The following is a 57,671-nucleotide window of genomic DNA, read 5'->3' on the forward strand; positions in this document are numbered from 1 at the left end:
TGTTAAAGAGCGGTGGGTTGAGCCTTTCGTCTCAACCGAGGCGCGCATTCTACAGCGTCCTCTGTAACTGTCAAGCGATTATTTTCTGAAGTTTTTCAAGTTTCCTGATCAACTTCAATCACTTGCGCTTCGATCAACTCTGCGTTGCTCGTCAGCGGGAGGCGAATTCTACAGCGTTACAACCGCGTGTCAAACTCTTTTTTCTCACCGCTGTCGATTCAGACAAACTCGACCGACTTCCTCGCTGACCTCATTCGATAAACCCTTGTAACTCATTGAATCGCAAGGCTTTTTCGTTTCCGTCTGCGCCGGAAGTGGGGCGAATTATAGACACCTCAACGAGCGCGTCAACCGTTATTTTCAAATCGGATGAAATTAGTGAATCCCAAGCCTACAGCTATATAGAAGACGCCCAAACCCTGGCTACCTATATATATAGCTACAGCACGCCCGCACTCTTGAGGGCGACCACCTCACCCTCACTCATACCGAGCAGCGCCTGCAGAACCTCGGACGTATGCTCCCCCAACAGGGGAGGCGCACGCCTATACTCCACCGGCGTCTCGGACAGGCGGATCGGGCTGGCCACTTGAGCCACACGACCACCCAACGCATGCGGCAATTCAATAGCGAGTCCGCGAGCCAGCACCTGAGGATCGGCAAACACCTGCGCCAGATCATTGACCGGCCCACAGGGCACCCCCGCCGCTTCCAACTCATCCACCCACTGTGCCGTCGTCTTGAACACGGTTGCCTGGCGTATCAAAGGAATGAGCTCACCTCGATTGGCCACGCGCAGCTTATTGGTCAGGAACCGAGGATCTGTCGCCCACTGCGACTGCCCCGCCACTTCAGCGAACTTCCGAAACTGACTGTCGTTACCTACGGTGAGGATGAAATCCCCATCGGCAGTCGGAAAGTCCTGATAAGGCACGATGTTGGGGTGAGCATTACCCAGCCGCTTTGGCGCAACTCCCGTGGTCAGGTAATTCATGGCCTGATTGGCCAGGCACGCGACCTGCACGTCCAGCAGTGCCATGTCGATATGCTGCCCCGTGCCGCTTTGATCACGATGAGCCAGCGCAGCAAGAATAGCGGTCGTCGAATACAGCCCGGTCAATATGTCAGTCAGCGCCACGCCGACCTTTACAGGCCCGGCGCCTTCATCGCCATCAGGCCGCCCTGTCAGGCTCATCAAACCGCCCAGGCCCTGAATCATGAAGTCATAGCCCGCACGCCTGGCGTAAGGCCCCGTCTGACCAAACCCGGTGATGGAGCAATAGATAAGCTTCGGATTCACAGCCTTTAGCGACGCATAGTCCAGACCGTAGGCCGCCAGCCCACCCACCTTGAAATTCTCGATAACGATGTCGGACTTCGCCACCAGCTCCCGCACCAGCTGCTGTCCCTCGGGACGCGTGAAGTCGATGGTCACCGACTGCTTGTTCCGATTGGCCGACAGGTAGTAAGCCGCCTCAGTCGTATTCTGCCCCGCCTGATCCTTCAAGAACGGCGGTCCCCATGAGCGGGTATCATCGCCGCACACCGGCCGCTCGACCTTGATGACATCCGCACCCAGGTCGGCAAGGATCTGCCCGGCCCAGGGACCGGCCAGCACACGCGACAGATCCAGCACCCGGATATGAGAAAGCGCGCCCATGATCCGCCCTCCTTAATAGAAGGCCTGAATGCCGGTCTGCGCACGACCCAGAATCAGTGCATGCACGTCGTGCGTACCCTCGTAGGTATTGACCACTTCCAGATTGACCAGATGACGCGCGATGCCGAATTCGTCGGAGATGCCATTACCGCCGAGCATATCCCGCGCCATACGTGCGATCTCCAGCGACTTGCCGCATGAGTTGCGCTTCATGATCGAGGTGATCTCCACCGCAGCAGTACCCTCGTCTTTCATGCGCCCCAGACGCAGACAGCCCTGCAGGGCCAGCGTGATTTCGGTCTGCATGTCAGCCAGCTTTTTCTGGATCAGCTGATTGGCCGCCAGAGGACGACCAAATTGCTGACGATCAAGCGTGTACTGACGCGCCGTGTGCCAGCAGAACTCCGCGGCACCCAGCGCTCCCCAAGAGATGCCATAGCGTGCCGAGTTCAGACAAGTAAAAGGTCCTTTGAGGCCGCGCATGTCCGGGAAGATATTCTCCTCAGGCACGAACACGTTATCCATCACGATCTCACCGGTGATGGACGCCCGCAGGCCGACCTTGCCGTGAATCGTCGGCGCACTCAGGCCTGCCCAGCCTTTCTCCAGAACGAAGCCGCGAATATCGCCTGCGTCATCCTTTGCCCAGACCACGAACACGTCGGCGATCGGGCTGTTAGTGATCCACATCTTGCTCCCGGTCAGGCGATAACCGCCCTCGACACTCTTGGCGCGGGTGATCATCGCTCCCGGATCGGAACCATGATTGGGCTCGGTCAGACCGAAACAGCCAATCCATTCGCCAGAGGCCAGTTTGGGCAAATACTTTTCTTTCTGTGCCTGCGTGCCGAATTCATTAATGGGCACCATGACCAGCGAAGATTGCACGCTCATCATGGAGCGGTAACCGGAGTCGATACGCTCGACCTCACGGGCAATAAGGCCGTAGCACACGTAATTGAGACCGCTGCCACCGAACGCTTCCGGAATAGTCGCACCCAGCAGCCCCATTTCACCCATCTCGCGAAAGATGGCCGGGTCGGTCTGCTCGTGACGAAAGGCTTCCAGTACTCGCGGAGCAAGCTTGCTTTGGGCGAACTGTTCGGCGCTGTCACGAACCATGCGCTCTTCTTCAGTGAGCTGCTGATCCAGCAAAAGAGGATCGATCCAGTTGAAACTCGCCTTGCCGCTCATAACCTGCCCTCATGTGTACCCGAATGATGTGGGCTTGATCCTAGACCCGGATCGATCCATCGACAAACGAGGATTACTCAGCCTGTTGTGCTAATTTCTCACTCCGAAACATTGTGAATCTAGACAAATCCACAGGATCAGTGAGGACGCGGTACATGAGACGAAAGATACCCAGTACTACCGCGCTGATCAGCTTCGAGTCCGCCGCGCGTCACGAGAGTTTCACCAGGGCCGCAGAAGAGCTGTCTCTCACTCAGGGGGCTGTATGCAGACAGATCGGCAGCCTGGAGGAGTTTCTTGGCATAGAACTTTTCCGACGCTCACGGCGCGGCGTGAAGCTGACGGAAGCCGGACTTTCCTACAGCCGCCGGGTCGCCCTGCAACTGGACGCCGTGGAGCGCGACACGCTGTCGATCATGGGGCAGCAGGGAACGAACGTCATCGAGCTTGCCGTCGTGCCAACCTTCGGCACTCAATGGCTGCTGCCGCGCCTCAGGGACTTCCAGCATCGACACCCCGAGGTGACAGTCAACCTCACCAATCGCACTCGTCCATTCCTGTTCGCAGACACCGACTTCGACGCGGCGATCTACTTTGGCGATGCCGAGTGGTCGGGCACCGAAGCACATCGCCTCATGAGCGAGAACTCCATGCCGGTCTGCAGCCCCACCTTCATGCAAGGCCGCAAGCATCTCGATGCAAGCGAACTGGCCGAACTGCCGATGCTGCAACAAACCACGCGCCCTTATGCCTGGCGACAGTGGTTCAACGCTCAGAATCTCAATGTGGCGCGCGACATGACAGGCCCTCGCTACGAACTGTTCTCCATGCTTGCGCAAGCCGCCATGCACGACATGGGCGTAGCGCTGATCCCACCTTTCCTCATTCAGCGTGAACTGCATGAAAAACGTCTTGTGATTGCCAATGCCCATTCGTTACCGAGTAACAAGGCTTATCACCTGATGATTCCGGAGCGAAAAGTGGAATCAGCGTCATTGCGCGCTTTCCGCGATTGGCTGATCGATCAGGCCCATAGCTACACGCTGCCGTCCGTGCGGGCCTGAGCCTTGGTAGCCTAAGGTAGTGAATATCAATTATTACCTACAGATATAAGCATATGTCGCCTAGGCAACAGTTGTACGATATCGCTTAATTTCGCCTTTGGCCCCGTTTTTACTAGGGTTAATACCCGTTTCACCCTGTAGTCGATGCATGTGGGGAAAAAAGGATATTTTCACCTCAGCCAAACAATATTCCCGCAAAGCCCCCATAAATAAAGGCCAAAACGCTACCCTTGCGACAATAGGTCACAGGGTGACTTGTAGTTAATTTTAAGTTTCATTACAGAATGTATTGAAGGCCTTCGACTTCGCCTGCAAAATGCGGCGCTCCCTGTATTCACGGGCGTGCTGACCGGCTATTTCCAGATGCACCAGCCGTAGTGCACTGGCCTACTCATGAAGATAAAAAGATCGCGCAGGAGATTCTGTCGTGCACATTGGTGTTCCTCTCGAAACCCAGTCAGGTGAAACCCGGGTGGCTGCCACCCCGGAGACCATCAAGAAGCTGATCAGCCAGGGACATAGCGTCACTGTACAAAGCGGGGCCGGCATTCATGCCAGCTTGCCGGACAGTGCCTATGAGGCCGCAGGCGCCACCATTCGTGGAGTCGACGACACCTTCGCCAGCGACCTTATCCTCAAGGTGGTGGCCCCGAACGAAAGCGAACTGACGCTCATCAAGAGCGGCGCGATCGTGATCGGAATGCTCAACCCCTTCAATAACGAGAACATTGCCCGGATGGCCGAGCGCGGCATTACTGCCTTCGCGCTCGAAGCCGCTCCAAGGACCTCGCGAGCGCAGAGCCTTGACGTGCTGTCCTCGCAAGCAAACATCGCCGGTTACAAGGCCGTCCTGCTCGCGGCTCATCACTACCCGCGTTTCGTGCCCATGCTCATGACCGCTGCCGGAACGGTAAAGGCTGCCAGGGTATTGATCCTCGGCGCAGGCGTGGCTGGCCTGCAGGCAATTGCCACTGCCAAGCGTCTGGGCGCCGTGGTTGAAGCGTCGGATGTGCGACCGGCCGTGAAAGAGCAGATCGAATCGCTGGGTGCGAAATTCATCGATGTCCCTTACCAGACCGATGAAGAGCGCGAATGCGCTGAAGGCGTCGGCGGTTACGCACGCCCGATGCCCGCCAGCTGGATGCAACGTCAGGCTGTCGCCGTGCATGAACGGGCAAAACTTTCGGACATTGTCATCACCACCGCACTGATTCCGGGCCGCAAGGCTCCGGTGCTGCTCAGCGCCGAGACGGTGGCGCAGATGAAGCCCGGTTCCGTCGTGATCGACCTCGCAGCCGCTCAGGGTGGTAACTGTCCGCTGACCGTAGCGGATCAGGTCACCATCGAGCATGGCGTGACCATCGTTGGCCACACCAATCTGCCAGCACTGGTCGCCGCCGATGCCTCGGCACTGTATGCGCGCAATCTGCTGGACTTCATGAAGCTGCTGTTCGACAAGGACGGCGCATTCTCGATCAACCTGGAAGACGACATCGTCGCCGCGTGCCTGATGTGCCGCGACGGCCAAGTCATCCGCAAGAACGGCTGAGGACACACCAATGGAAGAGTTGATCTCCCCCGGCATCTACAACCTGATCATTTTCGTGTTGGCGATCTACGTCGGCTACCACGTGGTCTGGAACGTGACGCCTGCGTTGCATACGCCACTCATGGCCGTGACCAACGCCATCTCCGCCATCGTGATCGTCGGTGCGATGCTCGCCGCCGCGCTCACTGTCACGCCACTGGGCAAGACCATGGGCACGCTGGCCGTCGCATTGGCCGCAGTCAACGTCTTCGGCGGCTTCCTGGTTACTCGGCGGATGCTGGAAATGTTCAAGAAAAAGGCACCCAAAGCGAAAGACGAGGTGCAGAAGCCATGAGCATGAATCTGGTTACTCTGCTGTACCTGATCGCTTCGATCTGTTTCATCCAGGCGCTCAAGGGCCTGTCCCACCCGACCACTTCACGTCGCGGCAATCTGTTCGGCATGCTGGGCATGGGGCTGGCGGTGGTCACCACGATCGGTCTGGTGTTCAAGCTCGCGGCCTTGTCGACCGCTGAAGGCACCAGCGCAGGGATCGGCTACATCGTCGTCGGCCTGCTCGTGGGCGGCACAGCCGGCTCGATCATGGCCAAGCGCGTCGAGATGACCAAGATGCCCGAGCTGGTGGCCTTCATGCACAGCATGATCGGGCTGGCGGCAGTGTTCATTGCCATCGCGGCGGTGGTCGAGCCGCAGTCGCTGGGTATCGTTCGCAATCTGGGCGACGCCATCCCGACCGGCAATCGTCTGGAACTGTTCTTGGGCGCGGCCATTGGTGCGATCACCTTTTCCGGCTCGGTGATCGCGTTCGGCAAGCTGTCAGGCAAATACACGTTTCGCCTGTTTCAGGGCGCACCCGTACAGTTTGCCGGACAGCACAAGCTGAACCTGATTCTCGGCCTGGCTACGCTGTTCTTCGGCCTGACGTTCATGTTCACCGGAAGCCTGACCGCGTTCGCCATCATGCTCGCCCTGGCATTTGTGATCGGCGTTCTGCTGATCATCCCGATTGGCGGGGCCGACATGCCGGTCGTGGTCTCGATGCTCAACAGCTATTCGGGCTGGGCGGCAGCGGGTATCGGCTTCTCGCTGAACAACTCGATGCTGATCATCGCCGGCTCGCTGGTGGGCTCCTCTGGCGCGATCCTCTCGTACATCATGTGCAAGGCGATGAACCGCTCCTTCTTCAATGTGATCGGCGGCGGCTTCGGCGGCGCAACGGACACGGCTGGCCCGGCAGGTGCCAAGGAAGCACGCCCGGTGAAATCCGGTTCGGCGGACGACGCCACCTTCCTGCTGACCAACGCTGACACGGTGATCATCGTGCCCGGCTACGGACTGGCAGTGGCGCGTGCCCAGCATGCGCTCAAGGAACTGACCGAAAAACTGGTGCATCACGGCGTCACGGTTAAATACGCGATCCACCCGGTGGCAGGACGCATGCCCGGCCACATGAACGTGCTGCTGGCCGAGGCGGAAGTGCCTTATGACCAAGTGTTCGAGATGGACGACATCAACTCCGAGTTCGGTCAGGCAGACGTGGTGCTGGTGCTCGGTGCCAACGACGTGGTCAATCCGGCCGCCAAGAACGATCCGAAATCGCCGATTGCCGGAATGCCGATTCTCGAAGCGTTCAAAGCCAAGACCATCATCGTCAACAAGCGCTCGATGGCCAGCGGCTACGCCGGTCTGGACAACGAACTGTTTTATCTGGACAAGACCATGATGGTGTTCGGAGACGCCAAAAAGGTGATCGAGGACATGGTGAAGGCGGTCGATAACGCATAGCCTGCATCTGCCTCAGCACAGCCCCGGTTCGCGCTGCGACCGGGGCTTTTTGCATTTCACGTAACAGTGTTTTGCGCTGAGACCCGCTAATTAGAGCCCTCAAATGCGACCATGGTAGCGGGACGAACAACGCCCGACTCTCTAGACTTGTCGCTCGTCTCCACCTCCGAGAAAGAATCCATGTACCGTGACCGTATTCGCCTGCCCTCCCTGATGAGCAAGGTAATGAGCGCGGCTGACGCCGCCGCCCTGATCGAAGATGGCATGACCGTCGGCATGAGTGGCTTCACCCGCGCAGGCGAAGCCAAAGCCGTTCCTCAGGCGCTGGCCGAGCGCGCCAGGGTCTCACCTCTGAAGATCAGCCTGATGACCGGCGCCAGCCTGGGTAACGATCTGGACAAACAACTGACCGAGTCCGGCGTGCTTTCCCGACGCATGCCGTTCCAGGTGGACAGCACTCTGCGCAGGGCTATCAATGACGGCACTGTCATGTTCATCGATCAGCACCTGTCCGATACCGTCGAGCAACTGCGCAATCGCCAGATCAAGGCCGTCGACCTGGCCGTTATCGAGTGTGTCGCCATCACCGAGGACGGTCATCTCGTATTGAGCACTTCGGTGGGAAACTCTGCCAGCTTCGCCATTCTCGCCCGACAGGTGATCGTCGAGATCAATCTGGCCCAGCCTCTGGAGCTAGAAGGTCTGCATGACGTATACATTCCGAGCTACCGCCCCACGCGCCTGCCGATCCCGGTGCTGGAAGCCGATTCACGGATTGGCAGCCATGCAGTGAAGATCGATCCGGCGAAGATTGTCGGCATCGTCATCAGCAATCAGCCTGACTCCCCGTCCACTGTGTTGCCGCCGGATGTGGAAACCCAGGCCATCGCTCAGCACCTGGTGGAGTTCTTCAAGAATGAAGTGCGCGAAAACCGGCTGACCAACACGCTGATGCCGTTACAGGCCGGGATCGGAACGATTGCCAACGCAGTGATGCACGGTCTACTGGATTCGCCGTTCCATGACATGACCATGTACTCCGAGGTGCTGCAGGACTCCACCTTCGATCTGTTCGATGCAGGCAAATTGAGCTTTGCCTCGGGCAGTTCCATGACACTTTCCGCCGCAAAGCACGCTCAGGTGTTCGCCGACTTCAACCGCTATAAGTCCAGGTTGGTCTTGCGCCCGCAGGAAATCTCCAATCACCCGGAAGTCATACGCCGCCTGGGTATTATCGGGATCAACACTGCGCTGGAGTTCGATCTGTACGGCAACGTGAACTCCACCCATGTGTGCGGCACGCGGATGATGAATGGCATTGGCGGCTCCGGCGACTTCTCGCGTAACGCGCATCTGGCCATCTTCGTGACCAAGTCAATCGCCAAAGGCGGCTCGATTTCCAGCGTGGTGCCGATGGTGAGTCATGTCGACCATACCGAGCACGATGTGGATATTCTGGTGACCGAACAGGGTCTGGCGGATCTGCGTGGTCTTGCGCCGCGCGAACGCGCCCGGGTGGTCATCGACAACTGCGTTCACCCTGATTATCGCGCCGCGCTGAACGACTATTTCAACGCTGCCTGCCAGCGCGGTGGACATACGCCGCACATAGTGCGCGACGCACTGAGTTGGCACCTCAATCTGGAAGAGACTGGACGCATGCTGCCCGTCTGAACAAGACAGTTGGAGGTGAGCAAGGGGTTTTCTTGCTCACTTTTACGCCATCATTCGCCGTACTTGAAAAAACTGTACTGCTGTACTGGTCAAAAGCAGGCTGTGGCGCATCAAATTCAGTGCGACCCACTGCAAAATGCACTAAAAATGTGCAGACCGGTACAGTTGCCCCAATAACGAACAAAACAGTCCCTCTTAACAGTTAACTGAACCCTTACAATACAGATGAACTGTGTCTATGGGGACTAGCCGATCAAGCGGAGAATGGGCACCAGTCAAGCAACTCACTTATCCCGCCACAAGCGGAAGGAAGTCACACCATGGAACGTACAATCAGTTCCGATCTGTTCAGCGAAAGCACCGCCACTACTGCGAAATCTTCCTTGCCTCTGCGCATGTTCGCCAACCTGATGCTCTGGCAGCGTCGCCTTTCCAGCCGCCATCAATTGGCCCGTCTGGATGCACGTTTGCTGGCCGACGCAGGTATCAGCGAAGCACAGCGTTACGAAGAGCTGAGCAAGCCGTTCTGGCGCTGATGCAGCGCCCGCTGGTCCCAGACTGCTGAAGTCTCCCGCCAGCAACCCGAATTGCTTCATACAAGACCCGATTCAGGCAGCTGAATCGGGTCTTGTCGTTTGTGCTTTAAAAACTTCAAGGCCACTACAAGTACAGTTTTAAATGTTACAAATTAAGGCCGGTACAGTTACCATTTCATGTACGCCGTATGGCGTTTCGACGCGGTATAGCAATAGCAAGCCGGACGGCGCTGATATAGGCTGGACGCCTGATCGGCCCGGCACACAGTCTGTGCCTCCCGCAACCTCTGCCTGTAACTCCATCTGACGGAATTCGACCATGTCCCTGCTACGTACCTTTGGCGCTGCCGTTCTGCTGACTGCCGCTGCCGCAAGCGCCAATGCTTCCAGTTTCATTGTCACAACCGACACAGTCGTGGGCGCTGTCGCCGCATCGACCGACGCCACTTCCGACATCTCGTCTTCGTTCAAAGATGACAAGATCGTTCGCGCAGCACGTGACGATGCCGCCAGCTTCGTGGCCAGCGCGGGTGACATCCGCGGTGCGCAACTCGAAGGCGCGTTCCAGCACATCCGTCAGCAAATGCCTGAACTGCATGCCACTGATGCTCAACTGGCTCAGGCCATCCTGACCATCTGATGAATGCTTCCGGCGGCCTGCGGGCTGCCGGGGTAGCTCCGGCCAGAGCATTGCGCTAGCCTTGACGCCTGTTTTGCCGGTACGTGAAAGCCATGCGTTTATTGCACTCTCTTTTGATAGGTTCTCTTGCCAGCCTGGTCTGGACGAGTTCTGCCCATGCCTTCGACTCAACCACGCAGGGTCTGGTCAAAACCGGGTACGCCACCAGCCAGGTCAGCAGTTCGCCGTTCGATAACAAGCAGGTCATGGCGGCTCAGGATGATGCTGCGGCATTTGTCGCCAGCGATGGCCGGATACGCGGAGCCCGACTCGAGTCGGCGTTGCGCAGCCTGCGCCAGTCCCATGAAAAACTTCGTGCCAGCGACCTTGAACTGGCGCAGGCAATCCTCGTCCAATAGCCACTTTGCCCTTCTGCGTAACTGGAGACGTTACTGACATGCGTACGCCGCTGATTGCTGTTTCCCTTGGTCTGCTGCTGATGGCCGACCTGGCCCAGGCTCAGACCGTTGTTGCCACGAGTAACATCATTGTCCGGGCGTTCGGTCGCACCATCGACTTTACCTCTGACACCACCACCTCGATCCGCGATTCCAAAGTCGTTCGCGAAGCCAGAGATGATGCCGCCAGCTACGTTGCCAGCAATGGCGACATTCACGGCGCCCAGCTCGACGCGGCCTTCGATACGCTGCGTGCCCGCGTGCCGGAAGCGCGCGATGCCAGCGACAAGACACTGGCTGAAGCCATTCTCGCACTGTGAGGCGACTTGGCGTCTGGCTGCTTGCCGGCGCACTGTCGCTGGTCGGGACTTATGCTTCAGCCAGTCTGAAGCTCGAGCTGCACACCGACGGCCTCGATGCGGCTCAACGGCAAGCCAGCCAGGCGCTGATCGACGAAGCGATGCGCGCCCTGCCGCCCAGCTTCGTCGAGTCATTGGACCGCACTGTCAACGTGAGCTGGTCCAGTGACATGCCGCAAAATGCCTACGGCCAGGCGGCAGGTCCTTATCAGCTGTACCTCAACACCCACCTGTTGCCCTCACTGACCGACGGCTCTGCCGCGACGGCGCAAACCGGTCGGCCACACGGCACGGTACGCCGGGAAATGCTCGCCACGGTGCTGCATGAGCTGACTCATATTTACGACCGTGCACGCCTCTGGTCTCCCACCGAAAGGGCGACCCTGGTTCGCTGTTCACGTCGTAACAGTTCAGTGGGTAACGTCGGCCTGCCCGATGACTGCCGTGGCCAGACCGAACGACGTTTTACCCTGAGCGATGATCCTCGCCTGCTGGACCTTGCCGGCTGGCAGCAGTACGTCGGAAGACGTGGTGAGCGAGAAGAACATAACGGTCAGGTTGCCCGCAGTCCCGACATCTACGAGACCACCAGCCCGCTCGAGTTCGTGGCGGTGAACATGGAGTACTTCCTGCTCGACCCGGCCTACGCCTGCCGTCGACCTGCGCTGTATGCCTACTACAAGGACCGCTTCGGTTGGGCACCTCCTGCCCGGGATGCCTGTCCGACCTTCTATCCTTACCTGAACGCTGGCAGCGATTTTGGCCGGGAACCGCTGGGCAAGCTGGACCCCGAACGCGTTTACGCCGTTGACTACCTGTTGGCCGAGGCGAACCAGAACTGGGTAAGCCGCTGGGGCCACAGCATGCTGCGTCTGGTGATTTGCAAGCCGGGACGCCCACGCGGACCGGATTGTCGGCTCGACCTGGACCAGCATCTGGTCCTGTCCTACCGCGCTTTTGTAGGTGACGTACAGTTATCCAGCTGGGACGGCCTGATGGGCGCGTACCCTTCACGGCTATTCGTGCTGCCACTGGCTCAAGTGATCGACGAATACACCAAGACGGAACTGCGCAGCCTGGCGTCAGTACCCATTACGCTGTCCCGCCCTGAAATCGAAGGGTTGGTCCAGCACGCCGCCGAAATGCACTGGAGCTACGACGGCAACTATTACTTCCTGTCGAACAACTGCGCGGTAGAGAACCTCAAGCTGCTTCGCAGCGGCACGCACAATCCCAAACTGGTCGGCCTGGACAGCATTCTGCCCAACGGTTTGCTCGAGGTGCTCAAAGGGCGAGGGCTGGCTGATACCAGTGTGCTGGACGATCCAAAGGAAGCGTTACGTCTTGGCTACCGGTTCGACTCCTATCGAGACCGCTATCAGGCCATGTTCGAGGTGTTGAAGAAACAGCTTCCGATCCGGCAAACCACTGTCGAAGACTGGATGAGCCTGCCCGCCCATGAGCGCAGTCAGTGGTTCGACAAGGCTGACCTGCGCACCAGTGCCGCCATTCTGTTGCTGGAACAGGCAAGCCTGCGTCGGCAATTGCTGCTGGCGCAGGACGAAGTTAAGCAAAGCTATCTGGGGGCTCGGGAGCAGAAGGACGGCCGCGTGTCGAAAGCGACCGGCACCTTGCAAGAGCTGCTGGCCAGCAGCGGTTTTCTCAGCCGCCCTGCGGAACTGCTCGGCAGCCGAGGTTACGGTTTGCCGCAGGCTGCGGAGTGGCAACAGCTTGAAAGCGAGAGCAGCCAGCGCCAGAAACAACTCAAGCGCCTGACCGGTGATCTGGACAAGGAAGTACGCGCCTTGCTGGAGCCCGGACGGGCGAAGGAAATTGCCGCGAACGAAGCCAACCTCAAGCAGATGGGTGACCATCTGCGCGCCTTGCACAAGGCATCGGGCGGGTTGCAGTTGCCTTGATCAGCTGGTCTTCTTTTTAGGTTTGAGGTACTTGGTGAGGCCCTGGAACCAGATCACCAAGGCTGGATTGCCCTTGATCTGAATGTCCTTGTCCTGAATGCCTTGCATGAAGGCCAGTTGCTTGTTTTTGGCCTGCAAGGTGGCAAAGCCGAATGCGGCATCGCGAAACGAGATCGCAAACGCAGGCTCGGCAGCCAGCCCTTTCACACTGCGGATACGCTGGTCACGAACCACGAAATGGCGAGCGATCCTGCCATCTGTTGTCTGGAGTTGAAACGTCAGGTCCTTGCCAGCCAACTGTTGCTGGAACGCAGGGTTGTTACGACTGGCGCGGCTCATCAACAGGCCCAGCATCCAGAGAAGAAAACGAAATTTCATGTAACAGCCTCAGCAAGAGTTCGAACTGGCGGCGCAGTTTAGCCGGTTGTCCGGATGATGCATGCAGGAAATTCTTGTTTTCAGCGAGGATCCCTGCAATTTATTTCCCCTGGCAAGTGCTGCGCTGGCAGGCGGCGCAGCACTCAGGAGACCGATCAGCGGATGCTGTTGATGCTGCCCTTGTTACCCGTAACCTTTACGTCCACTTTCTTGAAGATGAAATAGTCTTTCACGTTGACTTCATAACGCGGAGCAACGATCAGATCGGCACCGGAAGATTTGACAGCCTTGTAGGCTGCGGCGGCCTTGGCAGTCGATACTGGATCCGGAAGGGCCAGGCCCATGCCGCCGCCGCTCGCGCCGCCATAGGCCACACCGTCCGCGAATTGGGTATCGCCACCGATGCTCAGGAAGTTGAACAGAACGTTGGTTGAGGATTCGCCACTGATGGTGCCACCCACTTTCACGTCAGCCTTCAGGTCGGTTTTGACGGTCCCTTCCAAAGGTGCAACTGGCTGGCTCATGTTGTAACTGACACAGCCCGAGGTGGCGGCGATCAGGGTTGCGACAGCAGCGAATTTCCATAGCTTATTCATTTTTGACTTCCCAAAATTAGTGTTCAGCGCCGCAAACCAGAAGAGCTGCGGGAGCGGGACTTTAAGGGAATAAAGAATGATAAGAAGTCAGGAAAGACTGAGCTACTAGAAGGCAGGCGATCAGGATCAAGTAGGAAACTTCTTACCAAGAGCCACGGGACGACATGGGCGCCCCGGTCGCTCTGCACATATGAAAAACGGGCACCCAGTGCGACTGGTGTGCCCGTTGCTCACTGCTTACCTCCCGCCGAGGCAAGCAGTTGTTGTCAGGATTTCTTCTTTTTGGCTGGCTCAGGATTGACGCTGTCTTTCAAGGCCTTACCCGGTTTGAAGGCAACAGTGTTGCTTGCCTTGATTTTCACCGGTTCGCCGGTTTGCGGATTCTTGCCGGTACGGGCTCCACGATGGCGTTGCAGGAATGTACCGAAGCCAACCAGGGTGACACTGTCTTTGCGAGACAATGCGCCGGTGATTTCTTCAAGAATGGCGTTGAGAACACGGTTGGATTGATCTTTGGTCAGATCCGCCTTTTCAGCAATGACGGCTGCAAGTTGTGGTTTACGCATATGAAGCCTCTTTTACGGTTTTTGTTTTTATGTTCCGTACTGCTTATGGCAAACAGTAACAAGGCGCCGCGACGGCTCTACGTAGCGGCAGACGAGAGCGAGGATGGCATGCCGACGTTAGCTGCGCCAGTGGATGGACAACCTTTATCAGTACAAATAAGTGTCCTATCCGACAAAATGACGCGAAATCATACCAATAACGCAGGTAAAACCTTGTTCAGGGCGAGTTTTTCCATAACGGCCGTGCCAGTCAGCGCGTAACCCAGCAGTTGCCCCTCGGCATCGTGACACAGGGCCTTGATGTCGGCGCCCTGCCCCTCGACGGTCCAGACACCCTGTGTTGCGCGCGGGGGTGGCGAGACCACCAGCGGGCAGGCAGGCGTCTTGACCGTGATGGGCATCGGCCCGTATTTCACCGAAGTGGGTGTTCCGGCAAGGGTCTGGGCCAAAGCCCGCGCGCAGCTCATCAGAGGCATCACGTACAACAGGTTCAAGCCGTCGACTTCCGCGCAGTCACCCAGCGCATGGATATTGGCGTGCGACGTCTGCAGATAACGATCAACCAGGATGCCGCGCCCGGTCTGCAAGCCTGCGGCTGCCGCCAGATCGATTCGGGGCCGCAGGCCAATGGCCGACACCACCAGATCGCAGGTAATTACCTGCCCGTCGGACAACTGAGCCTGCAGCCCCTCCTCGCTGCGTAGCAGGCGCATGAGCACCGGCCCCAGGTGGAACCGCGCACCCAGCCCTTCAAGCCCGGCCTGCACAGCCGCTGCGGCAGCCGCGGGCAGCAGGGTCGGCATGACGTGTTCACATGGCGCGACCAGATCCACTTCGTAGCCACCCAGCATCAGGTCGTTGGCAAATTCACAGCCGATCAGGCCTGCACCCAGAATCAGTACACGACGCTTGCCGGCAGCGGCCGCTCGAAAGCGCGCGTAGTCCTGCAGGTCGTTGATAGGGAACACGGCATCTCCGGCGTCACCCTCGATGGGCACGCGGATGGTCTCGGCGCCCCAGGCCAGCACCAGATCGCGGTAGTACACCGCCTCCTCACCGATCCACAGACGCTTGTGGCCAGGGTCGATGCCGCTGATGCGCGTGTGGGTGCGCACCTCGGCCTTGAGCTGATCGGCCATGGCGCCTGGCTCGGCCATGCTCAGACCGTCGGCTTCCTTGTTCTTGCCAAAGCCGGTGGACAGCATGGGCTTGGAGTAGGACCGACCATCATCGGCAGTGATCAACAGCAGCGGTGTTTCACCGTCCAGCTTGCGAAATTCCCGCGCGAGATTGTAGCCCGCAAGGCCGGTACCGATGATGACGACAGGTGCGCTCATTGCTGTTTCCCGAGTGGCGTGGATCAACCGATTTCGATCATTTCAAAGTCCATCTTGCCGACGCCGCAGTCGGGACACAGCCAGTCTTCCGGCACATCCTGCCAAAGCGTGCCCGGCGCAATGCCGTCATCCGGCCAACCATCGGCTTCGTTGTAAATCAGGCCACAGACAATGCATTGCCACTTCTTCATGATTCGGTTCTCTCACTCATCAGGCTGAGTATGGGTGCAGCGGTCGTTCGCCGCTTGAACGGGCGTTGTACTGATCGGCAGGCCCGGATGCAAGCCCGTTTATATAACGGGCTGCCTGCCCCCCCGGCTGCCGGGGCCATCAATCATGATAAGCTCGCCACCCCGATCACTGCCGACGCATGCTTACCGTGACCCAGCAAAACCCCGCCTTTACGACGCCAGTCTGGCTTGAGCGCGACCGGTTGGTCGATGCACCCGCCCCAGCGATGATGGGCTGGCTGTTCAATCAGGATTCCCTGACCCGTCGTTTGGACCGCCTGTCCGACGGAGGATTCAGCATCATTCCACTGTTCGAAGGCTGGCAACCGTTACGCGATGACGAATGCGCCGCACTGGTGCTGCCTGAAGCGAGCGAGGGTTGGGTTCGCGAAGTGTATCTGCTCGGTAATGGCAACCGCTGGGTCTTCGCGCGCAGCGTGGCGGCGCGCAGTGCGCTGCACAACGGTGGCTTGCAGATGGACACGCTGGGATCGCGCTCACTGGGTGAGTTGCTGTTCAGTGACCCCGCGTTCGACCGTGGCCCGCTTGAAGTCTGTCGCTACCCTGCCGCCTGGCTGCCGTCTACCGACCCTGCCCAGGACCTGTGGGCGCGTCGCTCCTGTTTCAGTCGCGGTCCGCTGCGCGTGCTGGTTGCCGAAGTTTTCCTGCCGTCTTTCCTGAGCCTGGTTCAAAACAAGGAACCCGTTTGATGTACCAGTCGTTGCTCAAATCCCTGAATCGCCTGAATCCGCGCATCTGGGACTTCATCCAGTTGACGCGAATCGACAAGCCGATCGGCGTCTATCTGCTGCTGTGGCCTACGCTGTGGGCGGTCTGGATTGCCGGCAAAGGTTCGCCGTCGCTGGCAAACGTATTGATCTTCATCGTGGGCGTGTTCCTGATGCGCGCCGCAGGCTGTGTGATCAACGACTACGCCGACCGCAAGGTGGACGGCCACGTGAAGCGCACCGAACAGCGACCCTTGGTCAGCGGCAAGGTCAGCGGCCGGGAGGCTCTGATTCTGTTCGCGGTGCTGGTGGGTCTGAGCTTTGTGCTGGTGCTGTTTACCAACGCAACAACCATCTGGCTGTCATTCGGCGGTCTGGCGCTGGCGGCCTGCTATCCGTTCATGAAGCGCTACACCTATTACCCGCAGGTGGTCTTGGGTGCGGCCTTCTCGTGGGGCATGCCGATGGCGTTTACTGCAGAGACTGGCGACTTGCCCGCCGCCGCCTGGCTGCTGTACATCGCCAACCTGTTGTGGACGGTCGGCTATGACACCTACTACGCCATGGTGGACCGCGACGACGATTTGAAGATCGGAGTGAAGTCCACCGCCGTGCTGTTCGGCGATGCGGACCGCGTGATCATTCTGACGTTGCAGGGTCTGGCATTGGGATGCCTGATGCTCGCCGGTTCTCGTTTCGAGCTGGGGATGTGGTTCTACGCAGGTCTGGCGGTCGCGGCGGGCTGCTTTGCCTGGGAGTTCTGGAGCACGCGCCTGCGCGAGCGGGACGCGTGCTTCAAGGCCTTTCTGCATAACCATTGGGCGGGGCTTGCGATATTTCTCGGGATCGTCGCCGATTACGCACTTCGCTGACCGCCCTTGGGTATCACGCCTCAGGGCTTGGCGATGTGCCAGACGCCGCCCTTGCCATCGCCAGTGACCTCACCGGCCCTGGTGTCATTCTTGAAGGTGTAAAGCGGCTTGCCGCCGTAAGCCCACTGCCGGCTTTTGTCATCACGGGTGATCACCGTCCACTTGCCCTCGGCCGAACTGTCGGCTTCAGCGGCAAGCGGCGGCCAGTTGATCGCACACTGATCATTGCAGGCGGATTTGCCCGTGCTGTCCTTGTCGAACGTATACAACGCCATGCCTTTATGATCGACCAGCTTGCCGTCCTGCTCCATGGCAGGCTCGGCCGCGAAGGCCATTCCGGATGATGCAAGGGCCGCGGCAGCCAGCAGACATTTGAATGCAGTAGAGACATTAGCCATCGGGTACATCCTCTTTTTTATCGTTGAAATGAGTTCAAGACAGCTCACCCAGCTTAGTCGGCCAGGGGCATGCGTGATAGCCTCATCCCAACCTGTCACACGACTGCAATAATTCCGTTATCTAATGCGCCCCAAGACAGTTAAATGACACGAGGTTCAAGCATGGTTGGCAGGAGCATTCTGATCGTTGACGACGAAGCGCCTATTCGCGAAATGATCGCCGTTGCGTTGGAAATGGCCGGCTATGACTGTATTGAAGCCGAAAACTCTCAGCAGGCCCACGCGATCATCGTTGATCGCAAGCCGGACCTGATCCTGCTCGACTGGATGCTGCCCGGCACCTCTGGTATCGAACTGGCGCGCCGCCTCAAGCGCGATGAGCTGACCGGGGATATCCCGATCATCATGCTCACGGCAAAGGGCGAGGAAGACAACAAGATCCAGGGCCTGGAAGTGGGCGCTGACGATTACATCACCAAGCCGTTCTCGCCCCGCGAACTGGTGGCGCGCCTCAAGGCCGTGCTGCGTCGTGCCGGCCCGACAGACGGTGAAGCGCCCATCGAAGTCGGTGGCCTGCTGCTCGATCCCATCAGCCACCGAGTCACCATCGATGGCAAACCCGCAGAAATGGGCCCGACCGAATACCGCCTTCTGCAATTTTTCATGACCCATCAGGAACGCGCCTATACCCGTGGTCAACTGCTCGACCAGGTCTGGGGCGGCAATGTCTATGTCGAGGAGCGCACGGTGGATGTTCACATTCGCCGCCTGCGCAAAGCCCTGGGTGACGCTTATGAAAATCTGGTACAAACCGTGCGCGGCACCGGCTATCGCTTTTCCACGAAAAGCTGACAGTCGTTCTCGCAGACACAGGGCACTGGCCAGCGTGCACCAGACAAGGATTTACCCTTAATTGAACCAAAATTGGCATGGCACGCTGATACGCCACATGTTGTTGCTGGTCACTGCCTGCCTGCTGGTCGGCCTGATCAGTGGACAGTATGGCTGGAGCCTGTCCATCGGACTGGGCCTGTATCTGGCCTGGACCCTCAAGCAACTGCTGCGCCTGCATGAGTGGCTGAGCAGCCACAAGGCTGACGAACCGCCACCGGACGGCTACGGTCTGTGGGGCGAAGTCTTCGACAGCATCTATCACCTTCAGCGCCGCGACCAACGCGTACGCGGCCGCCTGCAGGCCGTGATCGACCGCGTCCAGGAATCCACCGCCGCCCTCAAGGACGCGGTGATCATGCTCGACAGCGAGGGCAACCTGGAGTGGTGGAATCGCGCTTCCGAAACCCTGCTGGGCCTCAAGACGCCGCAGGACAGCGGCCAGCCGGTAACCAATCTGGTGCGTCACCCACGCTTCAAGGAATACTTTGCCCAAGGCAATTACGCCGAGCCGCTGGAAATTCCTTCGCCCACCAACGATCACTTGCGCATCCAGTTGTTGATCACCCGTTACGGCAACAACGAACACCTGATGCTAGTGCGCGATGTCACGCGCATCCACCAGTTGGAACAGATGCGCAAGGACTTCGTTGCCAACGTCTCCCATGAATTGCGCACACCGCTGACGGTGATTTTCGGCTATCTGGAAACCCTGCTCGACAACGTGGACGAAGTGAATCCACGCTGGGTACGGGCGCTGCAACAGATGCACCAGCAGGGCGGGCGCATGCAGACACTGCTCAACGACCTGCTGTTGCTGGCCAAGCTCGAAGCCACTGATTACCCGTCGGACAACCACCCAGTGGTCGTCAGCAAGCTGCTCAAGACCATCAAGGCCGACGCCAACGCCCTCTCAGGCAGCAAGAATCAGCAGATCAGCCTCAGCATCGAGAGCGAGATGCTGCTCAAGGGCAGTGAAACCGAGTTGCGCAGTGCGTTCTCCAACCTGATCTTCAATGCGGTCAAGTACACGCCCGCAGAGGGCACTATCCGTATCCGCTGGTGGACAGACGAGCGTGGCGCGCACCTGAGCGTGCAGGATTCGGGGATCGGTATCGAAACCAAGCATCTGCCGCGTCTGACCGAGCGCTTCTACCGGGTCGATACGAGCCGTGCATCGAATACCGGAGGAACAGGGCTGGGGCTCGCGATCGTCAAGCATGTGCTGCTGCGTCATCGCGGCACCCTTGAAATCAACAGCGTGCCGAACAAGGGCAGCGTTTTCACCTGCCATTTTGCCACCAGCCAGATGTCCAATCCCGAAAGCGACGACTCAGACTACTAGGCAATCGCTTGCACAGCCGCTACATTGCCGGGTTCATGGCGCTTTTCCGGCGCAGCTTCACACCCCATTTGTTAGAACGGACCCCGTAAAACCCCACCATGGACCCTTCCCCTAGTTTCGACCTGTCTTCACTCTTCGCCGACTTCGGCATGATTCTTTTTGCGCTGTTCCTGGTTCTGCTCAACGGTTTTTTCGTTGCGGCGGAATTTGCCATGGTCAAACTGCGTTCCACGCGGGTCGAGGCGATTGCCGACAAGAACGGCTGGCGCGGACATATCCTGCGCAAGGTTCACGGCCAGCTGGACGCCTACCTGTCGGCCTGTCAGTTGGGTATCACCCTCGCCTCCCTGGGGCTTGGCTGGGTCGGTGAGCCGGCCTTCGCTCATTTGCTGGAGCCGCTGCTGAGTGCGATGGGCGTCGATACGCCGGAACTGGTCAAGGGCATTTCGTTCTTCACGGCCTTCTTCATCATTTCGTACCTGCACATCGTGATCGGTGAGCTGGCGCCCAAATCCTGGGCTATCCGCAAACCCGAGCTGCTGTCGCTGTGGACCGCTGCGCCGCTGTACCTGTTCTACTGGCTCATGTACCCGGCAATCTACCTGCTCAACGCCAGCGCCAACGCGATCCTGCGTATTGCCGGCCAGGGCGAGCCCGGTCCGCATCATGAACACAGTTACAGCCGCGACGAGCTGAAACTGATTCTCCACTCCAGCCGCGGCCAGGACCCCAGCGACCAAGGCATGCGTGTGCTGGCCTCTGCCGTGGAAATGGGCGAGCTGGAGGTCGTGGACTGGGCCAACTCCCGCGAAGACATGGTCACGCTTGATTTCAACGCACCGCTCAAGGAAATCCTTGCGCTGTTCCGTCGCCACAAGTTCAGCCGCTACCCGGTGTACGACGCCGAACGCGGCGAGTTCGTCGGCCTGTTGCATATAAAGGATCTGCTGCTGGAACTGGCGGATCTGGATCACCTTCCCGAGTCGTTCAACCTGGCCGAGCTGACCCGTCCGCTGGAACGCGTTTCCCGGCATATGCCGCTGTCACAACTGCTTGAGCAGTTCCGTAAGGGCGGCGCGCACTTCGCGGTGGTCGAGGAAGCGGACGGCAAGATCATCGGCTACCTGACCATGGAGGACGTGCTCGAAGTGCTGGTAGGCGACATTCAGGACGAGCACCGCAAGGTGGAGCGCGGCATCCTGGCCTATCAGCCGGGCAAGCTGCTGGTGCGGGGCGATACGCCGTTGTTCAAGATCGAGCGCCTGCTGGGCATCGACCTGGACCATATCGAAGCCGAAACCCTGGCAGGGCTTATCTACGAAACGCTCAAGCGGGTGCCGGAAGAAGAAGAGCAAATGGAAGTCGAAGGCCTGCGCATCATCATCAAAAAGATGAAAGGCCCCAAAATCGTGCTGGCCAAGGTATTGAAACTGGATTGAAGCGCAATGCTACGCAGATCCTGTGCGACACGTGATGGAGGGAGTGAGCCTGCTCCCGAACGCGTTTGCCCAGACAAACAGGTTGCTAATTCCCGCCCACCGCGAAGTTGGGCAGGCTCTGCACGGGCTGGTTAAACTCGTAAGGGATTGAGACCAGTTCATGGCCGGTGTTGCGCTGCACGACGAAGTGCAGGTGCGGACCGGTGCTGTTGCCGGTATTGCCCGAGCGTGCCAGCGGGCTGCCGACGCTGACCCGCTGCCCTTCAGCAACACTGACCGAGCCGCGCATCAGGTGCAGGTAGACGCCCATGGTGCCGTCGTCATGCAGGATGCGTACAAAGTTGCCGGAAGCGTTCGCGCCCCTGCCTGACTGGCCGTTCTCGATCTTGATCACCGTGCCGCCACGCGCCGCGATGATCGGTGTGCCTTCAGGCATGGCGATGTCCATCGCGTAGCGCCCCTTGATGCCATAGTGGCTGTATTTGCCACCTGGCCCTTGGGTCAGGCGAAACGGACCGCCCACCCACGGCAGCGGATAGCGGTAGAGCTGCGCCGTGCTTCGTGGGTCGCCCAGGGTCGAGGTCAGCATCGAGGCATAATTCATCGCCTTGCCTGCAACCTTTGGGCTCAGCACCACCACACGCTCGTTGGTACGCGCCGGAATCGTGCGACGAAGAGTCGTGGACGAACCTGACACGCCCAGTACGTTCTTGACGCTGGACAGCTTCAGCTCCACCTCGACCGGCGCATGCAGGTCATTACGCACATACAGACTGTGAACACCCTTCTCCCGCTTGATGCTCAAATGCACCTGCTGCTCGATGCGCTCGACCATCCGGTCCCGGAAAACCAGCACGGAAGCACCGGGCGAAGATCGGTCCGAGAACGAAACGACGCCGTCGGCATCGGTGGTTTTATAGATCGTGATCGCCCAGGCAGCGGGAGCAGCCACGGTCAGGACGATCAGGATCAACAGGCGTTCGAGCATCAGGAGAGTCTGGTTCATGGACAATGGTTGCCAAGCCTAGCAGCGTTGCAGGCAGAAAAGGACATAGCGGTTTCAATTGGCAACAGCATGGGCGTCAAGAAATACACGCCATTGGGTCGCGGTGCCGCATGACCGGCCCGGCGCCACGACAAAGGCCTCATGATTTGCCGTAATCCTTCAGGTAAGTCACGGAGAACTTCGCGTCCGGGAAGTCCAGCTTGAGGCGTGGCAGAACGAAACCGCCGCAGGAGCGACAGGTGTCCATCACCGTAAACACCTTGATATGGGTCAATCGCGTCGAAGCCAAGTCCTCCTTGAGCACGGTAGCGATCAAACGCTCGGAATCCACCTGTCGGCCGAACTCCCTGACCACCAGACGATCAGCGTCTCTGACCACCGGCAGGCTGGTGAAACCCGGATCCGGCAGACGCCCGGCCATGCGTGCTCGTGCATCACGAAACACCACGCCGTCGATGACGCGTTCAGCGCTTTCAGCCAGATCGAACTGCAACTTCAGAGCCTTGGCCTTCAGCCCGCCGGACAGCGCGTAGTAGACCATCCGCTCACCCGACTCGGTGTACACCTGGACAAAAGACAGGTTGGCACCCTTGACCTGGTCGAGGATATTTCTCGCGGCTTTGGGTGTCACGACACTCTGCACATTCAACATCTCCCACTTTGCCTTGGAGCCCTGTACCGGCATAAGGCGGTTGAGGATATCCACAATGTGCTGCTGCTCGGGAAGGGTTCGCTCGGCAATTTTTCTGAAATCCGGGATGCTGGCCCTGGCGAGGTCCACGAACCGTTTCTGAATCGCTTCACCCGACAACACATCGCTGGCGATCCTGAGCAACTCGTTTCTCTGCTGGCTGGCCTGGCACCAACTGGCGTAGTCGTCATAAGTCTTGATCTGTCTGCTCCACGAGACGTGCCACGACGCCCGTTCAGACTCGTCGACCAGATCGAACAGCAGGCGCGCGATATTTTCCTGGTCAATGACCGCATCGGGGCGCTCTCGAAACACCCGGTATTGCTCCGACAGCCGGATGAAGGTATTGATCTCATCGGCGTCCTCGACACGGGAGAACCTGAGGTTCAGGTCACCCACTGCAGAGGGTGTTCGGGCTTTGTAGAACACACCCGTGTCGGCCTCCACGAAGATCCAGTCCTGCCCGGCAATCTCCATGCGAATGCCACGCAAGGTCCGCGTGTCCTGAACACCCGACGCCACAGCACCCAGCTCAACGACCGGAACATGCTGATAGATGGACCCGGAGTCTTCGAGCCCGAAGTTCTCCGGCAGCCCCAGAAGATGATCGTTTGCCAGTGAGCCTTGCAACTCCGGCAGATAGGCTGGCGTTTCCGGTAACGAAAGCAGCGCACGTTCACGCTCCGAAAGAGGCACAACTGCCTTGCCCGTCGCGACTGAGGCTTGCGACGATGTCGATGCCTGGGCTTCGACCGGCTCGGACCATTTGCAATATTTGCCCTCGTTGACGAACACATCGAGATCTTGCGCTCCGCCATCACTCACCAAAGACTGCCTGTCGAGGGTGAACTCGCGGGCATCCATGGCATGGCTGGGGTATTTGCCAGTGCGTTTGGGTGATGTGGAACCCGGCTGCACGGGTTCAGGAGCTGGTGTAGCCAGCTTGACGCCCGTAGCACAAGGCACTGACATCAGGTCACGGCGTACCCGGCACAGGTTCTCCGTCTCTCTCAACGTTTCGGTCGTTGATGAAAGCCTGGCGATCGGTCGCTTGCGCAGTGCGGCATTCGGGGCGTCAGCGTCAAGATGGTACGCATGGCCATCAATCAGGATGTCGTGCTCGCCTTCCGCTCTTTTGATTGCGCTTACGCTGCAGCGTCTATCGATACGAGCCTCATGAAAGCCGTCTTCCACCGACGTGATCGGCAGCACAGGCGGGTAGCGGTCGGGACCGATGCTGTCTGCCGCCGACAGAACGGAAAACTCCGGGGACTGTGCAGAGGACAAGGGAGTCAGTCTTTTTCCGAAAACACGGTCGGCTTCCGGATCAAGCAGCCTGAAATCCGGCTGCTGCGCCGTACCGACATCACGTACGGCCATTGAGGAGCGACCATCGACCACAGCCCGACTGTCCGATGCAACGCGCCGGGGCTGCCAAGGGTGCTGGGGCGTATCCAGAATGCGGTACATGCCTTTATCGAGGCTGAATGTACTTTCCATCACCGCCCGCGATGCGAAGATCGCTTTCAACGATGGCACGGCCTCAAGCAGCTTCGAGAGACCGAACCGGCCCAGTTTGATGCCGACCTTCAACACATCACGCACCAGCACTGCTCCGCTCTGCTCGGCCAGGCCCACGATCAGGCGCCCGACCGCCTTGACGGTCAGGCGCGTGACGGACCAGACACTCATCTCCCCGGCGCGCAGCACGATGCGCGCCGTCGAACCCGCAAACTGCCCCAGCGGCACCAGTGCAAATGCGATATCGATCACGCAGCCGACAATGACGCCGGCTGAATGGTCACCGCTCTCCAGATCCTTGATGCAGCTGTAAAACGGGACGATGAAGCGGGCAATGGCGTCCGCGTACTCACGTTCCCTGGCCCAGATACGCTCCCAGTTCGTTTCGTGCTGGTGCTCGGTTTTGCTTTTTTCCAGGAAGCCTGCGAGCAAGTGGCTCGCCGCAGCAGCGGCCAGCGCAGCCACGCTGGTCTGCTCATTGGCAGCGGTCAAGTAAACCAGTTCGCCGGAAGGCACCAGCGTGCCTTGGGCAGGGGTGTGAATCTCTGTAATGACGCGCGACACGGTGCCCGTGAGGTAGGCGTCACTGTCCATGGGCAGTAACGGCGTGGTCCTGGCTTCTTCGATGCGACGTTGATGCGCGTCACGCAGGTGAAACGCCTCAGGGATCGAGATCGGGTGGGACCATGTGACGCCGTCGACGGCGTAAGTGAAGCGCTGGCTGACTTCACGTGCGACGCCAGCAGCCGGGATCAGCTCGAAAAAGAACTCGCTGACCGAATGACCTTTGAAATCGTTGCGATGATCACCGCGCTGACAACGCAGGAAAAGCCCTTGGGTGCCTTCTTCTGAGCCAAACCGGACCCGACTGATCTCACAGGTCGCGCTCAACAGCATGTCACGCGACTCCGGCTGCATCTCGTTCACCAGCCTTTTGATGACCTCGGTTTGCGCGCTGACCAGTGCCTTGCGGAAGGTATCGAACGCGCTGGCGTAAGCCTCCGGGATCGTCGGCGTGCCAGGGATGTAAGCCTCTCCCATCATCACCAGCTCCAGAACCGTGGCTTCGGGCTGCCCCACTGCCGTCAAGTGGTCGACTGAATAGGAAAAGGCAATCGTGAAGCCATGGTCCTGCAAGACCGGCCAATGATCGATCTTGACGGCCTGGTCCCACAGCCAGCGACCGACGCCTGCGTCCTGCAGCATTTGCTGCGCAAGCTTTCGGCGGTCCGGCGGCTTGATCGACAGCAGGCTGTTCAATTCCTGTGCGTGCTGCTCCTGCTGCGCCTGCACATGGCTCAGTGCCTCGCTGATTTGCGTGGCGGATGCTTGAAGGACATCATTTGTACCCGACCACCGGACGACGCCGTGGGCAGTGGCATAACGCAGGGCCGGAACCGTCAAAGCAGTGGCCCATAACGTATGCACTTCAGGATCTTGCGACTGACTCAAGTCAGCGCTGACCTTGATCAGCTCATCGTAAGGCGTCGTGACCGACAGGCCGGGCGTCATGGCCTCGATCAGCGCAACCCCGTGAATGAACGCCACACTCTGTAAGGATCGCCCGTATTGCAGGTGATCAGGCACACCCTCCACCAGCAGCTCCGGCATCGCCTCGCGCAACACCAGGTAATGCAGCAAGTCCACGGTGCTCGTCGTTGCGTCAGGCTGTCGATAGCGAATGAGCATCTTGACCCGCTCGCTCAGTTGCCGATGGCTGTAGTTCAGTACCCATTCGCTGCGAAGACTCGTTTCAAGGGATTCGCCGTCCGCTTCCGGAGCCCCGAGGAAATAATCAATGATCGCTCGCCCCGCCAGTGCCTGCGTGATGCGCGGTGAAGCGCCTTCATCGGTGCGGCTTGTGTACCAGTCCATCCTGTCGAGCATGGGAGAGAAGGTCGATTCAAACCAGGACGTATGTATCAGGGCATGCCAGGTCTCACGGGCCGACAGACGCAATACACGGTCTGCCCCATCGGATCGGCACAGCACCTCGATCCCCATCCGGGCAAACAGCTGGTTGGCATTGCGTAGCGGGCTCCAGGCATCGAGGCGTGGAACAGTGGCATTCAAAAGCTGCGAGCCAGGAAGCGCCTCGCTCAGTTGAAGGCTCGACTCCAGGTCCGAAAACAGTAGCAACGACGCCAGCAGAATGGCCGACTCAAACGCCAGCCCCGTGTGCTCGAAGCTCAGCCTGATCGCCAGAGACAGCGCTCGCATGCCGGGGGCCTGTCGCGCCTCGGCCACGGCAGACGCTAGCCATTGCTCATTGTCGGGATCCACCACGTAACCGGCCAGTTTGCCCAGGTAGCCTACCCGTGTTGCCAGCGAGGTCGGCGTCGCAAGGTCCATCTGTAAGTCGTCCAGCAAACCGTCGTCGCCAAGTGCACCCTTCAGTGACGACGTGAACGACGACCAGAAATCGTTCCTCTCCAGCCCCAGGTTGAGCCAGTCCAGCACATCACGGTCACGGTACTGGGTGGTCGGGATCAGACCTGAAAAGCTTTCGCAAAACAGACTGATCGCATCCTGCCCGGTGTCCGTGTGGGTCGCGGCATGCCATGCAGCCAGACCGTTGTAGAGCGTCTGTGCCGGGCTCAAGGCAACCCATTGAGCAATCGGCACCAGCCGGGCGCCCCGCCTGAATTGCACCATCCACAAGCGTAAATCGTCCGGCACCGGAACAAGCAGCTCGCCCAGCTCGGAAAACTCGTCCTGCCCCAGAACGACACTTCCTCCCCAGAACGGCAAGGTCACATACAGGTAGTTTTCCAACTGTGCCCGAGCCTTATCGGTTACGACGACCGACTCATTCAGCCAGGCAATACGGGCGAAGAATTGATGCATCAGCCAGGCACTGACGTCGGCTTCGGGCACGTGCAACGTGTCAGCGCACAACTGGCGCGCCTTGTCGCTTTGATAAAGCAGAGACAGCTTGCGCTCCTGCTCGGCATTCGGTTGGGCCAGACCGTCGGTCAAAAAGCGGATGTCGTCGCCGAGCAGGTGATTGAGGACCCGTCGAACCGTTCGGAAGTGGTCTTCGGGCACCACGTCGCTGTTGGACAGATCGGTCACTGGCAGATTCGGGTCAAGTGCAACCGCCACATTGAAGAGCAATTGACGGGTATCAAGCGTGAGAATGTTCGATTGAAGCGATGGCATGTGTATACGTTCCAGAAGCTCACAGGACGTGAGGGTTCTGGAAAAACTAAATAGAAGTCGCTGCGTGCGGAAAAGAGGAAAACGGGTACAGAAAGGCACCGAAAAATCACACAGCCCTGTCAGGCAGACGCAGATGTTGCCGTCAAAGGCATGCAAGCACGATGAGGAACGATGTGATCGGCAACAGGACCCTATCACCGGCTGCCATCACTGTGCCGCTGAAGCACAGCGATGACGTAAAGTCGGACATAGACGCCGGAGCGGCAATCAGGCGCCTGGAACGAAGTGTTTCTGTGCCGTGCCGCGTGCAATCAGGCGTGACAGGTAATCCATCTTCTGCGCGTCCTGGTCGACGAAACGGAAGATCACTTGTAGCCAGTCGCTGTCGGGCTTCTGCTCGAAGGCTGCTACCGAGTGCAGGTAACCGTTCAAGCGCGCTGTCTCATTGCTCTCGCCCTGCTCCAGGTCCAGCACGGCGCTGTCGAGAACTTGCGGCAGGTTATCGCTGCGACGCACGACCAGCGACGCTTCCTTCAGGGTCAACGCCTTGATCACGCAGGACTGAATGCCGTTAGGCAAACGCAACTGACCTTGTCCACGACCGGTAGGCTCCGCCGTCTTTGCTGCGACGGGGGGTGCCTTGGCAATCCCGCCTGCCGCCGGGGCAGCCGCAGGTGCGGCGCGAACCACTTCGGCCTTGCCGCCGGTCAGCGCGCTCAGCGAGTCGTTCAGTGGAGAGTTCATGCGGGCCGGGGCGGTGGACATGACCGCGTCCAGCTTGCCGACCTTGGCCAGCGCTTTCTTGACCTTGGAAAGCAGTTGCTCGTTGGTGAACGGCTTGCCGACAAAGTCACTGACACCGGCCTGAATGGCCTGCACGACGTTTTCCTTGTCGCCACGACTGGTCACCATGATGAACGGCACGGTTTTCAGGTAGTTGTCTTGCGAACGGCACCAGGTCAGCAGCTCAAGGCCGGACATCTCTGGCATTTCCCAATCGCACAGAATCAGATCGAACGTCTCTTTGCTCAGCAACGCCTGGGCTTTGCGACCATTGACTGCGTCCTCGGTATGAATCCCGGGAAAATAATTGCGCAGCCCTTTCTTAACCAAGTCGCGAATGAACGTCGCGTCATCCACCACCAATACACTGACCTTACTCATCGACGCTCCTGCGGACGTGTTCACCCTGGAGGCGAACTGCAAAATGCCAACACGCCCTTTGTTTCGGCAAGCATAGCGTTGACCAGTAGCCAACTGCCATATTGATTGACTGCGCCATGGGATTTAATCCGCAGGCGACTGAGAATGTACGTCTGCACAACGAAAAACGCCCGGCAAGTGCCGGGCGTTTTATTGCAGGCAATCTTACTTATCGTCAGCGTCGTCCGGAACATTAGCCTTTTCGCTCGCAGAGATGCCCTGCACTTCTTCCTTCATGCGCTTGAGGCCCATGTGACGCACGTCAGTGCCGCGAACCAGATAGATCACCAGCTCCGAGATGTTGCGTGCGTGATCGCCGATTCGCTCCAGCGAGCGCAGCACCCAGATGACGTTCAGCACGCGGGAGATCGAACGCGGATCTTCCATCATGTAGGTCGCCAGCTCACGCAGGGCCGTCTTGTACTCCCGATCGATGGTCTTGTCGTACTGAGCCACCGACAACGCGAGCTCCGCATCGAAGCGGGCGAACGAGTCGAGGGCATCACGCACCATGTTGCGAACCTGATCGCCGATATGCCGCACTTCGACGTAGCCGCGTGGCGATTCGCCCTCCTCGCACAACTGAATCGCACGGCGAGCGATCTTGGTGGCCTCGTCGCCGATGCGTTCCAGGTCGATCACGGACTTGGAGATGCTGATGATCAGACGCAGGTCCGAAGCCGCAGGCTGACGACGGGCCAGAATGCGCAGGCACTCTTCGTCGATGTTGCGCTCCATCTGGTTGATCCGGTCGTCGACTTCACGAACCCGCTGGGCCAGGCCCGAGTCGGCTTCGATCAGCGCCGTGACCGAATCGTTGACCTGCTTCTCGACCAGGCCACCCATTTCGAGCAAATGGCTGCGAACGTCTTCGAGTTCAGCGTTGAACTGTTGGGAAATGTGATGCGTGTGGCTGTCTTTGTGGATCATGCTGGGTGTCCTTGGAACGTCCGGTTAATTGCGAAAACGCAGCGGTGGTTCAGGTCTGACGAAGCACGTCCTAGCCGTAACGACCGGTGATGTAGTCTTCAGTCTGTTTTTTGGCCGGGTTGGTGAACAACGTATCGGTGTCACCGAACTCGACGAGCTTGCCCATGTACATAAACGCGGTGTAATCCGACACCCGAGCCGCCTGCTGCATGTTGTGAGTAACGATCACAATGGTGTATTTGGATTTCAGTTCGTAGATCAGCTCTTCGACTTTAAGGGTCGAAATAGGGTCGAGTGCCGAACAGGGTTCGTCGAGCAGCAGGACTTCCGGCTCCACGGCGATGGTTCTGGCAATGACCAGACGCTGTTGCTGACCGCCAGACAGGCCCAGTGCCGACTCATGCAGTCGATCCTTGACCTCATCCCACAGGGCAGCGCCTTTCAAGGCCCACTCGACCGCTTCGTCGAGTACGCGCTTTTTATTGATCCCTTGAATGCGCAGTCCATAGACCACGTTTTCATAGATCGTCTTGGGAAACGGGTTCGGCTTCTGGAACACCATGCCGACGCGACGGCGCAACTCGGCGACTTCCTCGCCCTTGGTATAGATGTTGTGACCGTACAGATTGATCGCGCCCTCGACGCGGCAGCCATCCACCAGGTCGTTCATGCGGTTGAAGGTGCGCAACAATGTGGACTTGCCGCAACCCGACGGACCGATGAACGACGTCACCTTCTGTTTGGGAATGTTCAGGGCGATGTCGAACAGCGCCTGCTTTTCGCCATAGAACAGATTGAGCCCCGGCACTTCGATCGCCACGGTTTCGTCGGCCAGGTGTAGGCCTTGCTTGTGACGCCTCAGTGCCGACATGCTCATGCCGTGAGTCGGGCTTTCGTGTTGCATGGATTGCTCCTGTGCGAACCATTCGTTTCATCGAGCCGCCCGCCTTGCGGGAGGGGGCGGCACTCGGGGATCAGTTGTCGAGCGCCTTGTACTTTTCTCGCAGGTGATTGCGAATGCTGACCGCCGACAGGTTGAGCAAGGCGATGACCAGCACCAGCAACAGCGCCGTGGCGTACACCAGCGGGCGAGCAGCCTCGACGTTGGGACTCTGGAAGCCCACGTCGTAAATGTGAAAACCCAGGTGCATGATCTTCTGATCCAGATGCAGATAGGGGTAATTTCCGTCCAGTGGCAACGATGGCGCCAGCTTGACCACGCCGACCAGCATCAAGGGCGCAACTTCGCCGGCGGCACGGGCCACCGCCAGAATCAGTCCGGTCATCATCGCCGGGCTGGCCATGGGCAACACAATCTTCCACAACGTCTCGGCCTGGGTGGCTCCCAAGGCCAGCGAACCTTCTCGCAGGGTCAGCGGAATCCGCGCCAGCCCTTCTTCGGTCGCCACGATCACCACCGGAACCGCCAGCAGCGCAAGCGTCAATGACGCCCACAACAGACCCGGTGTACCGAAGGTCGGCGCCGGCAGCGCTTCGGGGAAGAACAGCCGATCCACCGAACCGCCCAGCACGTAGACGAAAAACCCCAGGCCGAACACCCCGTACACAATCGCAGGCACGCCGGCGAGGTTGTTGACCGCAATCCGGATCAGGCGGGTCAGCGGGCCCTGACGGGCATATTCACGCAGATACACGGCCGCCAGCACCCCGAATGGCGTAACAATGATCGCCATGATCAGGGTCATCATCACCGTGCCGAAAATGGCCGGAAAGATGCCGCCCTCGGTATTGGCTTCACGAGGGTCATCGCTCAGGAATTCCCAGAGCTTCTTGAAATAGAAACTCAGCTTGGTGACCGTGCCCATCGCGTTGGGCTGATAGGCATGCACCACCTTGCCCAGGCTGATCTCGATTTCCTTGCCGCTGGCATCGCGCGCCGTGAGGCTGTCGCGATCAAAGGCCTGATGCAGCGCACTGAGGCGATCTTCGATGGCGGCGTAACGGGCGTCGAGTTCTGCACGCTCGACCGCCATATCGGCCTGAGCGGCGGCATCCAGCCTGCCATCGAGTTCCAGCTTGCGAGCCTGAAGGCGCAGATGCTCGATGCCATGATTGATGGCGCCGATGTCTTTCTTTTCCAGTGCATACAGTTCGTCAGCAAGCTTTTCAACGCGCCTGATGCGCTCCTGCAAGGTCGGCCAGGCCGCTTCGCCTTCGGCGACGACCCGTCCACCCTCTTTTACATTGACCAGATAGCCATAGAAGTTGCCCCACTCGCGACGCTCCAGTGTCATGAGTTCGGCGGGCCGGCTTTCATCCGTCAGCCATTCGCCGATCACCCAGGTAAAGTCACTGGGGTTGAGGTCTCGATTACCAACCTTGAACAGCTCACGGGTCATGAATTCTGGGCCTGACTCGGGCACCGGCAGACCGGCATCCTTCAAGCGCACACGCGGCACCTGTTCCTTCTCGACCAGCTCGCCCACCAGCACATGCTTCGCCTGGCCGGGCACGTCGTATTGCGCAGCAATCACATCGGCGGGCCAGAAATGCCCCAGACCGCGCACGGCAATCACGGCCAGCAGGCCGATGGTCATGATCACAGCGATGGAAACGGCACCCGCACTCATCCAGACGCCGGGGGCGCCGCTTTTGAACCAGCCGTTGAGGGAGTTCCTTTTCACGAACTTCTACCTTTCTTAAAGCGACGAGTATTTCTTGCGCAGGCGCTGACGAATCAGCTCTGCGACGGTGTTCATGACGAAGGTGAACATCAACAACACCAACGCCGCCAGAAACAACACTCGATAATGACTGCCGCCCACTTCCGATTCAGGCATCTCCACGGCGACGTTGGCCGCCAGCGTGCGCATGCCCTCGAACAGGTTCATGTCCATGATCGGCGTATTGCCGGTCGCCATCAGCACGATCATGGTTTCACCCACTGCCCGGCCCATGCCAATCATCAGGGCGGAGAAAATGCCCGGGCTGGCGGTCAGGATCACGACGCGCGTCAGGGTCTGCCAAGGCGTAGCGCCCAGCGCCAACGAGCCGAGGGTCAGGCTGCGCGGCACACTGAACACCGCATCTTCGGCAATCGAATAAATGTTGGGGATCACGGCAAAGCCCATCGCCAGCCCGACCACCAGTGCGTTGCGCTGGTCGTAGGTAATGCCCAGGTCGTCACGTATCCAGCCGCGCATGTCGCCACTGAAGAACCAGTTTTCCAGATGCGGACTCATGCTCAACGAGAACCAGCCCACCAGCAGAATCACCGGAATCAGAATCGCGCTTTCCCAGCCGTCGGGTACGCGCAGGCGGATCGAATCCGGCAGACGCGTCCAGAAAAAGCCTGCCAGCAGAATGCCGATGGGCGTCAACAGCAACAGGCTGAAAATGCCCGGCAGATGAGCTTCCAGATAAGGAGCCAGAAACAGACCGGCGAAAAAGCCGAGAATGACCGTAGGCATCGCTTCCATCAGCTCGATAACCGGCTTGACCTTGCGGCGCATGCGCGGTGCCATGAAGTAGGCGGTGTAGATCGCGGCAGCGACTGCCAGCGGTGCGGCCAGCAGCATGGCGTAGAACGCGGCCTTGAGCGTGCCGTAGGTCAGCGGTGCCAGGCTCAGCTTGGGCTCGAAATCGCTGTTGGAAGCGGTGGATTGCCAGACGTACTTGGGCTCATCGTAGTTTTCGTACCAGACCTTGCCCCACAACGAACTCCAGGACACTTCCGGGTGCGGGTTATCCAGTGTGAGCGGCAACAGGGTACTGCCGCTTTCCACCAGCACCTGATTGGCCCGAGGCGACAAGGCCAGAATGCCAGGGCCATCCACGACCTGATCGACCAGCAGGGTGCGGTGCGCGGTGCTGTGGAAAACCCCCAGCCTGCCCGACGCGTCCAGTGCGATGAAGCCTTTGCGACGTTGCTCGGGTTTGATCTGCACGATGGGTGCACCGCCCATTTTGAAATCCCGAACGCGCATCAGGCGCTGCTCGCCGTCGGTGTCGCGGGCCATGAACCATTGAGTCATGCCGCCCTTTGAGTTGCCGATGATCAACGAAATACCGCCGACCAGTTGCGCGCTGGCGGTGGTTTCGGCGTTGCCGTCTTCCAGCAGTTTGTAGCGCCCGTTCAGCGTGCGGTCACGCAGACTGAACACGTCGGCCTGCGCACGGCCGTTGATCACATACAACCAATGCTGGCGCGGGTCGATGTAGATGGCTTTGACCGCAGCGGACATCTGCGGCAGTTCGATACGGCTCTGCTCGCGGGTCACTTCGCCCGTCATCATGTTCTCGGTCTGATCGAGCGCCATGACATGCAACTGAGTACCGGTAGAGCCCGCCACCTTGAGGCTTTCGCCATCGGCGCTGATCGTCACGTGTTCGACGGCACGCCCGGCTTCATCCAGCACCAGCGGCGTCTCGCCGAAAGGCCAGGCAACGCTTGGCGTAATGGTTTTCTGGTTGTTCGGATAAGTGGTCAGATAGGAATGCCTGAACACCAGCACCTGACCATTGGACAGGCCCAGGGCAATCAGCGGCGCGCCAGGCTGGTCCTTGCCGATAGACACCACACTCGCCCCGGCAGGAACAGGCAGAACGATACGCTGCAGCTGCGCGCCGTCACTGATATTGAAGAACACCACTTCACCCTTGTCGGAGATACGCATCCCGATCTGGTTCTGCTCTTCAATGGCGATCATCAGCGGCTTGCCGGCGTCCTGCAGCCAGGGCGCATTCAGTGGCGCAGCAGCGGTCAGGCTCGCGCCCTTGAACAGCGGCGCCACCACGTAAGCGAGGTAGAAGAAAATCAGGGTGATCGCAGCCAACACCGCCAGACCACCGATGGCGACATACCAGTGAGTCAGGCGATCCTTGAACGCGCGAAAACGACGCTTGCGCAGCATCGCAGGCGTATTGAAGTCAATACGCTCTGGAGGTGAGTCCTGATTCATTACGGCTTTAGCCAACTCATTCATGCGCACACACCGTAGCGGCCTTGTATTACAGAAACATTACAGAAGAGTGACGCAAGAAAGCCCGCTGCCCAGGAAAACCGGCGGCGGACTGTTCAACGTGTGACAAGGCCAGTCCATTGAGCCTCGTTAATGCGTCTGTTACTTCGCTGCCATTGCGGCGGCACCCTGCAGGCCGAGGTCGGTCAACGCTTTCTCGACCACGCGGGCGGGCAGCGGAATGTAGCCATCTTTCATGACCACTTCCTGACCCTGCCTGGAGAGCACCAGCTTGATGAATTCGGCTTCCAGCGGTGCCAGCGGCTGATTGGGTGCCTTGTTCACGTAGACGTAAAGGAACCGGGACAGCGGGTAAGTGCCGTTCAAGGTGTTGGCTTCATTGTCTTCGACAAATTCTGCGCCTTCCTTTTTCGCCAGCGGAACCGTTCTGACATTCGAGGTCTTGTAGCCAATGCCCGAGTAACCGATGCCATTCAGCGAGTTACTGATCGAACTGACCACCGAGGCTGAACCTGGCTGTTCGTTGACGTTGGGTTTGAAGTCGCCTTTGCACAAGGCCTCTTCCTTGAAATAACCGTAGGTGCCGGACACCGAGTTGCGGCCGAACAACTGGATCGGCTTGCCCGCCAGATCGCCAGTCACCCCAACATCGCCCCAGGTCTTCGCATCCGCCCTGGCACCACACAGGCGCGTCACCGAAAAGATCGCATCGACCTGCTGCAGCGTCAGGCCCTTGATCGGGTTGTCCTTGTGAACAAACACCGCCAGCGCATCCACCGCCACCGGAATGGCCGTCGGCTTGTAACCGTGTTTCTGCTCGAATGCCGACAGCTCGCCGTCTTTCATCCTGCGGCTCATCGGGCCCAGATTGGCCGTGCCTTCGGTCAGCGCGGGCGGGGCTGTCGATGAGCCAGCAGCCTGAATCTGGATGTTCACGCTCGGGTATTCTTTCTTGTAAGCCTCGGCCCACAAGGTCATCAGGTTGGCCAGGGTGTCGGAGCCGACACTGGAGAGATTGCCCGACACACCGGAGGTCTTGGTGTAGGCCTTGATGGCGGGGTCGACGGCAGCGAACGAACTGGCAGCGGCAACTCCGGCCGCAGCGAATGTCAGTGCAGTCATCCAACTCTTGAGTGTCATGCCTTGCGCTCCTGGCAGGGTATGTAGGGATCCAGACCCGTTGTGGCGGGTCTTGTGACCACTCTATGAATTGATTGTGACAATAAGATGAAAAGGCCATCACCCTTGCTCAGGGGATGGCCTTTACCGGACTGCCGCGTCGAGCTGACGTATCAGCGCTTTTTCGAAATCAGGTAGACGCCGATGGCCATGCCCACGCCACACAGGATGGCCACGTACCAGGCCGGTCCCATCGGGCTGCTCTTGAGCATGAACGTCACGACCATCGGGGTGAGGCCGCCGAAAATTGCATACGCCAGGTTGTAGGAAAACGACAGACCCGAGAAGCGCACGACAGGCGGGAAGGCCTTGACCATCACATACGGCACCGCACCGATGGTACCCACGAACAGACCGGTGACCGCGTAGAGCGGAAACAGCACGCCAGGGTTGTCGGCAAGGATGTGATAGAAGGTCCAGGAACTCGCCAGCAGGCCAGCACAGCCCAGCAGAAACACCCATCCGGCGCCGACGCGGTCAGCCAGTGCACCCGCCGCGATACAGCCAATGCTCAGGAAGACGATGGCCAGGCTATTGGCTTTAAGCGCCGTGGCAGCCGGAAAACCGTAGATGGTCTGCAAAATGGTCGGGGTCATCAGAATCACGACGATGATGCCGGCCGACAGCAGCCAGGTCATCAGCATCGACAGGGCAACCGCACCGCGATGATCACGCAGCACAGCCTTGAGCGGGACTTCTTCAGCCAGCGCCTTGCGCAGCTGCAGTTCGGCGAAAACCGGCGTCTCGTGCAACAGGCGACGCAGGTACACCGACATCAGGCCGAACACGCCGCCCAGCAGGAAAGGAATACGCCAGGCGTAGTCCGCGACCTCGACAGGGCTGTAGACCGTGTTGATCGCCGTGGCGACCAGCGAGCCCAGCAGAATGCCAGCCGTCAGACCCGCCGTCAGGGTGCCGCAGGCATAACCGATGTAGCGGGCCGGCACGTGCTCGGACACGAACACCCAGGCGCCAGGTACCTCACCACCAATCGCCGCACCCTGAATGACGCGCATCAGCAGCAGCAGAATCGGTGCCCACATGCCGATCTGTGCGTAGGTCGGTAACAGGCCCATGATCAGGGTCGGAACGGCCATCATGAAAATGCTCAGGGTGAACATTTTCTTGCGCCCCAGCAGGTCACCGAAGTGCGCCATGATGATGCCGCCCAGCGGGCGTGCCAGATAACCGGCAGCAAAAATGCCGAAGGTCTGCATCATGCGCAGCCAGTCAGGCATATCCACCGGGAAGAACAGTTTTCCGACCACCGCCGCGAAAAACACGAAAATGATGAAGTCGTAGAACTCCAGCGCGCCACCCAGGGCGGAAAGCGACAACGTCTTGTAATCGCTGCGGGTCAACGGTCGCGACGGCTGCGCGGTACTAGAAGAAACAGATGACATGACAAGGCTTCTCTTTACTTGTTCCGAAAGGGCATGCGACAGCGACGCTGGCTGCGGCAGGGTAGCGTGCAGAAGCGATTGTCCGGGCAACTGTGCAGATAGGCACCAAAATTGCGTGTACAGGCAGTCTTGTCACCTGTAGAGGTCCAGCAAGATAACAAATTGTCTCAAAAAATACCTGGCAAGAACGTCGCAGAGGCAAAAAGAGAACCCGACGGTCGTTCTATGACGCAACGCCCGATATACTCGCAGGCTGTCAACCGCAACGGGAATTTGTGCGAAAACGTCTGAATCAGCGGTTTTCGCAGAGTTTCCCTCAAGGGCCATCCCGGCAGCGGAACATACAATGTTCACGTGCAAGGGGTTGAATGGCGCCTGTCAACCGCGGCAAAAAATAATAGAGTCATGGGTCAGAGGCACCCTAGGCATGATCGAGCTCGAACAAGAAGATCCAACTCCGCAAGGCGACCTTGCGCTGCAAATCACGGCACTTCCCCGTGAAACCAACGGCTTCGGCGATATATTCGGCGGCTGGCTTGTGTCCCAGATGGACCTGGCAGGTACGGCCATGGCCAGCAAAGTGGCAGGCGGACGTGTCGCCACGGTGGCGATCGATCGCATGGCTTTTCTGGTACCGGTGGCCGTCGGCGAACAGCTGTCTTTCTATACGCGCACCCTCGAAGTCGGACGCACCTCGATCAAGATGATGGTCGAAGTGTGGAGCGATGACCCTGTCACCAGCGAATGGCGCAAAGTCACTGAAGCGGTGTTCGTCTTCGTGGCCATTGATGCCAGTGGCCGTACGCGTTCGGTTCCCGCGCGCCGCTGAACAGGCCCTGCCTGAGAGCTGGCGCCTGCAAGGGTTGCGGCCTCTCGGGTAAACTCATACCGTCCATAACGGTCTGATTTCGTCACGGCCCTTGAGTGAGAGATTTCGCATGTCTACATCCCCGATTGAATCCAGTGTTGAACCCGTCCGGTACGATGAGCTGAACTGCTGGCGCATTCGTCATGGCGATGTAGAACTGGTCGTCGCTCAGCAAGGCGCGCATATCCTCAGCTACCAGCGCGACGGCCAACAGCCTCTGGTCTGGCTGAACGAAGAAGCGGTCTTCAAGCAGGGCAAACCGATTCGCACGGGCATGCCGATCTGCTGGCCGTGGTTCGGCAATCTGGAACGCAACCCGGAAAGTGTGCAGGCGATGCGTCAAAGCGACGAGCCTGCCAAGGCTCACGGCGAAGTCCGCGCACTGGATTGGGAGCTGCTGGGCGTCGGCGAAGATGGCCCCGCCTTGCTGGTGGAATTCATATTGCCGCAGGCTGAAGGTAAATTGCCGGGCTGGCCGCACAATGTGGCGCTCAAGCTGAGCATTCGTCTGGACGACGCGTTGAATGTGAGTCTGGTCAGCTACAACTGTGGCACAGAACCCGTCACGATCAGTCAGGCGCTGCACACCTACTTTGCGGTCAGCGACTCACGCCAGGTCAGCGTCGAAGGGCTGGACGGTTTGCGCTACATCGAGACCCTGGAGAATTGGGAAGAACGTGAGCAGACGGGCGACCTGACGTTTACCGGCGAAACCGACCGCATCTATCTGGACACGCACGGCTTGCTCAGCATCGTCGATCCGCAGTGGCAGCGCCGTATCCAGATTCACAGCACCGGTTCAAACTCGGCCATTCTGTGGAACCCTTGGATTGACAAGACCGCTCGATTCACCGACATGGCGCCGGACGGCTGGCAACGCATGGTCTGCGTCGAAACCGCCAACGTCATGAGTGACGTGGTAACGCTGGCCCCGGATGACCTGCATACTCTCGGTGTAAGCATCTGGAGCGAACCGCTCTAGACCGGCAGAGCGTCAAAGGTCCGATTCGACAACGACACGGACCTTGGCTGCATCCATCGCATAGGCCGCATCTGCCAGATCGTTACTGATCTTCTCGACCTTCAACGTGCCTTCGACCCACAACGGCGTGTAGATATCATCCAGCTTCAACCCCTTGGGGTAGCGCACCAGCACCATCTGATTGGGTGGCGGTGGCGGTACGTGAATACAGGCACCCGGATAAGGCACGAGAAAAAACAGCGTGCTGTGGCCTTTGGCATCGGTTTCGAGGGGCACGGGATAACCGCCCAGACGAATGCTTTTGCCATTCATCGCGGCGACTGTCTTGGTGGAATACATGACGGCAGGCAAGCCCTTGCTCTGCTTCAATCCGCCCTTGCTGTCGAAGGTGCCCATGGCTTCGGGGGAATTGTGATCAATCTCGGGCATTGCCTCGAGGGCCTTCTGGTCCGACTTTGGCATGAGTTCCAGCCAGTCGGTTTCCGGCATCTGGGCCTGTACGAGTCCGGATACCAACAGCAAAGTCATTAACAGAAAGCGACGCATGATAGTGCTCGGCAAGAGGAGAAAGAACTGCCGCGCATTCTAGCCCTCTGCGCAATACAAAACAGAGGGCTGACGCTGGATTATCAGCGCTTTTTGATCATGCCGTAGATGACCAGCAGTATGATTGCACCCACCAGTGCACCCAGGAAACCTGCGCCTTCGCCCGCCTGATAGATGCCCAGAGCCTGGCCACCGTAAGTCGCAGCCAACGAACCGGCGATACCCAACAGAATGGTCATGATCCAACCCATGCTGTCGTCACCCGGCTTGAGGAAACGAGCCAGCAGGCCGACGATCAAGCCAATGAAGATGGTTCCGATGATACCCATGCCATTTCCCTCTGTATGAATTGAACGTGCCACGACCCAATGCAGCCTTGGCTTACTGCTATCTGAGAACGGCGACAGGGAATGGTTCCGGGGAAATCAGGATTGGGGTGGGATGAGGCAAATGATCGCGCCTCACACTCTGCGCTTGCCGTGCTGCACACGATCACTGGATAACTGCGAACCTGTGGGAGACGGCTTGCCAGCGATGCGTTTTCAGCCAGCTTTCAGTGACTGGACGGACGCTATCGCCGGCAAGTTGGCTCCCACGCTACCTGTATTCAGCCAGCCGGTACCGCATCAGACCCGCTTCCCTACCCTTCATGACATGTGCGCAGAGTATTGGCACGATCAAAGAACGGAGCGCTCGCTCAGCCCTTGATCAACGCCTCGACCAACTTGACCTGACGGTCCAGCGTGGCGCGGTCGTGGCTGCGGACGGTGGCGTGACCGACCTTGCGCCCTGTCTTGAACGCCTTGCCGTAGTGATGCAGGTGGCAGTCTTCAACCGCGATCACCTTGTCCACGGCCGGCACTTCACCGATGAAGTTCAGCATTGCGCTCTCGCCCACCTTGGCGGTGGAGCCCAGCGGCAGACCGGCAACGGCGCGCAGGTGGTTCTCGAACTGGCTGCACTCGGCACCTTCGGTCGTCCAGTGGCCGGAGTTGTGCACGCGTGGTGCGATCTCGTTGGCTTTCAGGCCGCCATCGACTTCGAAGAACTCGAATGCCAGCACGCCCACATAATCCAGCTGCTTCAGCACGCGACCCGCGTAGTCTTCAGCCAACGCCTGCAGCGGGTGATCCGTGCTGGCGATGGACAGGCGCAGGATGCCGCTGTCGTGGGTATTGTGGACAAGCGGATAGAAGCGGGTTTCGCCATCGCGTGCACGCACGGCAATCAGCGACACTTCGCCGGTGAACGGCACGAAGCCCTCCAGCAGACAAGGCACGCTGCCCAGTTCGGCGAAAGTGCCGACCACGTCAGCGGCCGAGCGCAGAACCTTCTGACCCTTGCCGTCGTAACCCAGCGTGCGGGTCTTGAGAACGGCTGGCAGACCGATGCTGGCTACCGCAGCGTCCAGGTCGGCTTGCGACTGGATGTCCGCAAAGTCAGGCGTCGGAATGCCCAGGTCCTTGAACATGCTTTTCTCGAACCAGCGGTCACGCGCAATGCGCAACGCTTCAGCGCTCGGGTAGACCGGCACGAACTGCGACAGGAACGCCACGGTCTCGGCCGGAACACTTTCGAATTCGAACGTCACCAGATCGACTTCATCGGCCAACTGGCGCAGGTGATCCAGATCACCGTAATCGGCACGCAGATGCTCGCCCAATGCCGCCGCACAGGCGTCCGGCGCGGGATCGAGGAAGGCGAAGTTCATGCCCAGCGGAGTACCCGCCAGAGCCAACATGCGGCCCAGTTGGCCGCCACCGATTACACCGATCTTCATGGAAAAACCTCAGGCGTGGCGTGGGTCTGGATTGTCCAGGACGCTGTCTGTCTGCTCGGCGCGGAATTTCTTCAGCGCAATATGGAATTGCGGGTGTTTGGCGCCCAGGATGCTCGCCGACAGCAGAGCCGCATTGATCGCGCCGGCTTTGCCGATGGCCAGCGTTGCTACAGGAATACCGGCAGGCATCTGCACGATGGACAACAGGGAATCGACACCCGACAGCATCGAAGACTGCACTGGAACCCCCAGCACAGGCAGATGGGTCTTGGCGGCGCACATGCCCGGCAAGTGAGCGGCACCGCCGGCACCGGCGATGATCACCTCGATACCACGGCCTTCCGCTTCGTCGGCGTACTGGAACAGCAAATCCGGCGTGCGGTGCGCAGACACCACTTTCACTTCGTAAGGAATGCCGAGCTTTTCCAGCATGTCGGCGGTGTGGCTAAGGGTGGACCAATCGGACTTGGAGCCCATGATCACGCCAACCAGTGCGCTCATCGTCGTGCCTCTCATCGGGCGCCCGCAGGCGCGTCTAAAAACAACAAGCCACGCAGGAGGACCGGCGTGGCTTGCTGTACGAATAATGACCGATTCAACCGGCCAAAGGCCGCGCAGTATACCTCAAAGCGACCGGATGACAGCCCCCCTGGCGACCATCCGTAAAAGGTTTTTACAAACGCCGCAGACCCACAAGCCAGAGACGCACATGAAGCGCCAAACGTCCTGCACATTCAAGTGCCCGGGGACTACTGCGGGGATCGCCAATTCCGATTTACGGAACGCGACAACTGCCATTAGCTCTTGATACCGGCCCGCATCGGGTCGCCATTCCAATGACCTACTCAAGGATGAGTAACCATGTTGATTACCCACGCAAGATACCTGTTATTGATTGCCATCTTTTCGCTCTGCCAGCCCACGCGGGCAGACCATGGCGACCACGTCGATCACGCCACTACCAAACGCCCGCTGTTTCTATTCCTGCTGGTTCACGATGACGTGCAGGAACGCAACAATGAGCGATTGGCCCACGATTACTTTTCCTGGCTGGTAAAGGACCTGGAAAGCTTTACGGATCGACGCGTCGTTCTGGAGTTCGTGCGCAATGTGCCCGGACTTACGGATTTCAGTTACAAAGGCGAGCAGCTCGATGCTGTCTGGAATCCTTGGCAGCACAACATCGATCAATACCTGAATCGCAATAACCTGCCGCGCAATGGCACCACCAAATACGTGTTGCTGACTCAGGACAGAATCAACTCGAGCATTCTGGGGTTTACGATTTCAAACGCCTACACCGGCATCGCCTCGCTGGAAACATTCACGGCACCCGCGCACGAACTGGGCCACATGCTGGGTGGCGCCCATGATGCGGCCGAGGTGATCTACCGCAAGGGCTGGTGGTGTGAAACCAACATCTTCGATGTCCGCAATAGCCTGCGCGCCAATTGCTATGTGTACAGCGACGAAAACAAGGCGCGCATCACCGAGCACCTGAGCCAGTTCCCCTGAATCGCGCGCAGGCCGCTCATCCGCACGCAGAGGCGGCCTGCGTCATCAGGACTCTGGCGCCGCTGCGCTTTCCAGTTTGCGCCATAGCAGCCGGACATTGGCCTTGCGCACCAGCGCGCAGCGGTACAGGCGGATTTCCAGCGGTACATGCCATTCCGGCCCGCCGCACACCACCAATTCACCCCGCGCCAGTTCGGCACGGACACTCAATTGCGGCACCCACGCGATGCCCAGGCCTTCCAGCGCCATGCTTTTAAGGCTGTCGGCCATGGCCGTTTCGTAAACCGTGGTGAAACGCAGGTTGCGCTGGCGCAGCAACATGTTCACCGAGCGTCCCAGAAAGGCACCGGCGCTATACGCCAGCAGCGGCACGCTGGCCTCGCCGTCCATGTCGAACAGCGGCTGTCCCTGAGCGTCGGCGGCGCAGACCGGAAGCATCTGCGTCTGCCCCAGGTGCAGCGATGGAAAGATCTCGGCATCCATTTGCAACGCCGCGTCGGGGTCATAGAACGCCAGCATCAGGTCGCAGCCACCTTCGCGCAAGGCATGCACAGCATCGCCGACATTGGTCGCCACCAGACGGGTGGCAATGTTCAAGCCCTCGTTGCGAAGCTGGGCGATCCAGCGCGGAAAAAAGCCCAGCGCCAGAGAATGCGCGGCAGCGACCTGCATGACCTCGCCCTGCCCGCCTTCCAGATGGTGCAGGTGACGCACCACTTCGCCCAGTTGCTCCACCACCGTTCGGGCCGTGACGAGAAACAGTTGCCCGGCAGCCGTCAGCTCGACCGGCGTGCGCGAGCGGTTGACCAGCGTGAGCCCGAGCGCGGCCTCAAGGCTGCGGATACGCCGACTGAACGCCGGTTGCGTCACGAAACGACGCTCGGCGGCCTGGGAAAAACTGCGGGTTGCAGCCAGGGCGCTGAAGTCCTCCAACCATTTGCTTTCCAGATTCATCAGGTCCTCCCGGACAACGGCTGACTGCATCAACAGGCGACTGCGGTTAGAGACGATTTCTTTTGCGATGGCGCTACAAAAACCTTTTACGTCCCGTCCACGACAAGAACATGTGAAGGTGCGACATTTTGTCCCCTTTACGCACGACACAAAAGCCGAGTCACACACCTGTTATGCCGTTTGTGCATAGCCCAGCGTTTAACAGCATTGGTCAATTTTAAACGCAAAGCCCACCATCCGCTGCGTTCCGGCATCGTCCGCACCTTATTTGAGACTTTTTTATCATGTCCTCGCCTGCATCATCGCGCATCGAAAAAGACCTGTTGGGTGTTCTCGAAGTACCAGCAAACGCCTACTACGGCATTCAGACTCTGCGAGCGGTCAACAATTTCCACCTGTCCGGCGTGCCGCTTTCGCACTACCCGAAACTGGTCGTGGCGCTGGCCATGGTCAAGCAGGCTGCAGCCGACGCAAACCACCAGCTCGGCCACCTCAACGACGCCAAGCACGCCGCCATCAGCGAAGCCTGTGCCCGTCTGATCCGCGGTGATTTCCACGATCAGTTCGTGGTCGACATGATTCAGGGCGGCGCTGGCACGTCCACCAACATGAACGCCAACGAAGTCATCGCCAACATCGCGCTCGAAACCATGGGCTTCGAGAAGGGCGAATACAAGCATCTGCACCCGAACAACGACGTGAACATGGCTCAGTCGACCAACGACGCCTACCCGACGGCCATCCGCCTGGGTCTGCTGCTGGGTCACGACGCCCTGCTTGCCAGCCTCGACAGCCTGATTCAGGCGTTCGCGGCCAAGGGCCAGGAATTCAACCACGTTCTGAAAATGGGCCGCACCCAGTTGCAGGACGCCGTTCCGATGACCCTGGGTCAGGAATTCCGCGCCTTCGCCACCACCTTGACCGAAGACCTGAACCGCCTGCGCAGCCTGGCGCCTGAACTGCTGACCGAGGTCAACCTGGGCGGCACGGCCATCGGTACCGGCATCAACGCCGACCCCGGTTATCAGCACCTTGCCGTTGAACGTCTGGCAACCATCAGCGGCCAGCCGCTGGTACCGGCTGCCGACCTGATCGAAGCCACCTCCGACATGGGCGCCTTCGTACTGTTCTCGGGCATGCTCAAGCGCACTGCGGTCAAGCTGTCGAAGATCTGCAACGACCTGCGCCTGCTGTCCAGCGGCCCACGCACCGGCATCAACGAAATCAACCTGCCCGCGCGTCAGCCAGGCAGCTCGATCATGCCCGGCAAGGTCAACCCGGTGATTCCGGAAGCAGTCAACCAGGTGGCGTTCGAAATCATCGGCAACGACCTGGCGCTGACCATGGCGGCCGAGGGCGGCCAGTTGCAGCTCAACGTGATGGAGCCGCTGATCGCCTACAAGATTTTCGACTCGATCCGCCTGCTGCAACGCGCCATGGACATGCTGCGCGAACACTGCATCGTCGGCATCACTGCCAACGAACAGCGCTGCCGCGAACTGGTCGAGCACTCGATCGGCCTGGTCACTGCCCTGAACCCTTACATCGGTTACGAGAACTCGACCCGTATCGCCCGCATCGCGCTGGAAACCGGCCGCGGTGTGCTGGAACTGGTTCGCGAGGAAGGCCTGCTGGACGACGCCATGCTCAACGACATCCTGCGTCCGGAAAACATGATCGCCCCCCGTCTGGCGCCATTGAAGGCCTGACAGGGAATGACCTGCGCAACAAGCTCACCAGATTGAGGGCCTAGACACCCCTCAATTTTTTGAGGGTCTGGGAGTGATTCTCCAGACCCTTTTTTTTGCCTGCTGGCAAAAAGTGGATCCGATAGCGATTCACCGCCTCTGGCACAACGCTTTGCGGAGTTATCCACAGAGCAATCATTTAGCGCCGTAAATGAAGAATCAGTCCCACAAGAAAGCGGCTACAGACGTAAAAACTTTGCACCGGTATAGTGCGCCCCCTCAAAAGTAGCGAGGAATAACAAAAATGCTGGAAATGATTAACGACTTTCTCTCCGGTAAAGTACTGATCGTACTTATCGTAGGCCTGGGTAGTTACTTCACGATCCGCTCACGTTTCGTTCAGTTTCGACACTTTTTCCATATGTTCTCGGTATTCCGCGACAGCTTGAAAAGCAGCGCAGGTCAGCTGAGTTCGTTTCAGGCCCTGATGCTCAGCCTCGCCGGTCGGGTGGGTGCGGGTAACATCGCAGGCGTCGGTATTGCAGTAACACTTGGCGGCCCTGGCGCCGTGTTCTGGATGTGGGTGACCGCACTGGTCGGCATGTCCAGCAGCTTCATCGAGTGTTCCCTCGCACAGCTCTACAAACGCAAGGACTCCGAAGGCCAGTTCCGCGGCGGTCCGGCGTTCTACATCCAGTACGGTCTGGGTAAACGCTGGCTGGGTATGGTTATGGCGGTATTACTGCTCGTGACCTTCGGCTTCGCGTTCAACGGCTTGCAATCGCACGCCGTGACCGACTCGCTGAACAGCGCATTCGGCGTCGACACCAAGACCACCGGCATCTGCCTTGTCGTGCTGCTGGGCCTGGCCTTCATCGGCGGCATCAAGCGCATCGCTGCCATCTCCGACCTGCTCGTTCCGGTCAAGACCCTGATCTACATCGCGGTCACCGTCTACGTCATCGTTCTGCAGATCGACCACGTCCCGGGCATGCTGGTGACCATCGTCAAGAGTGCGTTCGGTCTTGATCCCGTGTTCGGCGGCCTGATCGGCAGCGCGATCGTGATGGGCGTGAAACGTGGCGTGTTCGCCAACGAAGCCGGTCTGGGCAGCGCCCCTAACGTGGCAGCGGTCGCTCAGGTCGAACACCCCGTTGCTCAGGGCGTGGTTCAGGCGTTCAGCGTATTCCTCGATACGTTCGTCATCTGCACCTGCACCGCCTTGCTGATTCTGCTTTCCGGTATCTACAACGTCGGCTACGACGGCAACGGCATCGTTCTGGCACAGAACTCGCTGGCAGCCGTAGTGGGTGACTGGGGCCGGGTATTCATCAGCGTGGCACTGGCCCTGTTCGTGTTCACCTCGATCCTCTACAACTACTATCTGGGTGAAAACAGCCTGCGCTTCCTGTTCGGCGAGAAGAAGAACGCGATCATCGCCTACCGCGTTGCGGTACTGGTGCTGATCCTCTGGGGCGCGGTGGTCGACCTGAAAGATGTGCTGGCCTTCGCCGACATCACCATGACCATGCTGGCTTTCGTCAACCTGATTGCGCTGGCGATGCTGTTCAAGGTCGTGAAACGTATTCTGGGTGACTACGATGCCCAGCGTCGTGCAGGTATCAAGACGCCGGTGTTCGATTCCAGCAAGTTTCCTGATCTGGATCTGGACCGTACCGCATGGCCAGCCAATCCCGCGCAAAAGCCGGTTCATGATGCTGAAGTGGCAGGCAAGCCTGCTCCAGAAGCACGATAAGCACACAACGCCATAAGGAGAAGAATCATGACTCATGAAGCACATCAACCCGCTCAACGAGTGATGGTTCTTTACACCGGCGGCACCATCGGCATGCAGGCCAGCGCCAATGGCCTGGCCCCGGCGTCGGGCTTCGAAGCCCGAATGGCCGCGCAACTGGCCGAACTCCCCGAACGGGTCGTACCGCAGTGGCGCTTTCGCGAGATGTCGCCACTGATCGACAGCGCCAATATGACGCCAGCCTACTGGTTGCGTCTGCGTGAGGCGGTGATCGAAGCGGTCGACGTGGAGGGCTGTGATGCCGTGCTGGTGCTGCATGGCACCGACACGCTTGCGTACAGCGCGGCGGCGCTGGGCTTCCTGTTGCTGGGACTCGATGCACCTGTCGTGTTTACCGGCTCCATGCTGCCTGCCGGTGTGCCGGACAGCGATGCCTGGGAAAACGTCAACGGTGCCCTGCTCGCGCTCGGTAACGGACTCGCATCGGGGGTTCACCTGTATTTCCATGGTGAACTGATGGACCCGACCCGTTGCGCCAAGATCCGCAGCTTCGGGCGTAACCCGTTTGCGCCGCTGCAACGCTCGCGTGGCGGCCATGCTGCCGTTTCCCTGCCTGACGCGCTTGACTACCGCCAGGCCAGGACAATGGCCAGCGTCGCGGTATTGCCACTGTTCCCCGGTATCGGCGCAGCTCAACTGAATGGCCTGATCGACAGCGGCATTCAGGGTCTGGTACTGGAATGCTTCGGCAACGGCACCGGCCCGAGTGACGATCCTCAGTTCATCGCCAGCCTTGAAAACGCCCGCGCCCGTGGTGTCTGCGTGATTGCCATCACACAATGCCATGAGGGCGGCGTGGAACTGGATGTCTACGAAGCGGGAAGCCGCCTGCGTGGTGCCGGTGTGCTGTCCGGTGGCGGCATGACGCGTGAAGCAGCACTGGGCAAACTGCACGCCCTGCTCGGCGCAGGCCTGACGACTGAAGATGTCAGACGGCTGGTCGAGCTGGATCTGTGTGGCGAGCTGCGCTGAGCCATTGAAAGATTTCGGTGACTCAGGACAGCCCTGCGTCACCGATCCGCGCTGTCAAAAAGTCCCTTTACTGCTGCCTCCCTGCTGCGCCACAAAGCCTGTATTCGCCCCTTCCTGCCACTGGATGACTTTTCCAGGGTCAGCATCGCTGCGCACGATGCATTTCCATTCATAGCGCACCTTGTCGGGAAGCCGGACGTTTCCCTGCCATTGAGGGTACTGAGCAACGTCATTCAAGCGCACTGCCCGGGCGGGATTCCAATCACCGAGTTCTGGACCCGAGCCCACTGCGTAAACACTTTCGCCCAACCGTGTCTGGCCGTTTTCGCACCTTAACCGGACCTCCACAGCATTGGCGCTCCAGACGCGTATTGCCCCATCGTGACCCGATGACAAGACAGGTGCGAACCCTGCCGGGATCTGATCTCTGCTGTAACCGGAACCTAACGCAATCAGCACCAGCTGTTGGGTGCCGGTTACCTCTGCAACCAGCCCTGCGTCGCTGCTCAGGAAAGTGATCGGCGAGTCAGCCCTGATACCGGCACTGCGTCGAATCTGTATGAGTTGCCGCAATAATGATCCTCGCGGCCAGTCGTAGATATCAGGCCAATACACCGTCGGCGTTCCGGGGCTGACAAGAATGTAGGCATAAGCCTGATCGCGAAGGTGCTCCGGCAGAGCCCAATGGTGCTGCCCGCCATTGGAACCGGGTGAGTAACCCGTGTCGTGGTTATCCACAAACGTCACGGCAGCCGCGCGCCAGGCGGGGTCAGGGTTGGCGTTGAGCCCGTATTTCCATTGTGTGATATCGCCGTTTTGCATGCGTTCCTTGAGCGCGAAATCGAATACCGTGCAGCGGGATTGGTCGGACCACTGCTTCAGCGCGTCCTGCCAGCTTGCGTCGTGTCGCCAATCACCGGATGGATACTCGTTCGGGGCCTTCCAGAGCTCTCCGACGCAGAACTGTTCATCCCCAAATGCCGTCATCCATTGATTGACTGTCGTGGCGCTGTAGCCCTTCACGAAGTCAAATCTCAGACCGTCAGCCGAATACTCATCGCGCAGCCTCACAAACTCATCGCCGAACAATGCGAACACATTCGGATTGGCGGTATTAAGATCAGCATCCCCGCCCATGAACGGATCCCCGTCGTCACACTGGTCACACCCGTCACGCCAGTTGTCTTTCCCTGCCAATCGCTCCTTGAGGTCTGGACCGACATGTTGTCGATCCATGTGGTTGGGCACCACGTCATAAATCAGTTTTACGCCAGCGGAGCTGAGCGCATCGACGGCCTGCCTGAACTCCACGGCACTGCCATAGGCGCTGTTCTTGTCGAAATCCTGCCAGAAGTAGCCTTCACCGCCACCGGATGCTCCGGTGCCCGGGTCAGTCCATCTGGACGTGTCACGCCATGGCACAGGCATCCAGACCGCGGTAAACCCATCGGCACGAATCTGCCGCGCGCTATCCTTGAGAAGGCTGTACCAGCTGGCAGGGCTTGTTCGACCGGAGTTCCAGTGAAACCCTTGAAGCAGAATGTCGTCACCGCCGTCGTTGCGTATCCCTTGCGCAGTATTTCCAGACAAATCCTGGGCATGGATGACCTGAGCGGTCAGCAGGAGGGCCGAAAACGCAATAGATCTTGGGAGGCTCATGGCGATGCTCGTCATGTACGGAGTCATCGCCAGAGTAGAGTGGGTCGCAGCGTCTGTGACCTGTCAGAACTGCCAGGTCGACCTTCTATCACAGCGCAAGGAATCAACGTTTTATGCCGTTTCCTTGCAGCTCTGCAAATCAGGAAACCTTGCTTTCCTCCTGTGCCCCGCGAAGCATCGAGTCGAGGTTTCGCTCGATATTTGCGCACAGCGCTGTCATCTGGATTTCGTGCTCGCTGGCCTTGAACGGGCTCTGCAGGTCGGTGCCGATTTTCTCGATTGCCAGCAACATGAAGCCCACCACAGTCGACGCCAGCGGCGTGAACCAGCCGAGGGTTTCGACCAGGCCAATCGGTACGATCAGGCAGAACAGGGTGATGAACAGCCTTGGAAACGCGACGTACGGATAGGGCAGCGGCGTATTGGCGATGCGCTCCATGCCACCCTGGCAATTGGAAATGTCCACCATCGTCGACTCGAGACGGGCCAGGCGGATGCTGTCCAGACGACCGGACTGGTATTCCTTGGCCAACAGTGCGGCCGAGGTATTGAGCAAATCGTTAGGGAAGTTGTTGGTGTCGAACCGGCGCTCGAACTCCTCACGCGGGATCAAGGCCTGGACTTCATCGCCGCAATGCCCGCCCTTCAGGTGCGCGGACAGGCATTTGACGTAGGCAACATGACGGCGTAACAGCGTGGCTTTCACGGGGTTGATGCCACCCTCGTCATCTTCGACCAGTGTCAGGACCTGACGGGCAAAGCTGCGCGAGCTATTGACCAGCGCGCCCCACAGAGTTCGGGCTTCCCACCAGCGGTTGTAGGCGCTGGAATTGCGGAAGCTGGTCAGCACCACCAGCGCCGAGCCCAACAGGGTCAGCGGCATGGACGGCAAGGTGATCTTGCGTTCCAGGTACAGCATGAAATCGACCGTGACAATCACGTCCCAAATCAGCAGCCAGAAAAGCGACCAGCCCACATAACCGATTGTCTTGCCGAGAAATCGGATTTTTCCCATGATCGTCTGCTGCAAAGGCCTACCCCATCGATAAATAAGCGAGACCGCATTCGGACATCCTCGCTACTGCATGGCCTTTGAATGCCATTCCTGAGGATGGTTCGCAAACGGCCCGCTTTATCTCAGGGGTTCACTCTTTTTCAGCAGCCGCTCAACGCCACCTGCCGAGGCTCACCGGCGAAGAAGATCGGACGCAATCGGACACCGACAACATTACCGGCGTAAGCCGCAACCAGCCACAGCCAGCCGTGCAGGCTACCGGATGCGATGCCGCTGAAATAGGCGCCAATGTTGCAGCCGTAGGCCAGACGCGAGCCGTAGCCGAGCAACAGCCCACCGATCACCGCAGCCACGATGGAACGGGTCGGAATATCGAGGTTCGGCGCGAAACGTCCTGCCAGGCCTGCGGCGAGCAACGCACCCAGCATGATGCCGATGTCCATTACGCTGGTGACGTCTTCCCAGACCGGTGCCGCCAGCGCCTTGGCATTCGCCGCGCTTTGCCAGAACGCCCAGCTGCCGACATCCACGCCCAGACCGCTCGCCACCTTCGCGCCCCACAGCGCGAACGCGGAGGTGATGCCCCACGGCCGGCCGGCCAGCGCCAGTGTGGCGTAATTGAGCACGGCCAGCGCCACGGCGCCCCAGACCAATGCCCACGGGCCGCGCAGCAGGCGACGAAAGCCTGTGTGCTCGCTGGCGACAGGCGCTTCGAGCGCTCCATGACGTCGTTTTTCAAGGCGCACTGTGACAAAGGCAATCAGGGCGAACAGTGCCAGATTGCCGATCAGTGCCGGGATCACGCCGAAGCGCTTGACCACGGACGTGGCCGGAAACGATGGCAAGGCAAACCACCAGTCGACGTGGTGAGTAGCGATCAGCGAACCGAGGATGAAGAACAGCAGGGTCACCAGCATTCGCGCATTACCGCCGCCCGCAGTGAACAGGGTCCCGGACGCACAGCCGCCGCCCAGTTGCATGCCGATGCCGAAAATGAACGCACCGACCACAACCGATACACCCGCCGGCGCGACCAGTCCCGTGACCGGCTGCCCAAACAACGTGCCAGCGCCGAGCGCAGGGAAAAACAACACCACAGCAACCGCCAGCATCACCATTTGCGCACGCAGACCGGCACCGCGTCGTTCACGAATGAACACCCGCCAGGCCGACGTGAAGCCAAAGGCGGCGTGATACAGGGTAATGCCCAGCGCCGCACCGACGATCCACAGCAGGACCTGATGAGCGCCGACGCTGAGCAGCAGAAACTGCGCGCCCATCAATAACAGAAACAACGCCGCCAGCGGCGCGCCGTACGCACGGCCGGGTGTTGCGGAAAGGGAAGTATTCATAGGTCTCTCGACGACAAGTAGCAGAAAGAAACGATTATACGTGGGCCGCAGGCTTACTCGGACCAGGCCATTCGCAGCCTGTTCAGCGCATCACTGATCTGCGCCTCCGGCACAGCGGCAAAACCCAGCACCAGCCCGGCCCGCTCGTCCATGGGCTCGGTCGAATCCGGCAACCAGTAGCCGCTCAAGGCGTTAACCTCCACGCCAACGCTTAAGGCCTTTTCGATCAGCTCCTGCTCGCGCTCAAGGCTGTCGACCTTGACCATCACGTGTAGCCCCGCCGCCACGCTGGGCATTGGCGCACATCCCGCAATCTCGGTGGGCCACTCGGCAAGCAAGGCATTACGCCGACTCAGCGCGGCACGGCGCATGCGGCGGATGTGCCGCTGGAAGTGCCCCAGAGCGATGAACTGCGCCATGACGGCCTGAGTGCTGACTTCGGTGTGGCGCATGTCCACAGCCTTGCGCTGGCTGAACGGTCGAACGAGTTCCTGTGGCAGTACCAGATAACCCAGGCGCAGGGCCGGGAAGGCAATTTTGCCAAAGGTGCCGATGTACAGCACTCGTCCGCTGCGATCCAGCGCAGCGAGGGGTGCCAATGGCGCGCCGCTGTAGCGGTACTCGCCATCGTAATCATCCTCGACAATCCAGCTCTGGTTCTTCTCGGCCCAGGTCAGCATTTCAAGACGTCTGGCCAGGCTCATGACCACACCGGTCGGGTACTGGTGAGAGGGGGTGACGTAGGCCAGCTTGCAACCGGCCTGCTCGAGATCGGCGCAGCGCAGCCCTTCCTCATCGACTGCCACACCTTTCAGCCGGGCACCGGCCACGGCGAACGCATGACCCGCCGCGCGATAGCCCGGATTTTCGATCGCAACGCTTTCGCCCGGCTCCACCAGCAGCTGTGCACAAAGGCTGATGGCGTGCTGGGCGCCACTGGTGATCACAATTTGCTCAGCGGTGCAGTGCAGCCCGCGCGATGAACGTAGATACGCGGCGATCAGCTCGCGTAACCTCGGCTCTCCGGCGGCAGCGCCGTAACCCAGCAGGGCAGGGTCCGGACGGCGCCAGAAGGCCGCATAAAGCTTGCCCCACAAGGCAAAAGGAAACAGATCAAAAGCCGGTACGCCCACACGAAAAGCCTTGGGCGCCTGCTCCGAGGAGGCCGGAAGTTGATGGATATTGATCAGATAAAGCGCAGACCTGTGGATAACTTCGTCGTCGATCTCTTTCGGACTTTGCTGTGAATCTGTGGATAAACCTGTGGGCAAAGCTGTAGACAAACCTGTGGACAAGTCGGTGGATAGTTTTCTTTTCCCTGCTTGATCGAGCGCCCCGGCACGGCCTGGCAAGTACGTGACATAGGTTCCGTCCCCGACGCGGGTTTCCGTGAAACCTTCGGCATACAACTGGTCGTAGGCGCGCATCACGCTGTTGCGGGAAATGGCCAACAGGTCGGCCAGTTCGCGACTGGCAGGCAGGCGCATTCCGCTGGTCAATCGGGCGTCCAGTATTTGCTGACGCAACGCGCGATACAGCTGCTTGCTCAGGCCCTGACGCCTGTCCAGCCTGATGCCGGTCAACGTGAAAGGAAACGCGGGAGCATCGGACGCCATCGAATTGGCCCTATGAAATCTACAAAAAATGGATCTTACAACAGACCAATGTCTTGCCTACGCTCTGTTCATCGGCCAAGGGGTAGCGCCATGTACACACCAGCAGCATTCAGAGACCACGAAACGTCCAGACTCCATGAACAGATGAATCAGACTCGCCTGGCGATTCTGGTTACCTGGAACGAAGACGGCCTGCAGGCTTCGCACCTGCCCCTGTTGCTGCGCGAAAACCAGGGTCCCAATGGGACGCTTTACGGCCATCTGGCAAGAGCGAACCCGCAGTGGCGGCAGTTGGACACTTGCGCCGAGGCATTGGTGATCTTCCCAGGCGAAGACGCGTACGTCAGTCCTTCTTACTACCCGAGCAAAGCCGAGCATGGTCAGGTCGTGCCCACCTGGAACTATCTTGCGGTGCACGCCTACGGCAAGGCCGAAACCTTTACCGACCCGTCACGACTGCGCCAACTCCTGGATGAGCTGACGGCAAGGCACGAGTCTGGTCGTGCACAACCCTGGTCCATCGACGACGCACCCGCCGAATACATCGCCAAGATGCTCGGAGCCATCGTCGGCTTTGCCCTCCCCGTCCAGCGTCTGGAAGGCAAACGCAAACTCAGCCAGAACCGCAGTGCCACAGATATGGCCGGAGTCCGTGACGGCCTTGCCGCGAGCCCGAATATCAACGAACAACACATCGCTCGCCTTATGAGCCCCTTGGAGCATGTTTCATGAGTGACGTCCAGATACGCGCCGTCAATGTTGACGACCACCACGCATGGCTGCCGCTCTGGCAGGCCTATCTGCGCTTCTACAAGACCGAACTGGCCGAAGGCGTCAGCGACGTGACCTGGCAACGCCTGCTCGATCCGAACGAGCCGACACACTCCGCCCTGGCATGGCTGGACGGCAAAGCGGTGGGCATGGTGAACTTTATCTACCATCGCTCCAACTGGAGCATCAGGAATGCCTGCTATTTGCAGGATCTGATCGTTGCGCCGGAACAGCGCGGCACCGGGGTCGGCAGGCAATTGATCGAGCATGTCTACATGACCGCCAAGGCCGACGACTGTGACAAGGTGCATTGGCTGACTCACGAAACCAACGCCACGGCCATTCAGCTGTATGAACGCATCGCTGATCGCGGCGGCTACATTCAATTTCGCAAGGCTCTCTGAAGGGAAATAATTGATGTCTGAGATTCCACTGGATTGGCAACCCGCGACATTGCCTGGCCCGCAGACCCTGAGCGGACGCTTCGTCCGCCTGGAAAAACTGGAGACGGCCCGGCACGCCGATGACCTGTGGTCAGTACTTCAAGGACCGGATGCCGACCCGAAGCTGTGGGACTATCTGCCCTATGGGCCGTTCAACGAGCGCAGTGCGTTCGATGCCTGGCTGGCCGGGCATCAGGTGGCGACAGATCCGTGGTTCTACACCGTGATCAATCAGCAGACCGGCAAGGCCGAGGGCGTGATCAGTTTTCTATCGATATTCGCGGCACACGGGCGGATCGAGATTGGCCACGTGACGTTCAGCGCTGCCATGCAACGCACCCCCAAAGGCACTGAAGCGATCTACTTGCTGGCCAGGGAAGCCTTTCGACTGGGCAACCGCCGCCTGGAATGGAAATGCAACGCCAACAATGCCCGCTCCAAACGCGCCGCTGACCGATTCGGGTTCAGTTATGAGGGTACTTTCCGCCAACACATGGTGGTCAAGGGCGCGAGCCGTGACACTGCGTGGTATTCGATCCTCGACAGTGAATGGCCCGACCTGCAGTCCGCATTCGAAGGCTGGCTGGCTGTGGATAACTTCAAGGACGGACAGCAGATCAGAGGGCTGGAGGCGTTTCGGCAGTAGGCTCAGCGTGCGGGTCGGTGAACTCTAGGGGGGCTTGCCCGCGATGACCGATGACGCGATTTTCCTGACACACCGCGTCGACTTCATCGCCGGCAAGCCGCCTCCCACAGTCCAGTGACCTGCAGTTTTGATCGTTCCCACGCTCCGCGCCTCATTCCGGGCTGTATGAATAAAAAAAGGGAGCCACGAAGGCTCCCCCAGAGGTAAACGGTTCAGCTTCGGCTCTACGCCCGATCAGCCTTCTATCTCGATCAGGACTTCGCCCGGATTCACGCGGTCGCCCTTGGCGACATGGATGGCCACGACCTTGCCGGCAATGGAGGCCTGAACTTCGGTTTCCATCTTCATCGCTTCGGTAATCAGTACGGCCTGGCCGACCTTGACGATGTCGCCCTCCTTGACCAGCACATCGACGATGTTGCCCGGCATGGTGGTGCTGACGTCGCCCGGCGCATGTGCCTGCTTGCGCTTGCTGGCGCCACCGCTGACAAACTCGTTGAGCGGTTCGAACACCACCTCTTCCGGCATGCCGTCAATCGACAGATAAAAATGGCGCTTGCCCTCGGCCTTGACGCCCACGCCAGTGATGTCCACACGATAAGTCTCGCCATGCACATCGATCACAAACTCCGTCGGAACGCCCTCGCCGCCTGCACGGGCAACGCTGCCCGCTTCGGGGATCGGCAGCAATACTTCAGGTGTCAGCGTTCCGGCAGCGCGCTCTTCCAGGAACTTGCGGCCAATGTCCGGGAACATGGCAAAAGTCAGCACATCTTCTTCGGATTTGGCGAGCGCTCCGATTTCAGCCCGCAGCTTGGTCATTTCCGGCTTGAGCAGGTCGGCCGGACGCACATCGATCAACTCTTCGTTGCCGATAGCCTGACGACGCAGCTTCTCGTCCACCTGACCCGGAGCCTTGCCATAGCCACCTTGCAGGTAAAGCTTCACTTCATTGGTGATGGTCTTGTAGCGCTCGCCAGCGAGCACGTTGAAAAACGCCTGGGTGCCAACGATCTGCGAAGTCGGCGTGACCAGTGGTGGATAGCCCAGGTCCTTGCGCACCCGCGGGATCTCGGCCAGCACTTCGTTCATGCGGTTGAGCGCGCCCTGCTCCTTGAGCTGGTTGGCCAGGTTGGAAATCATTCCGCCCGGTACCTGGTTGACCTGCACGCGGGTGTCGACGGCGGTGAACTCGCTTTCGAACTGGTGGTACTTCTTGCGCACGGCGTAGAAGTACAGACCGATGTCCTGCAACAGCTCCAGATCCAGCCCGGTGTCGAACTCGCTGCCCTTGAGCGCGGCGACCATGGATTCAGTGCCCGGATGACTGGTGCCCCAGGCGAAGCTGGAGATAGCCGTATCGATATGGTCCGCGCCGTTCTCGACCGCCTTGAGCTGACACATCGCGGCCAG

51 protein-coding genes (1 of these 51 running past the window's edge) are annotated in these 57,671 nt (G+C 59.4%); 24 read left to right on the plus strand and 27 right to left on the minus strand.

The window, feature by feature from the left end; translation table 11 throughout:
* Positions 1-439: 439 nt before the first annotated feature.
* Both KDX39_RS10015 and KDX39_RS10020 read right to left on the minus strand, forming a co-directional pair.
* Positions 440-1,663: a CaiB/BaiF CoA transferase family protein gene (locus KDX39_RS10015; protein WP_231660521.1), complete on the minus strand. Its 1,224-nt coding sequence runs from the start codon at positions 1,661-1,663 to the stop codon at positions 440-442.
* 9 nt (positions 1,664-1,672) lie between these two features.
* Positions 1,673-2,854 carry an acyl-CoA dehydrogenase gene (locus tag KDX39_RS10020; protein WP_231660222.1) on the minus strand — a complete coding sequence of 394 codons (1,182 nt, stop codon included), beginning with the start codon at positions 2,852-2,854 and terminating at the stop codon, positions 1,673-1,675.
* Positions 2,855-3,009: 155 nt separating this feature from the next.
* Between KDX39_RS10020 and KDX39_RS10025 the strand changes: the two genes are divergently transcribed.
* The 10 genes from KDX39_RS10025 to KDX39_RS10070 all read left to right on the plus strand — a co-directional run bounded on the left by KDX39_RS10025 (position 3,010) and on the right by KDX39_RS10070 (position 12,817).
* Positions 3,010-3,918, plus strand: a complete 909-nt coding sequence (locus KDX39_RS10025; protein WP_184322503.1) for a LysR family transcriptional regulator — start codon at positions 3,010-3,012, stop codon at positions 3,916-3,918.
* Between the two features lie 427 nt (positions 3,919-4,345).
* Positions 4,346-5,467: a Re/Si-specific NAD(P)(+) transhydrogenase subunit alpha gene (locus KDX39_RS10030; protein ID WP_231660223.1), complete on the plus strand. Its 1,122-nt coding sequence runs from the start codon at positions 4,346-4,348 to the stop codon at positions 5,465-5,467.
* 10 nt (positions 5,468-5,477) lie between these two features.
* A complete protein-coding gene (locus tag KDX39_RS10035; protein WP_004881581.1) occupies positions 5,478-5,801 on the plus strand; it encodes an NAD(P) transhydrogenase subunit alpha in 324 nt (107 codons plus the stop codon).
* A complete protein-coding gene (locus KDX39_RS10040; protein ID WP_231660224.1) occupies positions 5,798-7,252 on the plus strand; it encodes an NAD(P)(+) transhydrogenase (Re/Si-specific) subunit beta in 1,455 nt (484 codons plus the stop codon). Before KDX39_RS10035 ends, KDX39_RS10040 begins: the two co-directional genes overlap by 4 nt.
* Positions 7,253-7,432: 180 nt before the next feature.
* Positions 7,433-8,926, plus strand: coding sequence for an acetyl-CoA hydrolase/transferase family protein (locus KDX39_RS10045; RefSeq protein WP_231660226.1), 1,494 nt, complete (start codon positions 7,433-7,435; stop codon positions 8,924-8,926).
* A gap of 320 nt (positions 8,927-9,246) precedes the next feature.
* Positions 9,247-9,462, plus strand: a complete 216-nt coding sequence (locus KDX39_RS10050; RefSeq protein ID WP_004881584.1) for a DUF1127 domain-containing protein — start codon at positions 9,247-9,249, stop codon at positions 9,460-9,462.
* 319 nt (positions 9,463-9,781) lie between these two features.
* Positions 9,782-10,102, plus strand: a complete 321-nt coding sequence (locus KDX39_RS10055) for a DUF2388 domain-containing protein (protein WP_231660228.1) — start codon at positions 9,782-9,784, stop codon at positions 10,100-10,102.
* A 92-nt stretch (positions 10,103-10,194) separates the two neighbouring features.
* Complete coding sequence (locus KDX39_RS10060; RefSeq protein ID WP_231660230.1) at positions 10,195-10,500, plus strand: DUF2388 domain-containing protein; 306 nt, start codon at positions 10,195-10,197, stop codon at positions 10,498-10,500.
* A 38-nt stretch (positions 10,501-10,538) separates the two neighbouring features.
* Positions 10,539-10,859, plus strand: coding sequence for a DUF2388 domain-containing protein (locus KDX39_RS10065; protein ID WP_099231254.1), 321 nt, complete (start codon positions 10,539-10,541; stop codon positions 10,857-10,859).
* The gene (locus KDX39_RS10070; protein WP_231660231.1) at positions 10,856-12,817 is read left to right on the plus strand and encodes a DUF7844 domain-containing protein; all 1,962 of its coding nucleotides are present in this window, start codon (positions 10,856-10,858) and stop codon (positions 12,815-12,817) included. Before KDX39_RS10065 ends, KDX39_RS10070 begins: the two co-directional genes overlap by 4 nt.
* On the opposite strand, the gene KDX39_RS10075 is transcribed toward KDX39_RS10070, so the two are convergent.
* From KDX39_RS10075 to KDX39_RS10095, 5 genes are all read right to left on the minus strand, one after another.
* Positions 12,818-13,195 (minus strand): SCP2 sterol-binding domain-containing protein, encoded by a 378-nt coding sequence (locus tag KDX39_RS10075; protein ID WP_231660233.1) that lies wholly within the window; start codon positions 13,193-13,195, stop codon positions 12,818-12,820.
* A gap of 155 nt (positions 13,196-13,350) precedes the next feature.
* Positions 13,351-13,791, minus strand: coding sequence for a hypothetical protein (locus KDX39_RS10080; RefSeq protein ID WP_099231248.1), 441 nt, complete (start codon positions 13,789-13,791; stop codon positions 13,351-13,353).
* 266 nt (positions 13,792-14,057) lie between these two features.
* Positions 14,058-14,357 carry an HU family DNA-binding protein gene (locus KDX39_RS10085; RefSeq protein ID WP_025995432.1) on the minus strand — a complete coding sequence of 100 codons (300 nt, stop codon included), beginning with the start codon at positions 14,355-14,357 and terminating at the stop codon, positions 14,058-14,060.
* A gap of 188 nt (positions 14,358-14,545) precedes the next feature.
* The gene (locus tag KDX39_RS10090; RefSeq protein WP_231660235.1) at positions 14,546-15,694 is read right to left on the minus strand and encodes an NAD(P)/FAD-dependent oxidoreductase; all 1,149 of its coding nucleotides are present in this window, start codon (positions 15,692-15,694) and stop codon (positions 14,546-14,548) included.
* Between the two features lie 23 nt (positions 15,695-15,717).
* Positions 15,718-15,885: a rubredoxin gene (locus tag KDX39_RS10095; protein WP_002555879.1), complete on the minus strand. Its 168-nt coding sequence runs from the start codon at positions 15,883-15,885 to the stop codon at positions 15,718-15,720.
* A 188-nt stretch (positions 15,886-16,073) separates the two neighbouring features.
* On the opposite strand from KDX39_RS10095, the gene KDX39_RS10100 reads away from it, so the two are divergent.
* A complete protein-coding gene (locus tag KDX39_RS10100; RefSeq protein ID WP_231660237.1) occupies positions 16,074-16,634 on the plus strand; it encodes a chorismate--pyruvate lyase family protein in 561 nt (186 codons plus the stop codon).
* A complete protein-coding gene (gene ubiA / locus KDX39_RS10105) occupies positions 16,634-17,524 on the plus strand; it encodes a 4-hydroxybenzoate octaprenyltransferase (protein WP_231660239.1) in 891 nt (296 codons plus the stop codon). Before KDX39_RS10100 ends, ubiA begins: the two co-directional genes overlap by 1 nt.
* A gap of 20 nt (positions 17,525-17,544) precedes the next feature.
* Here ubiA and KDX39_RS10110 read toward each other — a convergent pair whose 3' ends face one another.
* On the minus strand, positions 17,545-17,922 hold the full coding sequence (locus KDX39_RS10110; protein WP_231660241.1) for a COG4315 family predicted lipoprotein: 378 nt from the start codon (positions 17,920-17,922) through the stop codon (positions 17,545-17,547).
* 162 nt (positions 17,923-18,084) lie between these two features.
* Here KDX39_RS10110 and phoB point away from each other — a divergent pair, with 162 nt between their 5' ends.
* The 3 genes from phoB (at position 18,085) to KDX39_RS10125 (ending at position 21,597) form a co-directional block, all read left to right on the plus strand.
* A complete protein-coding gene (phoB, locus tag KDX39_RS10115; RefSeq protein WP_004881608.1) occupies positions 18,085-18,774 on the plus strand; it encodes a phosphate regulon transcriptional regulator PhoB in 690 nt (229 codons plus the stop codon).
* A 61-nt stretch (positions 18,775-18,835) separates the two neighbouring features.
* Positions 18,836-20,158 carry a phosphate regulon sensor histidine kinase PhoR gene (gene phoR, locus KDX39_RS10120; RefSeq protein WP_257107942.1) on the plus strand — a complete coding sequence of 441 codons (1,323 nt, stop codon included), beginning with the start codon at positions 18,836-18,838 and terminating at the stop codon, positions 20,156-20,158.
* A gap of 98 nt (positions 20,159-20,256) precedes the next feature.
* A complete protein-coding gene (locus KDX39_RS10125; RefSeq protein WP_099231236.1) occupies positions 20,257-21,597 on the plus strand; it encodes a hemolysin family protein in 1,341 nt (446 codons plus the stop codon).
* A gap of 85 nt (positions 21,598-21,682) precedes the next feature.
* On the opposite strand, the gene KDX39_RS10130 is transcribed toward KDX39_RS10125, so the two are convergent.
* The 9 genes from KDX39_RS10130 to KDX39_RS10170 form a co-directional block, all read right to left on the minus strand.
* Positions 21,683-22,585 carry a peptidoglycan DD-metalloendopeptidase family protein gene (locus tag KDX39_RS10130; protein ID WP_231660523.1) on the minus strand — a complete coding sequence of 301 codons (903 nt, stop codon included), beginning with the start codon at positions 22,583-22,585 and terminating at the stop codon, positions 21,683-21,685.
* A 157-nt stretch (positions 22,586-22,742) separates the two neighbouring features.
* Positions 22,743-27,977, minus strand: coding sequence for a deaminase domain-containing protein (locus KDX39_RS10135; protein WP_231660243.1), 5,235 nt, complete (start codon positions 27,975-27,977; stop codon positions 22,743-22,745).
* A gap of 267 nt (positions 27,978-28,244) precedes the next feature.
* On the minus strand, positions 28,245-29,141 hold the full coding sequence (locus tag KDX39_RS10140; protein WP_099231234.1) for a response regulator: 897 nt from the start codon (positions 29,139-29,141) through the stop codon (positions 28,245-28,247).
* Between the two features lie 204 nt (positions 29,142-29,345).
* Positions 29,346-30,110, minus strand: coding sequence for a phosphate signaling complex protein PhoU (phoU, locus tag KDX39_RS10145; protein ID WP_231660244.1), 765 nt, complete (start codon positions 30,108-30,110; stop codon positions 29,346-29,348).
* 70 nt (positions 30,111-30,180) lie between these two features.
* The gene (gene pstB / locus KDX39_RS10150; RefSeq protein ID WP_024694904.1) at positions 30,181-31,014 is read right to left on the minus strand and encodes a phosphate ABC transporter ATP-binding protein PstB; all 834 of its coding nucleotides are present in this window, start codon (positions 31,012-31,014) and stop codon (positions 30,181-30,183) included.
* Positions 31,015-31,084: 70 nt separating this feature from the next.
* Complete coding sequence (pstA, locus tag KDX39_RS10155; RefSeq protein WP_231660524.1) at positions 31,085-32,701, minus strand: phosphate ABC transporter permease PstA; 1,617 nt, start codon at positions 32,699-32,701, stop codon at positions 31,085-31,087.
* Between the two features lie 69 nt (positions 32,702-32,770).
* Positions 32,771-35,056 carry an ABC transporter permease subunit gene (locus tag KDX39_RS10160; RefSeq protein WP_231660245.1) on the minus strand — a complete coding sequence of 762 codons (2,286 nt, stop codon included), beginning with the start codon at positions 35,054-35,056 and terminating at the stop codon, positions 32,771-32,773.
* A 138-nt stretch (positions 35,057-35,194) separates the two neighbouring features.
* The gene (locus KDX39_RS10165) at positions 35,195-36,193 is read right to left on the minus strand and encodes a phosphate ABC transporter substrate-binding protein PstS family protein (protein WP_099231228.1); all 999 of its coding nucleotides are present in this window, start codon (positions 36,191-36,193) and stop codon (positions 35,195-35,197) included.
* Positions 36,194-36,345: 152 nt separating this feature from the next.
* Complete coding sequence (locus KDX39_RS10170; RefSeq protein WP_184322493.1) at positions 36,346-37,635, minus strand: MFS transporter; 1,290 nt, start codon at positions 37,633-37,635, stop codon at positions 36,346-36,348.
* 427 nt (positions 37,636-38,062) lie between these two features.
* Here KDX39_RS10170 and KDX39_RS10175 point away from each other — a divergent pair, with 427 nt between their 5' ends.
* Together KDX39_RS10175 and KDX39_RS10180 are read left to right on the plus strand one after the other, a co-directional pair.
* Positions 38,063-38,464 carry an acyl-CoA thioesterase gene (locus KDX39_RS10175; protein WP_099231224.1) on the plus strand — a complete coding sequence of 134 codons (402 nt, stop codon included), beginning with the start codon at positions 38,063-38,065 and terminating at the stop codon, positions 38,462-38,464.
* Between the two features lie 109 nt (positions 38,465-38,573).
* The gene (locus KDX39_RS10180) at positions 38,574-39,485 is read left to right on the plus strand and encodes a D-hexose-6-phosphate mutarotase (protein WP_231660246.1); all 912 of its coding nucleotides are present in this window, start codon (positions 38,574-38,576) and stop codon (positions 39,483-39,485) included.
* Positions 39,486-39,497: 12 nt separating this feature from the next.
* Here KDX39_RS10180 and KDX39_RS10185 read toward each other — a convergent pair whose 3' ends face one another.
* The 4 genes from KDX39_RS10185 to purE all read right to left on the minus strand — a co-directional run bounded on the left by KDX39_RS10185 (position 39,498) and on the right by purE (position 42,312).
* Positions 39,498-40,031: a DUF3299 domain-containing protein gene (locus KDX39_RS10185; RefSeq protein ID WP_231660247.1), complete on the minus strand. Its 534-nt coding sequence runs from the start codon at positions 40,029-40,031 to the stop codon at positions 39,498-39,500.
* Between the two features lie 83 nt (positions 40,032-40,114).
* Positions 40,115-40,360, minus strand: coding sequence for a GlsB/YeaQ/YmgE family stress response membrane protein (locus KDX39_RS10190; protein ID WP_004881638.1), 246 nt, complete (start codon positions 40,358-40,360; stop codon positions 40,115-40,117).
* 368 nt (positions 40,361-40,728) lie between these two features.
* Entirely contained in the window at positions 40,729-41,811 is a 1,083-nt protein-coding gene (locus KDX39_RS10195; protein ID WP_069142578.1) for a 5-(carboxyamino)imidazole ribonucleotide synthase, read from the minus strand.
* A gap of 9 nt (positions 41,812-41,820) precedes the next feature.
* Positions 41,821-42,312, minus strand: coding sequence for a 5-(carboxyamino)imidazole ribonucleotide mutase (purE, locus tag KDX39_RS10200; protein ID WP_231660248.1), 492 nt, complete (start codon positions 42,310-42,312; stop codon positions 41,821-41,823).
* Between the two features lie 360 nt (positions 42,313-42,672).
* Here purE and KDX39_RS10205 point away from each other — a divergent pair, with 360 nt between their 5' ends.
* Positions 42,673-43,326 carry a hypothetical protein gene (locus tag KDX39_RS10205; protein ID WP_231660250.1) on the plus strand — a complete coding sequence of 218 codons (654 nt, stop codon included), beginning with the start codon at positions 42,673-42,675 and terminating at the stop codon, positions 43,324-43,326.
* Between the two features lie 45 nt (positions 43,327-43,371).
* Here KDX39_RS10205 and KDX39_RS10210 read toward each other — a convergent pair whose 3' ends face one another.
* A complete protein-coding gene (locus tag KDX39_RS10210) occupies positions 43,372-44,280 on the minus strand; it encodes a LysR substrate-binding domain-containing protein (RefSeq protein WP_231660252.1) in 909 nt (302 codons plus the stop codon).
* Positions 44,281-44,564: 284 nt separating this feature from the next.
* Here KDX39_RS10210 and aspA point away from each other — a divergent pair, with 284 nt between their 5' ends.
* From aspA to KDX39_RS10225, 3 genes are all read left to right on the plus strand, one after another.
* The gene (gene aspA / locus KDX39_RS10215; RefSeq protein ID WP_231660253.1) at positions 44,565-45,989 is read left to right on the plus strand and encodes an aspartate ammonia-lyase; all 1,425 of its coding nucleotides are present in this window, start codon (positions 44,565-44,567) and stop codon (positions 45,987-45,989) included.
* A 283-nt stretch (positions 45,990-46,272) separates the two neighbouring features.
* Positions 46,273-47,724 (plus strand): alanine/glycine:cation symporter family protein, encoded by a 1,452-nt coding sequence (locus tag KDX39_RS10220; protein ID WP_231660254.1) that lies wholly within the window; start codon positions 46,273-46,275, stop codon positions 47,722-47,724.
* Between the two features lie 27 nt (positions 47,725-47,751).
* Complete coding sequence (locus KDX39_RS10225; protein ID WP_231660255.1) at positions 47,752-48,756, plus strand: asparaginase; 1,005 nt, start codon at positions 47,752-47,754, stop codon at positions 48,754-48,756.
* 54 nt (positions 48,757-48,810) lie between these two features.
* Here the strand turns inward: KDX39_RS10225 and KDX39_RS10230 are convergent, their stop codons facing one another.
* From KDX39_RS10230 to pdxR, 4 genes are all read right to left on the minus strand, one after another.
* The gene (locus tag KDX39_RS10230) at positions 48,811-50,430 is read right to left on the minus strand and encodes a glucan 1,4-alpha-maltotetraohydrolase domain-containing protein (RefSeq protein ID WP_231660256.1); all 1,620 of its coding nucleotides are present in this window, start codon (positions 50,428-50,430) and stop codon (positions 48,811-48,813) included.
* Positions 50,431-50,554: 124 nt separating this feature from the next.
* Entirely contained in the window at positions 50,555-51,430 is an 876-nt protein-coding gene (locus tag KDX39_RS10235) for a bestrophin family protein (protein ID WP_180274450.1), read from the minus strand.
* A gap of 140 nt (positions 51,431-51,570) precedes the next feature.
* Entirely contained in the window at positions 51,571-52,782 is a 1,212-nt protein-coding gene (locus KDX39_RS10240) for a YeeE/YedE family protein (protein WP_231660257.1), read from the minus strand.
* 53 nt (positions 52,783-52,835) lie between these two features.
* Positions 52,836-54,398: a MocR-like pyridoxine biosynthesis transcription factor PdxR gene (gene pdxR / locus KDX39_RS10245; protein WP_231660258.1), complete on the minus strand. Its 1,563-nt coding sequence runs from the start codon at positions 54,396-54,398 to the stop codon at positions 52,836-52,838.
* Positions 54,399-54,488: 90 nt separating this feature from the next.
* Here pdxR and KDX39_RS10250 point away from each other — a divergent pair, with 90 nt between their 5' ends.
* From KDX39_RS10250 to KDX39_RS10260, 3 genes are read left to right on the plus strand one after another with little or no spacing between them, the layout of a single operon-like run.
* Positions 54,489-55,130 carry an FMN-binding negative transcriptional regulator gene (locus KDX39_RS10250; RefSeq protein ID WP_231660259.1) on the plus strand — a complete coding sequence of 214 codons (642 nt, stop codon included), beginning with the start codon at positions 54,489-54,491 and terminating at the stop codon, positions 55,128-55,130.
* Complete coding sequence (locus KDX39_RS10255; protein WP_231660260.1) at positions 55,127-55,573, plus strand: GNAT family N-acetyltransferase; 447 nt, start codon at positions 55,127-55,129, stop codon at positions 55,571-55,573. Before KDX39_RS10250 ends, KDX39_RS10255 begins: the two co-directional genes overlap by 4 nt.
* A gap of 13 nt (positions 55,574-55,586) precedes the next feature.
* Positions 55,587-56,258 (plus strand): GNAT family N-acetyltransferase, encoded by a 672-nt coding sequence (locus KDX39_RS10260; protein ID WP_231660261.1) that lies wholly within the window; start codon positions 55,587-55,589, stop codon positions 56,256-56,258.
* A gap of 234 nt (positions 56,259-56,492) precedes the next feature.
* Here the strand turns inward: KDX39_RS10260 and oadA are convergent, their stop codons facing one another.
* Positions 56,493-57,671: the 3' portion of a sodium-extruding oxaloacetate decarboxylase subunit alpha gene (gene oadA / locus KDX39_RS10265; protein ID WP_231660262.1), read on the minus strand. 630 nt of this gene lie beyond the right edge of the window; only the last 1,179 of its 1,809 coding nucleotides appear in the window; the start codon falls outside the window, past its right edge — the gene reads right to left on this strand; it ends in the stop codon at positions 56,493-56,495.

Source organism: Pseudomonas sp. CDFA 610 (assembly GCF_021147865.1).
GTDB lineage: Bacteria > Pseudomonadota > Gammaproteobacteria > Pseudomonadales > Pseudomonadaceae > Aquipseudomonas > Aquipseudomonas alliivorans.

Coding starts and splice junctions, on each gene's coding strand:
- KDX39_RS10020 (WP_231660222.1), bottom strand. CDS start 2,854: ATGAGCGGCAAGGCGAGTTTCAACTGGATCGATCCTCTTTTGCTGGAT.
- KDX39_RS10025 (WP_184322503.1), top strand. CDS start 3,010: ATGAGACGAAAGATACCCAGTACTACCGCGCTGATCAGCTTCGAGTCC.
- KDX39_RS10035 (WP_004881581.1), top strand. CDS start 5,478: ATGGAAGAGTTGATCTCCCCCGGCATCTACAACCTGATCATTTTCGTG.
- KDX39_RS10040 (WP_231660224.1), top strand. CDS start 5,798: ATGAGCATGAATCTGGTTACTCTGCTGTACCTGATCGCTTCGATCTGT.
- KDX39_RS10045 (WP_231660226.1), top strand. CDS start 7,433: ATGTACCGTGACCGTATTCGCCTGCCCTCCCTGATGAGCAAGGTAATG.
- KDX39_RS10050 (WP_004881584.1), top strand. CDS start 9,247: ATGGAACGTACAATCAGTTCCGATCTGTTCAGCGAAAGCACCGCCACT.
- KDX39_RS10055 (WP_231660228.1), top strand. CDS start 9,782: ATGTCCCTGCTACGTACCTTTGGCGCTGCCGTTCTGCTGACTGCCGCT.
- KDX39_RS10060 (WP_231660230.1), top strand. CDS start 10,195: ATGCGTTTATTGCACTCTCTTTTGATAGGTTCTCTTGCCAGCCTGGTC.
- KDX39_RS10065 (WP_099231254.1), top strand. CDS start 10,539: ATGCGTACGCCGCTGATTGCTGTTTCCCTTGGTCTGCTGCTGATGGCC.
- KDX39_RS10075 (WP_231660233.1), bottom strand. CDS start 13,195: ATGAAATTTCGTTTTCTTCTCTGGATGCTGGGCCTGTTGATGAGCCGC.
- KDX39_RS10080 (WP_099231248.1), bottom strand. CDS start 13,791: ATGAATAAGCTATGGAAATTCGCTGCTGTCGCAACCCTGATCGCCGCC.
- KDX39_RS10085 (WP_025995432.1), bottom strand. CDS start 14,357: ATGCGTAAACCACAACTTGCAGCCGTCATTGCTGAAAAGGCGGATCTG.
- KDX39_RS10090 (WP_231660235.1), bottom strand. CDS start 15,694: ATGAGCGCACCTGTCGTCATCATCGGTACCGGCCTTGCGGGCTACAAT.
- KDX39_RS10095 (WP_002555879.1), bottom strand. CDS start 15,885: ATGAAGAAGTGGCAATGCATTGTCTGTGGCCTGATTTACAACGAAGCC.
- ubiA (WP_231660239.1), top strand. CDS start 16,634: ATGTACCAGTCGTTGCTCAAATCCCTGAATCGCCTGAATCCGCGCATC.
- KDX39_RS10110 (WP_231660241.1), bottom strand. CDS start 17,922: ATGGCTAATGTCTCTACTGCATTCAAATGTCTGCTGGCTGCCGCGGCC.
- phoB (WP_004881608.1), top strand. CDS start 18,085: ATGGTTGGCAGGAGCATTCTGATCGTTGACGACGAAGCGCCTATTCGC.
- KDX39_RS10125 (WP_099231236.1), top strand. CDS start 20,257: ATGGACCCTTCCCCTAGTTTCGACCTGTCTTCACTCTTCGCCGACTTC.
- KDX39_RS10130 (WP_231660523.1), bottom strand. CDS start 22,585: ATGCTCGAACGCCTGTTGATCCTGATCGTCCTGACCGTGGCTGCTCCC.
- KDX39_RS10135 (WP_231660243.1), bottom strand. CDS start 27,977: ATGCCATCGCTTCAATCGAACATTCTCACGCTTGATACCCGTCAATTG.
- KDX39_RS10140 (WP_099231234.1), bottom strand. CDS start 29,141: ATGAGTAAGGTCAGTGTATTGGTGGTGGATGACGCGACGTTCATTCGC.
- phoU (WP_231660244.1), bottom strand. CDS start 30,110: ATGATCCACAAAGACAGCCACACGCATCACATTTCCCAACAGTTCAAC.
- pstB (WP_024694904.1), bottom strand. CDS start 31,014: ATGCAACACGAAAGCCCGACTCACGGCATGAGCATGTCGGCACTGAGG.
- pstA (WP_231660524.1), bottom strand. CDS start 32,701: ATGAGTGCGGGTGCCGTTTCCATCGCTGTGATCATGACCATCGGCCTG.
- KDX39_RS10160 (WP_231660245.1), bottom strand. CDS start 35,056: ATGAATGAGTTGGCTAAAGCCGTAATGAATCAGGACTCACCTCCAGAG.
- KDX39_RS10165 (WP_099231228.1), bottom strand. CDS start 36,193: ATGACACTCAAGAGTTGGATGACTGCACTGACATTCGCTGCGGCCGGA.
- KDX39_RS10170 (WP_184322493.1), bottom strand. CDS start 37,635: ATGTCATCTGTTTCTTCTAGTACCGCGCAGCCGTCGCGACCGTTGACC.
- KDX39_RS10175 (WP_099231224.1), top strand. CDS start 38,063: ATGATCGAGCTCGAACAAGAAGATCCAACTCCGCAAGGCGACCTTGCG.
- KDX39_RS10180 (WP_231660246.1), top strand. CDS start 38,574: ATGTCTACATCCCCGATTGAATCCAGTGTTGAACCCGTCCGGTACGAT.
- KDX39_RS10185 (WP_231660247.1), bottom strand. CDS start 40,031: ATGCGTCGCTTTCTGTTAATGACTTTGCTGTTGGTATCCGGACTCGTA.
- KDX39_RS10190 (WP_004881638.1), bottom strand. CDS start 40,360: ATGGGTATCATCGGAACCATCTTCATTGGCTTGATCGTCGGCCTGCTG.
- KDX39_RS10195 (WP_069142578.1), bottom strand. CDS start 41,811: ATGAAGATCGGTGTAATCGGTGGCGGCCAACTGGGCCGCATGTTGGCT.
- purE (WP_231660248.1), bottom strand. CDS start 42,312: ATGAGCGCACTGGTTGGCGTGATCATGGGCTCCAAGTCCGATTGGTCC.
- KDX39_RS10205 (WP_231660250.1), top strand. CDS start 42,673: ATGTTGATTACCCACGCAAGATACCTGTTATTGATTGCCATCTTTTCG.
- KDX39_RS10210 (WP_231660252.1), bottom strand. CDS start 44,280: ATGAATCTGGAAAGCAAATGGTTGGAGGACTTCAGCGCCCTGGCTGCA.
- aspA (WP_231660253.1), top strand. CDS start 44,565: ATGTCCTCGCCTGCATCATCGCGCATCGAAAAAGACCTGTTGGGTGTT.
- KDX39_RS10220 (WP_231660254.1), top strand. CDS start 46,273: ATGCTGGAAATGATTAACGACTTTCTCTCCGGTAAAGTACTGATCGTA.
- KDX39_RS10225 (WP_231660255.1), top strand. CDS start 47,752: ATGACTCATGAAGCACATCAACCCGCTCAACGAGTGATGGTTCTTTAC.
- KDX39_RS10230 (WP_231660256.1), bottom strand. CDS start 50,430: ATGACGAGCATCGCCATGAGCCTCCCAAGATCTATTGCGTTTTCGGCC.
- KDX39_RS10235 (WP_180274450.1), bottom strand. CDS start 51,430: ATGGGAAAAATCCGATTTCTCGGCAAGACAATCGGTTATGTGGGCTGG.
- KDX39_RS10240 (WP_231660257.1), bottom strand. CDS start 52,782: ATGAATACTTCCCTTTCCGCAACACCCGGCCGTGCGTACGGCGCGCCG.
- pdxR (WP_231660258.1), bottom strand. CDS start 54,398: ATGGCGTCCGATGCTCCCGCGTTTCCTTTCACGTTGACCGGCATCAGG.
- KDX39_RS10250 (WP_231660259.1), top strand. CDS start 54,489: ATGTACACACCAGCAGCATTCAGAGACCACGAAACGTCCAGACTCCAT.
- KDX39_RS10255 (WP_231660260.1), top strand. CDS start 55,127: ATGAGTGACGTCCAGATACGCGCCGTCAATGTTGACGACCACCACGCA.
- KDX39_RS10260 (WP_231660261.1), top strand. CDS start 55,587: ATGTCTGAGATTCCACTGGATTGGCAACCCGCGACATTGCCTGGCCCG.